46 protein-coding genes, 2 tRNA genes, 1 other RNA gene and 1 pseudogene are annotated in these 48,006 nt (G+C 64.7%); 41 read left to right on the top strand and 9 right to left on the bottom strand.

Annotated features, from left to right (window positions below):
• The coding region (locus V6M48_RS03940; RefSeq protein WP_332811219.1) for an aldehyde dehydrogenase family protein at nt 1-340 on the top strand (340 nt) is incomplete at its 5' end.
• A 46-nt stretch (nt 341-386) separates the two neighbouring features.
• Entirely contained in the window at nt 387-1,625 is a 1,239-nt protein-coding gene (locus V6M48_RS03935; protein WP_332811218.1) for an NAD(P)/FAD-dependent oxidoreductase, read from the top strand.
• A gap of 87 nt (nt 1,626-1,712) precedes the next feature.
• Here the strand turns inward: V6M48_RS03935 and V6M48_RS03930 are convergent, their stop codons facing one another.
• Nucleotides 1,713-2,495 carry a 1,6-dihydroxycyclohexa-2,4-diene-1-carboxylate dehydrogenase gene (locus V6M48_RS03930; RefSeq protein WP_332811217.1) on the bottom strand — a complete coding sequence of 261 codons (783 nt, stop codon included), beginning with the start codon at nt 2,493-2,495 and terminating at the stop codon, nt 1,713-1,715.
• A 108-nt stretch (nt 2,496-2,603) separates the two neighbouring features.
• Here V6M48_RS03930 and V6M48_RS03925 point away from each other — a divergent pair, with 108 nt between their 5' ends.
• The 14 genes from V6M48_RS03925 (at nt 2,604) to V6M48_RS03860 (ending at nt 20,041) form a co-directional block, all read left to right on the top strand.
• Nucleotides 2,604-4,259: an FAD-dependent oxidoreductase gene (locus V6M48_RS03925; RefSeq protein WP_332811216.1), complete on the top strand. Its 1,656-nt coding sequence runs from the start codon at nt 2,604-2,606 to the stop codon at nt 4,257-4,259.
• Nucleotides 4,260-4,431: 172 nt separating this feature from the next.
• Complete coding sequence (locus V6M48_RS03920) at nt 4,432-5,439, top strand: dihydrodipicolinate synthase family protein (protein ID WP_332811215.1); 1,008 nt, start codon at nt 4,432-4,434, stop codon at nt 5,437-5,439.
• 10 nt (nt 5,440-5,449) lie between these two features.
• Nucleotides 5,450-6,625 carry an aromatic ring-hydroxylating oxygenase subunit alpha gene (locus V6M48_RS03915; RefSeq protein WP_332811214.1) on the top strand — a complete coding sequence of 392 codons (1,176 nt, stop codon included), beginning with the start codon at nt 5,450-5,452 and terminating at the stop codon, nt 6,623-6,625.
• On the top strand, nt 6,625-7,116 hold the full coding sequence (locus V6M48_RS03910) for an aromatic-ring-hydroxylating dioxygenase subunit beta (protein ID WP_332811213.1): 492 nt from the start codon (nt 6,625-6,627) through the stop codon (nt 7,114-7,116). Before V6M48_RS03915 ends, V6M48_RS03910 begins: the two co-directional genes overlap by 1 nt.
• 310 nt (nt 7,117-7,426) lie before the next feature.
• Nucleotides 7,427-9,697, top strand: coding sequence for a TonB-dependent receptor (locus V6M48_RS03905; RefSeq protein WP_332811212.1), 2,271 nt, complete (start codon nt 7,427-7,429; stop codon nt 9,695-9,697).
• 57 nt (nt 9,698-9,754) lie between these two features.
• Nucleotides 9,755-10,717: a dihydrodipicolinate synthase family protein gene (locus tag V6M48_RS03900; RefSeq protein WP_332811211.1), complete on the top strand. Its 963-nt coding sequence runs from the start codon at nt 9,755-9,757 to the stop codon at nt 10,715-10,717.
• Nucleotides 10,718-10,826: 109 nt separating this feature from the next.
• Nucleotides 10,827-11,879 carry a ketopantoate reductase family protein gene (locus tag V6M48_RS03895; protein ID WP_332811210.1) on the top strand — a complete coding sequence of 351 codons (1,053 nt, stop codon included), beginning with the start codon at nt 10,827-10,829 and terminating at the stop codon, nt 11,877-11,879.
• Complete coding sequence (locus V6M48_RS03890) at nt 11,876-12,937, top strand: tartrate dehydrogenase (RefSeq protein ID WP_332811221.1); 1,062 nt, start codon at nt 11,876-11,878, stop codon at nt 12,935-12,937. Before V6M48_RS03895 ends, V6M48_RS03890 begins: the two co-directional genes overlap by 4 nt.
• The gene (locus V6M48_RS03885) at nt 12,934-13,908 is read left to right on the top strand and encodes a DMT family transporter (RefSeq protein ID WP_332811209.1); all 975 of its coding nucleotides are present in this window, start codon (nt 12,934-12,936) and stop codon (nt 13,906-13,908) included. Before V6M48_RS03890 ends, V6M48_RS03885 begins: the two co-directional genes overlap by 4 nt.
• A 96-nt stretch (nt 13,909-14,004) precedes the next feature.
• Complete coding sequence (locus V6M48_RS03880) at nt 14,005-14,781, top strand: 2-keto-4-pentenoate hydratase (protein WP_332811208.1); 777 nt, start codon at nt 14,005-14,007, stop codon at nt 14,779-14,781.
• A gap of 51 nt (nt 14,782-14,832) precedes the next feature.
• The gene (locus V6M48_RS03875; protein ID WP_332811207.1) at nt 14,833-15,627 is read left to right on the top strand and encodes an SDR family oxidoreductase; all 795 of its coding nucleotides are present in this window, start codon (nt 14,833-14,835) and stop codon (nt 15,625-15,627) included.
• A 40-nt stretch (nt 15,628-15,667) separates the two neighbouring features.
• Entirely contained in the window at nt 15,668-17,032 is a 1,365-nt protein-coding gene (locus V6M48_RS03870) for an MFS transporter (RefSeq protein ID WP_332811206.1), read from the top strand.
• A gap of 530 nt (nt 17,033-17,562) precedes the next feature.
• Nucleotides 17,563-19,824 carry a TonB-dependent receptor gene (locus tag V6M48_RS03865; RefSeq protein WP_332811205.1) on the top strand — a complete coding sequence of 754 codons (2,262 nt, stop codon included), beginning with the start codon at nt 17,563-17,565 and terminating at the stop codon, nt 19,822-19,824.
• 132 nt (nt 19,825-19,956) lie between these two features.
• Nucleotides 19,957-20,041, top strand: a tRNA-Leu gene (locus V6M48_RS03860).
• Between the two features lie 61 nt (nt 20,042-20,102).
• Here V6M48_RS03860 and V6M48_RS03855 read toward each other — a convergent pair.
• A complete protein-coding gene (locus V6M48_RS03855; protein WP_332811204.1) occupies nt 20,103-20,873 on the bottom strand; it encodes an SDR family NAD(P)-dependent oxidoreductase in 771 nt (256 codons plus the stop codon).
• 203 nt (nt 20,874-21,076) lie between these two features.
• On the opposite strand from V6M48_RS03855, the gene V6M48_RS03850 reads away from it, so the two are divergent.
• The gene (locus V6M48_RS03850) at nt 21,077-22,303 is read left to right on the top strand and encodes an AI-2E family transporter (RefSeq protein WP_332811203.1); all 1,227 of its coding nucleotides are present in this window, start codon (nt 21,077-21,079) and stop codon (nt 22,301-22,303) included.
• A gap of 138 nt (nt 22,304-22,441) precedes the next feature.
• A tRNA-Asp gene (locus V6M48_RS03845) sits at nt 22,442-22,518 on the top strand.
• Between the two features lie 184 nt (nt 22,519-22,702).
• On the opposite strand, the gene V6M48_RS03840 is transcribed toward V6M48_RS03845, so the two are convergent.
• A complete protein-coding gene (locus V6M48_RS03840) occupies nt 22,703-23,170 on the bottom strand; it encodes a methyltransferase family protein (protein WP_332811202.1) in 468 nt (155 codons plus the stop codon).
• A gap of 362 nt (nt 23,171-23,532) precedes the next feature.
• Here V6M48_RS03840 and V6M48_RS03835 point away from each other — a divergent pair, with 362 nt between their 5' ends.
• Complete coding sequence (locus V6M48_RS03835; protein WP_332811201.1) at nt 23,533-25,809, top strand: TonB-dependent receptor; 2,277 nt, start codon at nt 23,533-23,535, stop codon at nt 25,807-25,809.
• A gap of 209 nt (nt 25,810-26,018) precedes the next feature.
• Here the strand turns inward: V6M48_RS03835 and V6M48_RS03830 are convergent, their stop codons facing one another.
• The 5 genes from V6M48_RS03830 to V6M48_RS03815 all read right to left on the bottom strand — a co-directional run bounded on the left by V6M48_RS03830 (nt 26,019) and on the right by V6M48_RS03815 (nt 27,522).
• A complete protein-coding gene (locus V6M48_RS03830) occupies nt 26,019-26,183 on the bottom strand; it encodes a DUF2842 domain-containing protein (RefSeq protein WP_332811200.1) in 165 nt (54 codons plus the stop codon).
• 5 nt (nt 26,184-26,188) lie between these two features.
• Nucleotides 26,189-26,803 (bottom strand): 5-formyltetrahydrofolate cyclo-ligase, encoded by a 615-nt coding sequence (locus V6M48_RS03825; RefSeq protein ID WP_332811199.1) that lies wholly within the window; start codon nt 26,801-26,803, stop codon nt 26,189-26,191.
• Nucleotides 26,790-26,945, bottom strand: a non-coding RNA gene (ssrS, locus tag V6M48_RS12865) — 6S RNA. The genes V6M48_RS03825 and ssrS overlap by 14 nt, the downstream gene beginning before the upstream one ends.
• 11 nt (nt 26,946-26,956) lie before the next feature.
• Nucleotides 26,957-27,286, bottom strand: a complete 330-nt coding sequence (locus tag V6M48_RS03820) for a cell division protein ZapA (protein ID WP_332811198.1) — start codon at nt 27,284-27,286, stop codon at nt 26,957-26,959.
• A 26-nt stretch (nt 27,287-27,312) separates the two neighbouring features.
• Nucleotides 27,313-27,522: a hypothetical protein gene (locus V6M48_RS03815; protein WP_332811197.1), complete on the bottom strand. Its 210-nt coding sequence runs from the start codon at nt 27,520-27,522 to the stop codon at nt 27,313-27,315.
• Between the two features lie 214 nt (nt 27,523-27,736).
• Between V6M48_RS03815 and tkt the strand changes: the two genes are divergently transcribed.
• The 6 genes from tkt to thiE all read left to right on the top strand — a co-directional run bounded on the left by tkt (nt 27,737) and on the right by thiE (nt 34,271).
• Nucleotides 27,737-29,716 (top strand): transketolase, encoded by a 1,980-nt coding sequence (gene tkt / locus V6M48_RS03810; RefSeq protein WP_332811196.1) that lies wholly within the window; start codon nt 27,737-27,739, stop codon nt 29,714-29,716.
• Between the two features lies 1 nt (nt 29,717).
• The gene (gap, locus tag V6M48_RS03805) at nt 29,718-30,725 is read left to right on the top strand and encodes a type I glyceraldehyde-3-phosphate dehydrogenase (RefSeq protein ID WP_332811195.1); all 1,008 of its coding nucleotides are present in this window, start codon (nt 29,718-29,720) and stop codon (nt 30,723-30,725) included.
• 11 nt (nt 30,726-30,736) lie between these two features.
• On the top strand, nt 30,737-31,933 hold the full coding sequence (locus V6M48_RS03800) for a phosphoglycerate kinase (RefSeq protein ID WP_332811194.1): 1,197 nt from the start codon (nt 30,737-30,739) through the stop codon (nt 31,931-31,933).
• Between the two features lie 5 nt (nt 31,934-31,938).
• Nucleotides 31,939-32,625, top strand: a complete 687-nt coding sequence (locus tag V6M48_RS03795) for a TIGR02466 family protein (protein ID WP_332811193.1) — start codon at nt 31,939-31,941, stop codon at nt 32,623-32,625.
• Nucleotides 32,625-33,539 (top strand): class I fructose-bisphosphate aldolase, encoded by a 915-nt coding sequence (locus tag V6M48_RS03790; RefSeq protein ID WP_332811192.1) that lies wholly within the window; start codon nt 32,625-32,627, stop codon nt 33,537-33,539. Before V6M48_RS03795 ends, V6M48_RS03790 begins: the two co-directional genes overlap by 1 nt.
• 96 nt (nt 33,540-33,635) lie before the next feature.
• The gene (gene thiE / locus V6M48_RS03785) at nt 33,636-34,271 is read left to right on the top strand and encodes a thiamine phosphate synthase (RefSeq protein ID WP_332811220.1); all 636 of its coding nucleotides are present in this window, start codon (nt 33,636-33,638) and stop codon (nt 34,269-34,271) included.
• Here thiE and V6M48_RS03780 read toward each other — a convergent pair.
• The gene (locus V6M48_RS03780; RefSeq protein ID WP_332811191.1) at nt 34,254-35,018 is read right to left on the bottom strand and encodes a DUF72 domain-containing protein; all 765 of its coding nucleotides are present in this window, start codon (nt 35,016-35,018) and stop codon (nt 34,254-34,256) included. The two genes, thiE and V6M48_RS03780, sit on opposite strands and share 18 nt — an antisense overlap.
• A gap of 85 nt (nt 35,019-35,103) precedes the next feature.
• Between V6M48_RS03780 and V6M48_RS03775 the strand changes: the two genes are divergently transcribed.
• The 16 genes and pseudogenes from V6M48_RS03775 to nuoK all read left to right on the top strand — a co-directional run.
• Nucleotides 35,104-36,129: a L,D-transpeptidase family protein gene (locus V6M48_RS03775; protein WP_332811190.1), complete on the top strand. Its 1,026-nt coding sequence runs from the start codon at nt 35,104-35,106 to the stop codon at nt 36,127-36,129.
• Nucleotides 36,126-36,782: a M23 family metallopeptidase gene (locus V6M48_RS03770; RefSeq protein WP_332811189.1), complete on the top strand. Its 657-nt coding sequence runs from the start codon at nt 36,126-36,128 to the stop codon at nt 36,780-36,782. Before V6M48_RS03775 ends, V6M48_RS03770 begins: the two co-directional genes overlap by 4 nt.
• Nucleotides 36,783-36,836: 54 nt before the next feature.
• On the top strand, nt 36,837-37,400 hold the full coding sequence (gene efp / locus V6M48_RS03765; RefSeq protein ID WP_332811188.1) for an elongation factor P: 564 nt from the start codon (nt 36,837-36,839) through the stop codon (nt 37,398-37,400).
• Nucleotides 37,401-37,486: 86 nt separating this feature from the next.
• On the top strand, nt 37,487-38,305 hold the full coding sequence (locus tag V6M48_RS03760; protein ID WP_332811187.1) for an inositol monophosphatase family protein: 819 nt from the start codon (nt 37,487-37,489) through the stop codon (nt 38,303-38,305).
• Between the two features lie 141 nt (nt 38,306-38,446).
• Entirely contained in the window at nt 38,447-38,824 is a 378-nt protein-coding gene (gene ndhC, locus V6M48_RS03755) for an NADH-quinone oxidoreductase subunit A (RefSeq protein WP_332811186.1), read from the top strand.
• On the top strand, nt 38,815-39,369 hold the full coding sequence (locus V6M48_RS03750) for a NuoB/complex I 20 kDa subunit family protein (protein WP_332811185.1): 555 nt from the start codon (nt 38,815-38,817) through the stop codon (nt 39,367-39,369). The genes ndhC and V6M48_RS03750 overlap by 10 nt, the downstream gene beginning before the upstream one ends.
• Nucleotides 39,370-39,385: 16 nt before the next feature.
• Nucleotides 39,386-40,030, top strand: a pseudogene (locus V6M48_RS03745) (NADH-quinone oxidoreductase subunit C); the annotation flags it as partial.
• A gap of 11 nt (nt 40,031-40,041) precedes the next feature.
• Nucleotides 40,042-41,295, top strand: a complete 1,254-nt coding sequence (locus V6M48_RS03740) for an NADH-quinone oxidoreductase subunit D (RefSeq protein WP_332811184.1) — start codon at nt 40,042-40,044, stop codon at nt 41,293-41,295.
• Nucleotides 41,295-41,945 (top strand): complex I 24 kDa subunit family protein, encoded by a 651-nt coding sequence (locus V6M48_RS03735; protein WP_332811183.1) that lies wholly within the window; start codon nt 41,295-41,297, stop codon nt 41,943-41,945. Before V6M48_RS03740 ends, V6M48_RS03735 begins: the two co-directional genes overlap by 1 nt.
• Nucleotides 41,942-42,118, top strand: coding sequence for a hypothetical protein (locus tag V6M48_RS03730; protein WP_332811182.1), 177 nt, complete (start codon nt 41,942-41,944; stop codon nt 42,116-42,118). The genes V6M48_RS03735 and V6M48_RS03730 overlap by 4 nt, the downstream gene beginning before the upstream one ends.
• Nucleotides 42,111-43,403 carry an NADH-quinone oxidoreductase subunit NuoF gene (gene nuoF / locus V6M48_RS03725; RefSeq protein ID WP_332811181.1) on the top strand — a complete coding sequence of 431 codons (1,293 nt, stop codon included), beginning with the start codon at nt 42,111-42,113 and terminating at the stop codon, nt 43,401-43,403. Before V6M48_RS03730 ends, nuoF begins: the two co-directional genes overlap by 8 nt.
• A complete protein-coding gene (gene nuoG, locus V6M48_RS03720; protein WP_332811180.1) occupies nt 43,403-45,409 on the top strand; it encodes an NADH-quinone oxidoreductase subunit NuoG in 2,007 nt (668 codons plus the stop codon). Before nuoF ends, nuoG begins: the two co-directional genes overlap by 1 nt.
• Nucleotides 45,410-45,536: 127 nt before the next feature.
• Nucleotides 45,537-46,583, top strand: a complete 1,047-nt coding sequence (gene nuoH, locus V6M48_RS03715) for an NADH-quinone oxidoreductase subunit NuoH (protein WP_332811179.1) — start codon at nt 45,537-45,539, stop codon at nt 46,581-46,583.
• The gene (gene nuoI / locus V6M48_RS03710; protein WP_332811178.1) at nt 46,580-47,062 is read left to right on the top strand and encodes an NADH-quinone oxidoreductase subunit NuoI; all 483 of its coding nucleotides are present in this window, start codon (nt 46,580-46,582) and stop codon (nt 47,060-47,062) included. Before nuoH ends, nuoI begins: the two co-directional genes overlap by 4 nt.
• Before the next feature lie 36 nt (nt 47,063-47,098).
• A complete protein-coding gene (locus tag V6M48_RS03705) occupies nt 47,099-47,710 on the top strand; it encodes an NADH-quinone oxidoreductase subunit J (RefSeq protein WP_332811177.1) in 612 nt (203 codons plus the stop codon).
• Between the two features lie 13 nt (nt 47,711-47,723).
• Nucleotides 47,724-48,006 (top strand): NADH-quinone oxidoreductase subunit NuoK (gene nuoK, locus V6M48_RS03700; RefSeq protein ID WP_332811176.1); only part of this gene is annotated, 283 nt, incomplete at its 3' end.

The raw sequence follows: 48,006 nt of genomic DNA, 5'->3' as shown, positions 1-48,006 counted from the left end.
GCGCATCGCGCAGGAGGAGATCTTCGGCCCGGTCACCACGACGATGACCTGGAAGGACGAAGACGAGATGATCAAGCGCGCCAACAACACCACCTACGGCCTCGCCGGCGGCGTGTGGACGCGTGACATCTATCGGGCCCATCGCATCGCACGTCAGCTCGAAACCGGCACGGTATGGATCAACCGCTACTACAATCTGAAGCCGAACATGCCGGTCGGCGGCTACAAGCAGAGCGGCTACGGACGCGAGTTCAGCCACGAGGTGCTGAACCACTACACCCAGACCAAGTCGGTGATCGTCAACCTCGACGACCGCAAGATCGGCATGTTCGATCAATAATCATTGTTACGACTAAGTGTTGTTTGAAGGGTACGGAGGTTAATTCATGGTCGCTTCGGTTGCGATTGTCGGCGCCAACCTAGCAGGGGGACGCGCCGCCGAAGCGCTCCGGCTGAACGGCTATGAAGGACGGATCGTCCTGATCGGGGAGGAGCGGTGGCTGCCCTATGAGCGGCCACCGCTCTCCAAGGAATGCCTGTGGGACAGGGACCAGCTTCCCGAGAATTTCTTCCTCCACGACCAGCAATGGTATGAAGACAACAAGATCGAGCTGGAGCTCGGCCAGCGCGCCGAAGCGCTCGAGCTTTCGGGCGGAGCGGTTCGGCTGGCCTCGGGCAAGGAAATCCGGGCGGATCGCGTCCTGCTTGCGACCGGCGGCAAGGCGCGCTTGCTGCCGCTCGACGGCGCGACCGCGGCCAACGTCCATCATTTGCGCACCAAGGATGACGCCGACCGGCTTGCCGCCGATCTCAAGCCGGGCGCGCGTGTCGTCGTCATTGGCATGGGCGTGATCGGCGCCGAGGTCGCGGCGAGCGCGCGCAAGAGCGGCTGCGAGGTCACCGCGATCGAGCCGGCGCCGGTGCCGATGATCCGCACGCTCGGCGCGCATTTCGGAGCATGGCTCGGCCGCGAGCATGACAAGCGCGGCGTCACGGCGCGCTATGGCATCGGCGTGACCCGACTGCATCTCGATGGCGGGCTGGTCCGCACGGTCGAGCTCGACGACGGCACCCGCGTGGATTGCGACGCGGTCGTGGTCGGCATCGGCATCGTGCCGTCGACCGAGCTGGCCGCCAATGCCGGGCTCGCGATCGGCAACGGCATCGTCGTCGACCGCCAGGGCCGCACCAGCCATGAGGCGGTGTTCGCGGCGGGCGACGTCGCCGATCAGCCGAATTTCTTCGGTGGTCGGGTGCGGCTCGAAACCTATCAGAATGCCGCCGATCAGGGCATGGCCGCTGCGCAGGCGATGATCGGCCGCGAGGTCGATTATCTGAAGCCCTGCTGGTTCTGGTCCGACCAATATGACATCAACATCCAGGTCTCGGGCCGCATCGACGACAGCCTACCGGTGGTGATGCGCGGCGAGCTCGACAGCAGCCAATTCACAGCATTCTTCCTCGACGGCAACATCGTCGCCGGCGTGCTGACCGCCAATCGTGCGGTCGACATGGGCGTCGGCAAGAGGATGGTCGAGCGCCGGCTCGAGGTCGACCCGGGTCAGCTCGGCGATCCTTCGATCCCGCTCCGCGAGTTCTTGAAGCCCAAGGCGCAGGCGGCCTAAGGGCGGCGGTGAAACCCTCTCCCGTGCGGGAGAGGGTGCCTTGGCGCAGCTGCAAACGGGTGCGGGAAGGGCGCCTCCGCCCTCAGATCAGCCGATCCCGCCGCCGGCGACGTACAGCGTCTGGCCGGTGATGTAGGACGCCTCGGGCGAGGCGAAAAAGCAGATCGCGGCGGCCAATTCTTCCGGTGCCGCGAAGCGCTTCATCAAGGTGTCGCGCAACGTCTGCTCGCCGACTTCGCCAAAACCCTTGATGTCGGCTTCGGTCGGCGGCTTGGGGTTGCGCGGCGTGACCCGCTCGACATTGACTCCGCCCGGAGCAACGCAATTGACCCGGATCGGCCGATCGTCGAGGTCGAACGACAGCGCCTGGGTGAGCGCCGAGACTCCGCCTTTGGCCGCGGCATAGGGAACCCGGTTGACGCCGCGCGTCGCGACCGAGCCGATGTTGACGATCGCGCCCTTGTTCGCTTCGAGCATCAGCGGCAGCACCGCGTGGCAGCACCACATCGTCGGCCATAATGAACGCTGGATCTCGGCCTCGATCTCTTCGGGCTGATATTCCCAATAAGGCTTCGCCCAGATCGTGCCGCCGACGTTGTGGACCGACACGTCGACGCGCCCGAAATCCTTCTTGGCGCGCGCGAACAATTCGACCGCGCCGGCGCGATGCTCGAGATCGTGGACCGCGGCATGCGCGCGGCCGCCTGCCGCGTTGATCTCGTCGACGACCGCCTGCGCCGGTGCGGCGGCGCGGTCCGCGACCAGCACCGTGGCGCCCTCGCGGGCGAGCTGCAGCGCGGTCGCCCGGCCGATGCCTTGTGCCGCCCCTGTCACCACTGCGATCTGATCTGCGAATCGCTTGTCGGCCATCTCATTCTCCTTGCGCCTCTGATGGGCGTTGACATACAGGTTCGCGTCCAGAGTGAAACGCATTGGCCGCAAAAACAAGCGTGCCGCGTATCCGCACAGGAGAGGGTGATGGCAGAGGCCGCGCGACCCATACGGGCGTCGGTGTTGATTGTCGGCGCGGGTCCGGTGGGAATGACGATGGCGCTCGATCTGGCGCAAAGCGGCGTCGACGTCGCGATCGTCGAGCGCCGCGCTGCCGACGCCGAACCGCGCCAGCGCTGCAACCACATCTCTGCTCGCACGATGGAGATTTTCCGCCAGGTCGGCGTCGCCGGGGAAATACGCGACGCCGGGCTGCCGCACGATTTCCCGCAGGACGTCACCTACGTCACCTCGATGGTCGGCTACGAGCTCTGCCGGATCCCGATCGCGGCGCGCAACGATACGTTCGACAGCGTTGGCTACGCCGATTCAGGTTGGCCCACGCCCGAGCCGCCCCACCGCTGCAACCAGATGTATTTCGAGCCGATCCTTCAGCGTCACATCGTCGAGGACGATCGCATCCAGCAATATTACGAGACCGAAATCGTCGCAGTCTCCCAGGATGGCGACGGGGTCAGGGCCAAAGGCATCGCCGCCGATGGCACCGAATTGACGTTCGAGGCGGATTATCTGGTCGGCTGCGACGGCGGCCCCTCGCTGGTCCGCAAGGCGATCGGCGCCAAGTTCGAGGGTGCCGACGCACTGTCGCGGACGCGCTCGACGTTCGTGCGCGCACCCGATCTGCTCAAGATGCTGCCGCACAAGCCGGCATGGATGACCTGGTTCCTCAATCCCGACGGCTGGGGAAACATCGTTGCGATGAACGGCGATGATCTGTGGGCCTTCCACTTGTGGATGCCGCCGCATCTCGCGGATTTCGACGATCTCGAGCCAGAAAAGGCGATCCGCTCGGCAATTGGCGCCGATACTGAAGTCGAAATCCTCAACATCGACGACTGGGTCGGCCGTCGCTTCGTCGCCAACAAGTTTCGCGATCGCCGGATCTTCATCTGCGGCGATGCCGCGCACCTGTGGGTACCGTTCGCGGGCTATGGCATGAACGCCGGCATCGCCGACGCCTGGACGCTTTCGTGGCAGCTCGCCGGTGCGGTCAAGGGGTGGGGCGGGCCGCGCCTGCTCGACGGCTACGACATCGAGCGGCGACCGGTCACCGACCAGGTCTCGCGCCACGTGATGTCGATCGCGCTCAGCCATTTCGACGTCAATTTCATCACCAACCCGCCGGCCGAACTGTATCTCGAAGGGCCGGAGGGTGATGCCATGCGCGCGCAAGCGGGGCGGTTTTTCTACGACGTCAACGTCGGGCAGTTCGCGTCGTCGGGGCTCAATTTCGCGACCTATTTCGAAGGCTCGCCGATCATCGCCTATGACGGCGTTGCAGCGCCCGCCTATGATCTCACCACATACCAGCCCTCGACCGTCCCAGGCTGCCGCACACCGCATCTCTGGCTGCCCGACGGCCGCTCGCTCTACGATGCGATGGGCCGCGATTTCGCGCTGCTGCGCTCGGACCCGACGATCGATTGCGCGCCGCTGATTGAGGCCGCCGACGAGCGCGGTCTGCCGCTGAGGCTGGTCGACATTCCCGCCGGCGGCGAAGACAATCCCTATGATTTCAAGCTCGTGCTCTCACGCCCCGACCAGCACGTCGCGTGGCGCGGGAATGCGGTCCCGGACGATCCGGCGGCGGTGATCGCGCTGGTCAGCGGAGCAGCGCAGTGACGAGGATTGATCCAAATTGCACGGCATTGTTGTCCCCCAAGGCCGATGCTATAGCTTCCGGTGAAATCTTCGCGGCTGTGCCGAATCCGGTGGGACGGCGCGGCGGCGCGCATGCGATCAACAAACCCAGATAATGCTTTGTACCAAATAATGCTTTGCAAAGGAGAGCGACATGGCCGGTAACCTGATGAAGCCGCAGGACGTCAAGGGAGCGTGGGCGATCGTCCCGACGCCATCGACGGCCAATGCCTCCGATTGGCGCGCCGAGAACACCGTCGACCTCGACGAGGCGGCGCGGGTCGTGAACGGGCTGATCGATGCGGGCATCAACGGGATCCTCAGCATGGGCACGCTCGGCGAAGCGGCGACGCTGACCCACAAAGAGAAGCTCGACTATATGAAAGCGCTGGTCGATGCAGCCCGCGGCCGAGTGCCCGTGTTCGTCGGCACGACCTGCCTCAACACCCGCGATACGATCGCGCTGACCCGTGAAGCGCTCGACATCGGCGCGGTCGGCACGATGCTCGGCATTCCGATGTGGTGCGCGCCGAGCCTCGACGTGGCGGTTCAATTCTATCGCGACGTCGCCGAGGCGGTGCCGGACATGAACATCGCCATCTATGCCAATCCGGAAGCCTTCAAGTTCGAATTTCCGACGCCGTTCTGGGGCCAGGTCGCCGAGATTCCGCAGGTCGTCACCGCCAAATATATCGGCGTCGCCAATCTGATGCGCGATCTTGGCGCGATCAAAGGCCGGATCAAGCTGCTGCCGATCGATTTCGATTATTATCCGGCCGCGCGCATCGACGACAGCATCGACGCTTTCTGGTCGAGTGGCGCGGTCTGCGATCCGATCGTGACGATGACGTTGCGCGATCTGATCGCCGAGGCCCGCAAGACCGGCGACTGGAGCAAGGCGCTCGCGCTGCATGCACGGATGGGCCCGACCGCGGCTCCGTTGTTCCCGCAGGGCAGCTTCAAGATCTTCTCGACCTACAATATCGGTCTGGAGAAGGTGAGGATGGACGCCGCCGGCTGGATGAAGGCCGGCCCGATCCGCCCGCCCTATCACATCGTGCCGGAGGAATATCTGGCCGGCGCCCGCAAGTCGGGTGAGATGTGGGCTGCGCTCGGCCGCGAGCTGCGCGCCGAGAACCAGCCGCTCAGCAGTGCTGCATAAAGGAAAGTAAATGGACTCCCCATCGATTGAATGGTCGGAACACATCAACGAGGTTCCGAAGGAAGTCTTCGTTCGCGAAGACGTCTACCAGGTGGAATTGGAGCGTATCTTCTACGGTCCGCAATGGCATCCGATCGCGCATGAGAGCGAGGTGCCGAACAAGGGCGATTACAAGACCGCCAACCTTGCCGGCGTGCCGTTGCTGATCGCGCGCGGCCAGGACGATGTGGTGCGGGTGTTCTACAATAGCTGCTCGCACCGCGGGAACCAGGTCGAGACCGCGCCGATGGGGAACAAGAAGGAGTTCGAGTGCCCCTATCACCGCTGGCTGTTCAGCACCGAGGGCAAGCTGATCGGCTGCTCGAACGAGCGTGAGTTCTCGCCTGGCTTCGACCGCAAGGATTATCCGCTCGCCCAACCGCGCACGGCAAGCTTCCACGGCCTCATCTTCATCACCATGTCCCCGGAGACGGAGGAGCTCGACGAGTTCCTCGGCGACCTCAAGAAAACCTTGAGGGAGCTGATGGCCGGCGACGGACGCCTGAAGCTGCTCGGCTACCAGAAGGTGCGCTACGACACCAACTGGAAGGGCTATACTGACAACGACGGCTATCATGCGCCGCTGCTCCACCAGGCGTTCAAGATGCTCAACTGGCAGGGTGGCAAAGGCCGTCAGTTCGTGACCACCAAGCGCGGTCACGTGGGGTTCGAATCCGAGCTCTCGGTGGCGTCGGGGAACGGCGCGCTCCAGGATCCCTCGCTGATTGAGTTCAAGGGACAGGATCCGTCGGTCGGATCGCGAGTCATCTCGATCTTCCCGACGTTCGTCGCGACCAAGCATCTCGACGTGATCAATCTCAGGTTTGCGACCCCGATCAGCCACAATGTGACCGAGGTCCATTACGCTTATTTCGCGCACGCCGACGACGACGAGGAGATGCTCAAGCACCGCCTGCGGCAGAGCTCGAACCTGCTCGGGCCGTGCGGCCTGATCAGCATGGAAGATGCTTCGATCTTCCACCGCATTCACATCGGCAATCATGCGCCCGGCGCTGCGATCTTCCAGAAGGGCGTCAAAAGCCTCTCGGTGGTGGGCAGCGAGTTCCTCCAGAACGACGAGGCCGCCAACATTCCACGCTGGGAATATTATAGGGACATTATGGATTTTGAACGGAGTGCCGCGTGATGGCGTTGGACAGTCAGGCTCTTACCCAGATCGACCAGATCCTGCTCGACCATATCGCCGCGTTGGACGGCAAGGACATGAAGCGCTGGCTCGAGACCTTCGTCGAGGATGACAATGCCGGCTATTTCTGCCTGTCGCAGGAGAATGCCGAGCACGGCCTCGCGCTCGGCTTCATGTACGACGATTGCCATGCCCGGCTTCGCGACCGCGTGACGTTCGTCACCGAAATCTGGGCCGGCACGTTCCAGGATTACCGCACGCGCCATTTCGTGCAGCGTGTCGAGACCAGGGAAATCGGCAACGGCGACGTTGCGGTCAAATCGAACTTCAGCGTGTTCATGACGCCCGAAGACACCGGCGTTTCCGAGGTCCTCGCGACCGGCGTCTATGACGACGTCATCCGGCTCGGCAACGGCGGGGCTCGCATTCTGACGCGTCGGGCACTGCTCGACACCTCGGTTTTGCCCCGCTACCTCGTCTATCCGATCTAACCTGTTCCAGCGGGCGGCACCCCTTCTCGAAGGGATGCCGCCCGCCCGGAAAAGCAAGGGTTGGCGGCATCCCTTCCAGAAGGGGGCGCCGCCGGCCCCCCATCTTGAACGACGAGAATCGTATTCTTTGCGCCAGCGGGTCTGAATAGACCGCGGCTGGGCAACGAATGAAGCTCTCCGGCTCGCCGGATTCTCCCGCTCAATTTCGTGAAAGCACAGAGCGCAGCACATCGTCTAACAACAGCGCCTGGTGCTGTGTGCAACGCATTGATCATTGTAACTGTAGTTGAGTTCTGAAGAGGAAAATTGAATGAAGTCCCGGTTTGTACCTGCTTTTGTTTTGCTCGTTTCGTCCGTCAGCACGGCGGCCATTGCCCAGACCACCGAAACCTCCACGCCAAGCACCGATGCCACGGCGACCGTCCAGGAAGAAAGTGGCGCGCCGGCGCCATCGTCCGACGGCCAGCAGGGCGATCTGGTCGCCACCACGCCGGCTGCGGAAGCATCCGCCGACGCGGCGGCCGAGGCCGGCGGCATCGAGGACATTGTCGTCACCGCCACTCGCCGTGAAGAGCGTCTGCAGGACGTTCCGGTCGCCGTGACCGCGATCACCAGCTCGACGCTCAGCGCGGCCGGCGTCGGCGGCCTGCGCGACCTCACCGTCGTCGTCCCCGGCTTCCAGGGCGGCCGCAACGCGACCGTCAACCAGCCGACGATCCGCGGTGTCGGTTCGAGCGGCGTCGGCATGGCCGATGAATCGAACGTGGCGACCTATGTCGATGGCGTCTATCAGCCGTTCTCGTTCACCAGCGCGCTCGATCTCGTCGAGATCGAGCGGGTCGAGGTGCTGCGCGGGCCCCAGGGCACCGTCTTCGGCCGCAACGCCACCGGCGGCCTGATCAACGTCATCACCCCCGATCCGAGCTTCAACACGCGCGGCCGCGTCGAAGCGCGTCTCGGCCGCTTGCGCAACAACGCCACCGAGGTCGACCTGCGCACCTATGTGACCGCCGGCCTGAGCGACACCTTGGCGATGGACTTTGCCGGCCTCTACAAGAAGAACGACGGCTACATCAAAGATCTGGTGCGCGGCGGCCATCTGGGTGACTCTCGCAGCATCAACCTGCGCAGCAAATTGCTCTTCCAGCCCAATGACGATGTCCGCATCGTCCTGACCGGCAATTATGCCGAGCTCGACAGCAGCCAGAACACGGTCATTCCCCATCAGGGCAACACCGCCGGTCGCCGTTATCCAGGCTACATCGCGCCGAGAAATGCATGGGAAGCGTCGGTCACCGACGTCCCTGAGTCGAACTATGACCGCTACAGCGTCGCGCTGCAGACTCAGTTCGATCTCGGAAGCGTGAGCCTTCAGACGACCAGCAGCTACATCCAGAACGACATTCGCCAGTTCACCGATTCGGACGCAAGCAACATCTTCCTCGGTCAGATTCCGTTCGATGCCAGCGGCGAATCGTACAGCCAGGAAGTCCGGCTGCTTTCGACCGATCCGGGCCGCTTCAAGTGGATCCTGGGCGCTTATGCCTTCCATCTCGACGCGCAGTTCGAGGACATCCAGCTGCAGAACTCGACCCCGGGCAACCCGGTGACGATCACGCGGATCGATCCGCATGCGAGGACGACGTCGTTCGCCGGCTTCGGCGAAGGCACGTTTGAGGTGGTCGACAACATCTTCCTGACCGGCGGCGTCCGCTACACGACCGAGAAGCGCAAGTTCAGCACGGCGGTGAACCTCAATCCGCTGCCGTTCGGCACGGTGGAGAAGACCTCGAACAAATGGACCTATCGCGGCGCGCTGCGCTACAATTTCTCCGATCGCGGCAACGTCTATGTAAGCTATGGCACCGGCTTCAAGAGCGGCGTGTTCAACGAGCTCGGCACGACCAGCATCGCGACCGATCCGGAAACGATCAAGGCGTGGGAAGGCGGCGTCAAGCTCGATCCCCTGCCTTGGCTGCGGACCAACCTGTCGATCTATCATTACGACTATAAGGATCTGCAGGTTCAGGCGCGTGCCGCCAACGGCATCAGCTACATCCTCCAGAACGCCGCCAACGCCGAAATCTACGGCGGCGAGCTCGAGGTCACCGCTGCGGTGACCGACGACCTGAACCTGCGCGGCGCGTTCACCTACACCCACGGTGAATATTCGGAGTTCCCGAACGCGCAGACCTTCGTTCCGCTGCCCGCCGGCGGCAACCAGGTTACCGCCAACGACGTGTCCGGCAACAATGTCATTCGCGCGCCGCGCCACACGATCAGCGCCGGTTTCGACTGGGGCACCGATCTCGCCGGCGGCCGCTTCGGCGCCACCGCGAACCTGTTCCACAGCGCGAGGGTCTATTACGACTTCCTCAACCTCGCCTCGCAGAAGCCCTATACGACGGCTAGCGGCGAGATTTCGTGGACGACGCCGAACGAAGCATGGCGTTTCTCGCTTTGGGCCAAGAACATCACTAATGAAGCGGTGGTCCAGACGTTGCGTCCCGGTGTGCTTGGTACCGACGCGATCTATGATCGTCCGCGGGAAATTGGGATCGGAGCGACTTTCCGCTTCTAAAGCGTCGCATATTGGGTAACACTTTCCCTTCCACAGCCAAATGTTAGGATAGGTACGATGGAGTTTACGAGAAGCGAGGCCAAAAAATGGGCCAAAAACAAAGTCAACGGCTTCTATCTCTGCCCCACCACGCCGATGACGAACGAGATGACGTTCGACGAGGCTGGGATTCGCGAGAATATCGACGCTTATGTCGACATGGGCGTGGATGGGCTGGTGGTCGGCGGTTTCATCGCCGAATGCTGGAACGTTAAGCTCTCCGAGTGGCTGCGCTACCACGAGATCGTCGCGGACGCCGTCAAGGGCCGCATGGATCTGTGGACGATCATCCTCGACCCCAGCGTCCACCAGGCGCTGGAGAAGATGGAGCATGTCGAGAAGCTCGGCTACAACGGCGCCGAGGTGATCAACCCGGTCGTCCAGCTGCGCACCGACACCGAGGTGTTCGACTGGTTCAAATATCTCACCGATCACAGCGATCTGGCGATCTGCCTCTATCGCACGCCGGTCTCCGGCAAGGTGCTCGGCTGGGACCTGATGCAGCGGCTCGCCGAGCTCGACACGGTGATCGGTGCCAAGCAGGGCGTGATGAACCGGGCCGAGACGCTCAAGATCCGCAGCCTGATGCCGGACGACTTCATCACCTCGGATCCGTTCGAGTATTTCTTCCTCGACGATCTGCGCAACGGCGGCCAGGTCGTGTGGGGCGAATTGTCGTACATTCTGTACGGCAAGAAGCGTCACCTCGCGCGCGAATATTACAACCTTGCGCGTGAAGGCCGTTGGGAAGAAGCCTATGAAAAATCGCAGGGCCTCGCGGAGGTTCGCGAATTCTATCACGATCTCTTCATCTGGGAGATCGCGAAATCCGCAACCTACGCCGGCGCGCTCGGCAACATCAAGGCCTGGTACGAGGCGATCGGCCTGAAGGCTGGTCCGATCCTGCCGCCGGTGCCGACCGCGACCGCAGAAACGAAGGCAAAGATCAAGGCGCGCCTCCAGGAGATCGGCGTCGCCTGAAAATGATTGACGGCCCCGGCAGCGTCCGGGGCCGTCGCTTTTTGTGAGCGGGGTCGTTGACGGCCCGTGCTGATGCGTTCTTTCAAACGATAGAGGCGGGAGCCGAGACTTGGCCGACCAACTTCATTTCTGCATCCACGGGGCGGGTGGCCTGGGGACCGTGGTTGGTGCGTTCCTGGCCCGGGCCGGGCATCGCGTGACCTTGATCGCGCGCAAGCCGCACGTCGATGCGGTCAACGCCAATGGGGTCAGGCTCGAAGGCGTCCGCGCCAATTTCATCCAGAAGAACAATATCTCGGCGGTGACGATGCCGGACGAGGTCCAAGGCGAGATCGATTATTACATTCTTCTCACCAAGGCCAAGGGCACCGATCAGGCGCTGGCCGACGCCCAGGTGCTCGTCGACCGCACCAAGACGGCGGTGACCTTGCAGAACGGCATCGGCAAGGAGCCGAAGGTCCAGGCCGTCTTCGGCAAGGACAAGGTGATCGGCGGCTCGATCATGGAAGGCGCCGTGCTGGCCGAGCCCGGTTACGTGCGCAACCATATGGCGGTGCCGGTCACTGCTTATTTCGGCGAGATCGGCGGCGGCCAGAGCGATCGCACCCGCACGATCGCGCAAGCGCTCGACGCGGCCGGTCTCGGCACGCATTCGGTCGACGATATCGAGCAGGTCCTGTGGGAAAAGCTCGTCCAGGTAAGCGGCGCATCGGGGTGGAGCGCGAGCACGTTGAGCGCCATTCCCGAGCTCGATTTCTGGGCGGGGATCCAGGTCCGTGAGGGCGCCGAACATTATGTGACGATCGCCAGCGAGCTGCTCGGCATCTACCATGCGATGGGTTACCGCGCGCAGAATTTCTTCGCGCCGGTGTCGCGGCTCAAGGAAATCGAGACCGTCGGCTATCAGCAGTCGGTCGAGGATTTCATCGCGCTTGGCGAGCGCATGTCGCAGAAAGGCCATCCGGTCCGCACCTCGATGCACGACGACCTCGTCGCCGGCCGCAAGATGGAGGTCGAGGAGATGTTCGGGCCGTTGGTGCGCAAGGCGGAGGAATTGAACGTGAAGATCCCGACCTTCCTCGGCGTCTACCGGCTGCTTTCGACGCTCAACCATCATCTCCCCCGCGAGCCGCGCCGCAACGAGCAGGGAGCCGGGCACTGAGCCGCTATCGCATCGCCGTCATCGCCGGCGACGGCATCGGCCGCGAGGTGATGCCCGCGGCGCTCGACGTGCTCGAGGCGGTTGCGGCTTCGACCGGCCTGAGCTTCGATTTCCGGTCGTTCGACTGGAGCTGCGAGACCTATCACCAGACCGGCCGGATGATGCCCGAAGACGGTATGTCGCAGCTCGCCGACCATGATTCGATCCTGCTCGGCGCGGTCGGCTATCCCGGCGTGCCGGACCATATCTCGCTGTGGGGGCTGCTGCTTCCGATCCGCCGCGAGTTCGACCAGTACGTCAATCTGCGTCCGGTCCGGCTGCTGCCCGGCGTCGAATGCCCGCTCCGCGACAAAGGCCCCGGCGACATCGACTTCTGGGTGGTGCGCGAGAATTCCGAAGGCGAATATTCGCAGATCGGCGGGCGCACCGGCCTCGGCGAGAACGAGATCGTCGTCCAGCAGGCGATCTTCACCCGCCGCGGCACCGATCGCATCCTGCGCTATGCGTTCGAGCTTGCCCGCAAGCTCGGGCGGCCGCACGTCACCTCCGCGACCAAATCGAACGGCCTCTATCACTCGATGCCCTTTTGGGACGAGCGCTTTGCCGCCATGTCGGCCGAGTTTCCGGAGATCGCGGCCGACCAATATCATGTCGACATCCTTGCCGCGCGTTTCGTGATGTCGCCGGAGCGCTTCGACGTCGTCGTCGGCTCGAACCTGTTCGGCGATATTCTTTCGGATCTCGGCCCGGGCGTGACCGGCACGATCGCCGTCGCGCCATCGGCCAACCTCAACCCCGAGCGGCGCTATCCCTCGATGTTCGAGCCGGTGCACGGCTCGGCACCGGACATCGCCGGGCGCGGCATCGCCAATCCGATCGGCCAGATCTGGTCGGCGGCGATGATGCTCGACCATCTCGGCGAGGGAGAGGCGGCGGCCCGCATCATGGCGGCGATCGAAGGCGCGCTCAGCGATCCGGCGGTCGAGAAGACCCCCGATCTCGGCGGCAACGGCTCGACTTCCTCCTTCGCAAAGGCGATCGCGGGACGATTGCGATGATCGACGCGCCGGAGGGTGCGGGGGGCGACAAACTCACCATCTTCGGCTTGGCGTGGAATTCGGCGACTTTGCTGCTGTGCTCGGCATGCCTGTTCTGGGCGCTCAACCCGATCGTTGCCCGGGCGGTACGCGCGCTCATCTCTCCGGTCGCCCTGTCGTTCGGCCGCTGGGGCACCGCAGCGGTCATCGTCACGATCTTCGCCTGGCCGCACCTCAAGCGCGACTGGGGCGCGATCGTGCGCAGCTGGAGGATGCTGCTGTTGCTCTCGGTGCTTGGGATCGGGCTTTTCTCGACCCTGGTCTATTGGGGGCTGCAATATACGACCGCGGTCAACAATCTGATGATGCAGGCGGCGATGCCGTCGATGATCCTGATCACCGCGGCTTTGTTGTTCGGCGATCGCATCACCCCGGGCCAGATCGCCGGCGCGATCGTCTCGCTAGCCGGTCTGCTGACGATCATCACGCGAGGCAGCCTCGACAATCTGCTCGCGCTCGAGTTCAACCGCGGCGACGCCGCCGCGCTGGGCGGCGTTTTCCTGTACGCGGTTTATTCGGCGGTGCTGCGCAAGAAGCCGCCGATCCACCCGTTGAGCCTGCTGACCGCCTTGTTCTGGATCGGCGTCGCGATGCTGCTGCCGCTGCTCGCGATCGAGCTGGCGCACGGCGTCGTGCTGGAACCGCGGCTCGCGACGTTCGGAGCGATCCTCTACGTCGGGATCTTTCCGTCCTTGCTCGCTTATTTCTTCTTCAACCGTTCGGTCGAGCTGATCGGGGCCGCCCGCGCCGGCGCTTATATGAACCTGCCGCCGGTGTTCGGTATCGGGCTGGCGATCCCGTTGCTCGGAGAGCGGCTCGAAGCCTTCCATCTGGTCGGCGCTGCTTTGGTCGGCATCGGCATCTGGACGTCGCTGCGCAAGGCGTCGGGGCAGGCGCAGGTTCCTCCGGCGGAGGCGCTCGAGCCGCGATGAAATTGCTTCGCGCGATGACACCGCCTTGGCAGTGCGGCCTGAGCACCATTAGGGTGGCACGCCCGCGCAGTCGGGTGCGGAATTTTGGGTGAGGGTATGACCAGACAGGAGCTTATCGATCAATCTTCCGCACGTCTGTGGGAGGCCGAATGCCGCCGGACGCGGATCGAGCCTTTGTCGGACGCCAGCCCTGACCTCAACGAGGAGGAAGCCTATAAGATCGCGCAGCGCACTTTCGAGCGGCGCGGCAAGAGGCAGATCGGTTTCAAGCTCGGTTACACCAGCGCGGCGATGCGCCAGCAGATGAACATCGCCCACCCGAACTTCGGCCGTCTCGCGGAGGACCAGCTGATCCCGGAGGACAGCGGCAAGGTCGACAGCGCAAATCTGTTTCATCCGCTGGTCGAGCCGGAGATCGCATTGATCGTCGGCCGCGACCTCGGCGGCCCCGGCCATAGCCGGGCATCGGTGTTCGGCTATGTCGATGCGGCAATGGCGAGCATCGAGGTCGTCGACACGCGCTACGTCAGCTACAAGTTCAAGGCGGTCGACAATATCTCGGACAACAGCTCCAGCGCGCGTGCGGTGCTCGGCGCGCCGAAGAGCTTCAAATCGCTCGACGACCTGCGCCTGTGCGGCGCTTTGCTGCGCTCGAACGGCGAGACGATCGATCACGGCATCGGTGCCAACGCGCTTGGCGATCCTCTGCTCTCGCTCGCCTGGCTCGCGAACTTTCTCGGCGAGCGTGGCGAGCTTATCCCGGCGGGGAGCGTCATCCTCACCGGTGGCCTGACCCGGGCCTATCCGGCAGCGCCCGGGCAGACGATGGTCGCCGAATTCTCGCAACTCGGGACGATCGTGGCCGCATTCTGAAGGCCGCGGCGTCCGATCCCAATCAAACCAGAGCAGAAAAGGAAAACAGAGATGGATTTGCAGCTGAAGGGCAAGACGGTCGTCCTCACCGGCGCCAGCAAGGGCATCGGCCGTGCCGCGTTGCAGCTCTTTGCCGAGGAGGGCGCGACCGTGATCGGTTCCGCGCGCGGCATCGAGGAGATGGAGGCCGAAGCCGAGGCGCTGCGCGGCCAGGGCCATGACGTGACCGCGTTCCAATGCGACGTCACCAAGGACGAGGACGTCGACAAGCTGATCGACTTCGCCAAGACCAAGACCGGCCGCATCGACATTTTCGTCAACAACGCCGCGGGCAAGCTCCCGGCCGGCGAGTTCCTCGGCATCTCCAACGACGATTGGCTCGCCGGCTGGAACGAAAAGCTGCAATGCTACATCCGCACCTGCCGGGCGGTATTCCCGGTGATGCAGCAGCAGGGCGGCGGGCGCATCGTCAACGTGCTCGGCACCGCGGCGCGCAATCCGCGTACATCGTACATGCCGGTCGGCGTCACCAACGCGGCACTTGTCAATTTCAACAAGTCGCTCGCCGACTATGGCGCCAAGCACAATATCCTCGTCTCGGCGGTCGCGCCGTCGGGCGTGCTGACCGACCGCTGGCACCGTCTGATCCGCAAGCGGGCCGAGGGTGAAGGCAAAACGCCCGAGCAGCTTCAGACCGAGATGGACAAGACCTTCCCGCTCGGCCGTATGGCGACTCCCGAGGAATTGGCCAACATGATCGTGTTCGTCGCATCGCCGCGCGCATCATACCATTCCGGCACGGTGGTCATCGTCGATGGCGCCTCGACGTCCGGGGTGTTCAACTGATATCGGCCTGATCGAAAACGGAAAGGTGAGGGAAGCAGCTTTGGCCCAGACACATGACGTGACGACGCTGATCGACAATGCCCGCATCAGCATGCTGCAGGTGCGGGTGGTGCTGATCTGCATCGTCATCGGCATGCTCGACGGCTTCGACATCCAGGTCGTCGGCGTGATCGCGCCCACCTTGGCCGAGGCGTGGCAGGTGCCGGTCAAGGATTTCGGCCCATTGTTCGCGTCCGGGCTGGTCGGGATCGCCGTCGGGGCTTTCACCTTGGGCCCGCTTGGAGACCGTTATGGCCGCAAGCGCACGATCATGATCAGCACCTTCATCTTCGGCCTGTTCTCGCTGTTCACCGCCTTCGCGAGCAACATCCCCGAGATGATCGTCGCGCGCTTCCTCACCGGGATCGGCCTCGGCGGGGTGATGCCGAACATCATCACCCTGACCGCCGAATATGCTCCCGCCCGGGCGCGCGCGACGACCGTGACCTTGATGTTCTGCGGCCTGCCGATCGGTCTGATGCTTGGCGCGCTGTCGGGCGCCAGCCTGATCCCGATCTACGGCTGGCAGTCGGCGTTCGTCATCGGCGGCGTGCTGCCGTTGCTGATGCTGCCGCTGATCTGGAAGGCGATGCCCGAATCGATCCGCTTTCTGGTCGCGAGCGGCAAGGAGCCGGACAAGGTGCGCAAGCTCATGCGCCAGATCATACCCGGGGCGAATTTCGGCGCCCAGGACAGCTTCACCGTCGCCGAGGCCCCGCCCAAGGGTTTTCCGGTGCGCCTGCTGTTCGTGGGAGGAATGGGGCTCAACACCGCGCTGGTCTGGGTTTCATTCTTCATGAATCTCCTGGTGATGTACTTCCTGGTGAACTGGCTGCCGTTGCTGTTCGTCCAACTCAAGCTGCCGGCGAGCGTTGCCTTTCAATCGACCGCCGCCTTCAACCTCGGCGGCATGATCGGGGCGTTGCTGATCGGGCGGCTGCTCGACCGGGCGAATCCTTTCCCGATCCTGGCGGGGGCCTACGGCATTGCCGCCCTTGCGATCCCGGCGATCACCACCGCCGCGCAGTCGGGCCACCCCTTGTTGCTGATCTCCGCGGTTGCGATCGCGGGTGTCGGCGTGATGGGTGTGCAGATCGGCATGAATGCGGTGACCGCGAACATCTATCCTGTGTCGGTCCGCGCGACCGGGATCGGCTGGGCGCTCGGCGTCGGCCGCTTCGGCGCTATCATCGGTCCCCTGATCGGCGGGCTTCTGCTCGGGCTCGGGTTGACCAGCCCGCAGGTCATCCTCTCGACGATCGTCCCGATCCTCGTCGCCGCCGTCGCGCTGATCCTGCTCGGATTGCGGGGGCGGGGCGGGACCATGGCCGAGGGCAGGGGACGCCGCACCGAGGTCTCGGGCTAGAGGCGGACGCCGTCTAATTTTCTTTGTTTTCCGTGATTTCCGAGTCGTCAGGTGATTCCACCTGACTTGAAATCACTCTGGCACCTTTCAAGGAAGCAACGGGCGGCGCCGCCGCCGTGGAAGCGCTGCGCGGGCCTTGCAGCGTGGTGCGTGCGCTTTTCCGGCCGCGCGATTCGTGTCCTCCACATCACACTGATGTGCAATGCATCGCACAGCGTGATTTTTTATTGCGGGTCCAGAAGGGTGTCCCTAACGCACCCTCGTTGGTGTTTTCCACCGCGAGACCGGCCGATCCCGCACCCGATGCGGGGCGAAGGCGGCGAGCGCGGCGGGGTGTAATCAAGAGGGTGACGACGGCCAGGCAAATCAAAGCTCGTTAGCACGGCCGTTTCCACGGCCCGTCGTCCGAAGCCGCGCAGCGGCGCTCCGATCACGGCTAACCATTTCACGACATTGCAGGATTGCACACGCTGCCGGGCCTCGAAGGTCCAGCGGTGCCTGCCTGACTTTTACTTAGGGGAGGGACGAACATGAAGAAGACCCATATGCAGCAGGCGCTCGCGGCGCTGCTGGCGAGCTCGGCATTGTGCGCGGCCGGCGCCGCCCAGGCGCAGGACACGGCCGCTCAGGCTCCGGTCACCGAGACCACGGCGACCAATCCCGAGCAGCCGGTGGCCGAGCAGGCCGCCGAACAGGATCCCAACCAGCTCGAGGCGATCGTCGTCACCGCGCAGCGTCGCTCGGAGCAGCTGCAGGACGTTCCGATCTCGATCACCGCCGTCACGGCCGCGACCCTGGAACGCGCCGGCGTCGACGACACCCAGGCGCTGTCGATGGTGACGCCTGGCCTTCAGCTCACCAACGTCCGCGCAGCCGTCGTCCCGTTCCTCCGCGGCGTCGGCACCGCGAACATCACCGCCGGTGACGAAGGCGCGACCGCCATCTACGTCGACGGCATCCTCAACCCGGTCGCCGCCGCCAACGTATTCGCGCTCAACAATGTCGAGCGCGTCGAAGTGCTGCGCGGCCCGCAGGGCACCTTGTTCGGCCGCAACGCGGTCGGCGGCCTGATCAACATCATCACCAGGGATCCGTCGCCGCGCTTCAAGGGCAATGTCGAGATCGGCTACGGCAATTACGAAACCCTGTTCGGCAACGCCTATGTGACCGGCCCGCTCGCCGACAATGTCGCCGCCGATCTCGCTTTCTACGGCTATCACCAGGGCGAGGGCTGGGGCCACAACCACTTCCTCGACCGCGACCAGAATCGCAATCGCGAGTTTGCGGTCCGCTCGAAGGTCAAGATCGACCTCACCCCGGATACGACGCTTACCCTGGCGGGCGATTATGCGCTCGCCAACAGCGACATCGGCAGCACCCGCCAGCCGCTCCCCGGCTCGGTCTCGACCGGCGGCCTGCGCGCGCAGGGCGATATCTACGACAGCTATGGCGACGTGCCGCCCAAGGGCCGCAAGGAGCAATATGGCGGCAGCATCAAGCTGCAGCACGATTTCGGCGGCGTCGATTTTCAATCGAGCAGCGCCTACCGCAAATATGACGTGCTCTCGCACCTCGATTCCGACGGCACTTCGCTGAAGGTCTTCGACGTTCGCGACACCACCAAGGTCGACACGTTCCAGCAGGAATTCCTGCTCACCGGCTCGCTCGGCAAGCTCGATTTCACGACCGGCCTGTTCTACTTCTACAGCCTCGCGAAATACGACCCGATCATCCTGCGCAGCACGGTCATCCCGACGAACAATATCCAGTTCGACGACAAGATGGAGACCAACAGCTATGCGGTGTTCGGTCAGGCGACCTATCATCTGACCGACACCACCCGCATCACCGGCGGCCTGCGCTACACCTACGATACTCGCGAAGTCGAAGGCATCATCACCTCGCTGCCGGGTTTCCCGACACCTCCGGGGCCGGGCCGCGTGATCGGCAACACCGCCAATCTACCCGAGAGCCAGACCGATCGCAGCTTCGACGAGATCACCTGGCGCGGCGTGATCGACCAGGATATCGGCGAAAACGTGCTCGCCTTCGCCTCGATCAGCCGCGGCTTCAAGAGCGGCGTCTTCTCGCTGACCGCTCCGACGGCACCGGCGGTGGAGCCCGAGATCCTCGATGCTTACGAGGTCGGCTTCAAGGCGGACCTGCTCGGCAACACCCTGCGCATCAACGCCTCGGCCTTCTATTATGAATATAAGAATATTCAGATGGCCACGATCGGAGCGCAAGGCACGCCGATCCTGCTCAATGCGGCTGCGGGCGAGTTCAAGGGCGTCGACGGAGAGATCGTCTGGGTCGCGCCGGTCTCCACCGGCAACCTCCAGCTCCGTGGCAGCTTCGCCTATCTCGACGGGGAATATAGCTCCTATCCCGGCGCTCTGTTCTACGATCCGCTGCCGCAGGGCGGCAACCGCGGCTATTTCGGCGACGCGACCGGCAACGAGGCGGTCCAGGCGCCCGAATTCACCACCAGCCTGACCGTCGACTATCAGCTGCCGCTCGCGAGCGGCAGCACGCTCGGCACGAACTGGACCTGGTCGTACAATTCGGGCTTCTGGTGGGACGCGCAGAACCGGGTCGAGGAGCCCAGCTTCCACCTCGTCAATGGTGAGGTCAGCTACACCACGCCGGACGAAGCGTGGGGCGTGCGCCTGTTCGTGCGCAACCTGTTCGACGAGAAGCGCTATTTGTTCAAGAGCATCGGCGTCAACGGAGACACCGGCGCGGCCCATTCGCCGCGCACCTATGGCGTGGCCGTCAGCCGCAAGTTCTGACGAAGCGACCAGCTCCTCCCCATTCGGGGAGGGGACTCAATCTGGGCGGGCGCCGACCGGCGTCCGCCCAGTCCGTTTTTGCAATGTAGAGCGGTTGCGGCCCGCAGAGCCCTCGGCTAGACGCCGATCATTGCCCCTGTGGCGGAATTGGTAGACGCGCTCGACTCAAAATCGAGTTCTGCAAAGAGTGCCCGTTCGAGTCGGGCCAGGGGCACCATCCGCAATCAACGCAGTACTGAGCTCGCGTAGCTCGCCCCTCCGCAAACCTGGCACGCAAGTCAGGCAAGCGCGACGCCGGTGACGCTCTGCAGATAATTGACAAGGCGATCCTGGACATCCGCTCGCTCGGCAGCCGGGCTCATCGCCATCGAGCTTTGGTGGTAGAAATAGTGCCCGGACACGCGCGCTGCGGGATCTTCGCTCGCCGCCAGCCAAGCCTGGGTGAACGCCCCTTGCGCCAGGTCGTCAGGCGCGCCGGGTCCGCCCATGCGGGTCGGGACCCACCCCGGATCCACCGCATTGGCCAGCACCTCGGGCCAGCGGCGAGCGATCGCCATGGCGAGGATCAGATCGTGAAGCTTGCTGTCGCAATAGGCCTGTGAGGGGTCCCACCCTCGGCTCTCCCATTGCGCATCGTCGAGATCGGCATTGCCTCCGCTATGCATGCTCGAGCTGAGATAGACCAAACGGTTCGGCCGTTCGATCAGCGCCGTCAGCACATAAGGCGCGGCGACATTGACAGCGAAGAGATGCGCGAGCCCGTCGCTCGTCACGACCCGGTTCGGCTCGCTGTTGCCAATGCCGACATTGTGGATGACGGCGTCGAACCGTCCCAGCGCATTCACCTGATCGGCGATCTTCCTCATCTCGTCGACCGTCGCGACATCGCCGATCACCACGTCGGTGCATTGGGGAAGCGCGCTTCGGGCCGCATCGGCTTTTTCCGCATTCCTTGCGTGCAGGACGACATCGTGCCCCTGCTCGGCGAGCGTCGTGCCGGCAAGCAAGCCGAGGCCGGTCGACGACCCGGTAATGAAAATACGTGCCATGCTTTCGTCCTCCGCTCACCGCGTCGGCAGGCGACGCATTTGCCATTTGTGGTCCCTAACCCGGACGCAAGCAACTGAGCTTTCGTTGCCTTGGAAGCGTGCGACCTGTCGTGCGCCGACTTGCGGAAACCGCAACTCCACTCTGGTCACAAGCGGCAAAGACGGGCATTCTCTCGCCGCGCATTGGCGCGTGGAGATCGTCGATGAACAGAGTGCGCGAGAGCGATGCGCCCCGGCACGAGCCGGAGTTGCCGGTCGCCGCCGCGCATGTTGACGATCATCTGATCGAGGCGGAAGCGATCGCGTATCGGCGCGACCGGTTGCTTGCCGCTTTGACCCTGATCGCCGGCGCCGGCTTCGCACTGGCGCTGCCGTTCGCGCTGCGGGCAGGGGCGGAATTCTTCCTTCCGGTGACCGCCGCGCTGGTGATCTCGATCGCGCTCGTGCCGCTGCTCGAATGGTTCGAGCGCAGAGGCATGCCTTCGTCGATCGCGGCTTTGATCTGCGTGCTGCTGTTCATCGGCCTCGCCAATGTCGTCGTCGCGGCGATCGTGCTGCCCGCGACCGACTGGATCCGGCTGCTGCCGGAACGGATTGGGCGCATCCGCGAGACGCTCGCGCCATTGATCGACGTCTATGCGAGCGTCGAGCGGTTCATCGACGACGTCGTCAATGAGTTCGCCAGCGGGCCGCTGCGTCAGGCCCGCACCGTCACCGTCGAGACTCCCAATTCGATGCTCGACCTGATCGCCACCTCCGCGCCGCACGCGCTGATCCAGATGTTCTTTGCGTTGCTCGTGATCTTCTTCTTTCTCTCGCGCTGGACGCGGATGCGCAAGCAGACGATCACGACCCGGGCGAGCTTCGATGGCGCGATGACGACCGCGCGCGCGATCCAGCAGGTGGTCGACGCGACCTCGACCTATCTCGGCACGATCACGATGGTGAATGTCCTCGTGGGGCTGCTGCTCGCCTTCATCCTCTACCTGCTCGACATGCCGACGCCGCTGATGTGGGGCGGCATCGTCGCCGTCCTCAACTACATCCCCTATCTCGGCCCGATCGCCTCGATCCTGCTGCTCGCGCTCGGCGGGCTGATGGCGTTCGCCGACCCCTGGTATGCGATGCTGCCCCCGCTCACCTTCGCGGCGATCCACCTCGTCGAAGCCAATTTCCTGACTCCTTTGCTGGTCGGCCGGCGGCTGACGATCAATCCGCTGCTGATCCTGGTCGCGCTGAGCTTTTGGGCCTGGGTGTGGGGCACGACCGGAGCGCTGCTCGCGGTGCCGCTGCTGATCATCCTCAAGACGATCCTCGACGCCGCCGGCAAGCCCGACATCGCTGGTTTCCTGTTCGAGGAGGGCACGCTCACCACGCCGCTGCACGACGATGAGGAGGACGCGCGCGCGAGCCTGACCGGCGCGGGTTGAGCGCTGCGCACGCTTCGTGAGGGGATGTTCGACCGGAGGGTCGCTCAACCGCGAAAATTCGCCGTCCAGCCTCTGCGAAAATCGGGCGCCGGCTTGCTTGACAGCCCTTGGAGCCTCGCCTAGGTCCGCCCCCACCACGCGGGTGTAGCTCAGTTGGTTAGAGCGCCGGCCTGTCACGCCGGAGGTCGCGGGTTCAAGTCCCGTCACTCGCGCCATTTTCGCATTTGTCCAGCCCGGGCACACAGGTAACAGAGCGTACCTGAGCCATGGGTGACAACCTCGGGCCGAATGGCTTGTCGGGGGTTTGCGCCCTCGAAATGGCCGAAGCTTTCGGCGGTCACTTCGATGCAGCCGAACGCTTCGCCTTTACAAATTGAAGGTTGGCCTCCCGAGTACGGCTCACAGCCATCGGCGCACTCTCATCCTGAAGGCCTCATATTCGCGACCGAAGCGGCGCGTCAGATAGGTTTCCTCGCGGGGGATGACGATACGATCCATGATGGCGAACAGGGGCACGAGCATCGCCCCGGCCACCCAGCTCAGGAAGTAGAGGGCCACGCCGGCATAGACGGCGAGCATTCCGAGATACATTGGGTTGCGCGTGAAGCGATAGGGGCCGCCCCGGACGATAGCCGATGCTGCCGCCCAGGGTTCCGGCCGGGTTCCGGCTTTCCAGAACAGTCCGAGCGCCCCGCCGATCAGCGCGCAACCGACGAGGACGAGAACCAGCGACGCCATGGCGACAAGCGCACCGGGCTCCGGCCAATGCCGCAGCTTCCCCTGTAGAGCCAGGCCAGCCAGCAACGTCGCCGCAATGAGCAAAGGCGGCGGCACGAAGATGCGCGGATTGTCCTGTGCCGGGTTCATGCGGGAGCCTCCCGGAAACATTCCCTAACGGTAAGCTCGCGATGGGCAAGCTGGATGCTCGGCGCCGCAAACATGTTCGGCGCTTGGTCGACCACCAGGTGCAAAGTGTTCTACCAAATGATCAGTTAATGCCCTCGATCAAGGAAAGCATCGATTTAGGCTTAAAGTAGTGCCCAAACAGCGCGCTATTGTCGCTTTCCGACAACAGAAAACGGGCTTTTTCGGAAAAGGAGTCGCCATTGGGAAAAACGACTTGGATATGATTTAGCGACGCATTACCGCTTCCCGAAATAACCAAAGTGGAGGGGAGGCCCGTGATGAATTCTCGGCTTGCGCACGTTCTTGTTTTGCTTGCTTCAACGGTGAGCACCGCGGCTATTGCTCAAGACACCGAAGGCAGCGCACCGCCGCAAGACAATGTCGGCGCGCCCCCGCCCACCTCGGACATCAGGCAGGGTGATCTCGTGGCGCCGCCGGGCACGGCACCGGCACCGGCACCGGCGCCTTCACCGCCGCAAGCCGAAGAGCAGGTCGGCATCGAAGATATCGTCGTCACCGCGACCCGTCGCGAGGAGCGCCTTCAGGACGTCCCGGTCGCGGTCACCGCGATCACCAGCCAGACCCTGACCACCTCCGGCGTCACCGGCCTGCGTGATCTGACTGTCGTCGTGCCGGGCTTCCAGGGCGGCCGTAACGCCACCGTCAACCAGCCGACGATCCGCGGCGTCGGCTCGAGCGGCATCGGCATGGCCGACGAATCGAACGTCGCCACCTATGTCGACGGCGTCTATCAGCCCTTTTCGTTCATGAGCGCGCAGGATCTGGTCGAGATCGAGCGTGTCGAGGTGCTGCGCGGTCCGCAAGGCACCGTGTTCGGGCGCAACGCGACCGGCGGCCTGGTCAACGTCATCACGCCCGATCCGAGCTTCGACACGCGTGGCCACGCCGACGTGAAGCTCGGACGCGCCCGCAACGACACCACCACTTATGAGACCCGGGCCTATGTGACCACAGGCCTCACCGAAACGATGGCGGTCGATTTCGCGGGAATGTTCCGCGACACCGGGGATTACATCAAGGACCTGGTCCGCCCGGGTAACAAATTGGGAGGGACGAAGTCGCTCAGCCTGCGCAGCAAGCTGCTCGTCCAGCCGAGCGATGCGATTCGTTTCGTCTTCACCGCCAGCTACCAGGATCTGGAGAGCAGCCAGAACACGGTCATTCCTTATAACGCCGGCACTGGCCTTGAGAACACGGCTGGCCGCCGTTTCCCCGGTTATATTCCCGTCAACAGTCCGTGGGAGGCAGGGAACAACGAGATTCCGGTATCAAATTTCGATCGCCTGAACTTGTCGCTGCACGCTCAATTCGACCTCGGCTTTGCAAGCCTGCAATCGACCAGCAGCTACATGAAGGTCCATGCAAAACAGAACACCGATTCAGACGCGAGCAACATCTTCCTTGGGCAGATCCCGTTCGATACCGGGGGCAAGTCTTACTCACAGGAGGTGCGACTGCTGTCGACCGGGTCGGACCGCTTCAAGTGGATCCTCGGCGTCTACGGTTTCTGGCTCGAGACGGATTGGAGGAATATCCGGGTCTTCACCTCGACTGGGCCTGGCAACCCTATCAACACCCTGCGGCTGGACCCGGCGTTGACCACGGAGTCATGGGCGGGATTCGGCGAAGCGACGTTTGAGGTTGTCGAGTCATTGTTCCTGACGGGCGGCGTACGCTATTCGACGGAGGACCGCACATTCAAGCAGCGGATCAACAACAATCAGCTGGTAACCGGGACGTTTCCTGCTTCGGGCAAGGCCGAGGCGAGCTTCAACAAATGGACCTACCGGGGCGCGATCCGCTGGGAGTTCTCCGACCGCGGCAACATCTATGCAAGCTACGGAACCGGCTTCAAGAGCGGCGTGTTCAACGAACTGGGCACGCGCGGAATCGCGACCGATCCGGAAACAATCGAATCGATCGAGGGCGGCATCAAGGTCGATCCGGCACCGTGGCTGCGCACCAACCTCTCGGTTTTCCATTATGATTACAAGGACCTGCAGGTGCAGGCCCGTGCTGCGGACGGCGTGACCTACGTCCTGCAGAATGCGGCGACCGCCGAACTTTACGGCGGCGAGCTCGAGGTGACCGCAGAGCCGGTGCCCGACTTCAACGTACGCGCAGCCTTCACCTATCTGCACAGCGAATATTCCAACTTTCCGAGAGCGCAGACCTTCCGTCCGGCGACCAATGCTGCGGGCGTTGAAATCGGCGGCAATGTGACGGAGGAATTCGACGTCACCGGCAATCAGATGATCCGCGCACCGAAATATACGATCAGCGGTGGGATCAACTGGTCGACGGACCTCGCTGGCGGCCGCTTCCAGGCGATCGGCAACATCTACTGGAGCAGCAGGGTCTATTACGACTTCCGCAACCTGTTTTCCCAGGATCCGTACACGACGATCAGCGGCGAGCTGGCCTGGACGACGCCCGACGAGGCATGGCGTTTCTCGCTGTGGGGCAGGAACCTCACCAACGAAGACATATTGCAGAATCTGCGGCCCGGCGGGCTTGGCACCGACGCAATCTATGACCGCCCCCGCGAAGTCGGCGTCGGCGCTTCGTTCCGCTTCTAGAGCATCGTGCGCAAAAGTGGGAACCGGTTTTGCGCAGAAAACGATGCGGTAACAAACGATTAGAGCGGTATGCGTGATCCAGATATCGCGCATTCCGCTCTAGTTAGACTGGAGCCATCGTGCCTGCGCTTCGGCGCGGTACGATGGCCTCCCGCTGATCCTGCCGGAGAGAGTGGCCCGAGATCCCTCGCGCGCAGTTTCGCGTGCGGTCAGCCGCGCCAGCGGCCGGTTTCCATCCAGCGTAGCAGCGGCTTGAGCGGCATGATCCAGACGATCCCCGCGATCGTGTAGAACAGCGCCTGCAGCGGCCAAGCGATGTCGCCGACAAGGCCGGCGACAGTCGCGACGATCACCGCCCAGACCAGGATCAGCAACAGGATCAGGCCGACGCCGGCCGGTTTCCGCCAGCTTGGCTGGGGCGGCAGACTATCCATTCGGCAGGGGTGGCGATGGCATCGAGCGGAACATCCCAAAGATCGGCGGGCAGGGGCTCATCGGCGATTTGCGGCTCCCAGGCAATGCCGACGGCGAACACCGGCCCGCTTTCGCGCAGATGGCCCAGCGCGCGGTCGTAATGGCCCTGGCCGTGGCCGATCCGCGTGCCCGCCCGGTCGGCCAGCACGAGCGGCACCAGCACCAGGTCAGGCGCGACCGCGTCGGCATCGCTCGACGGCTGCATCAGGCCCCAGGGTCCGGCCTGGCGGGCCGGCGTCGTGCGGAACATCATCCTGGCGTCGCGATCGGCGAACCAGGGCAGGGCCGAAATCTGGCGATCGTTCAGCGCCTCGAGGATCTTATCGGGGCTGATCTCGTCGCGCATCGGATGATAGCCGGCGACGATCCTGGCCCCTGCCAGATGCGGCAGCACGATCTCGGCAAGCTTGGCCTCGAGCGCCTGGCGCAGCGGTGCGCCCAGCGACCGCGCATAGGCGCGCCGCGCTTCGAGCGCCTCGAGCCGCAGCCGGGATTTGAGGGAAAGTGACGGGACCGCCATAGCCGTTTGCCGGAATATCCTCTGACGCCAGTACGTCAGGTGGGGACCATGTGAATCGGGCCAGGGCCCGGTCAGGGACAGCCCCCGAGGATGTCTTATCGCCTCAGGGATTTTCGCTAAAGCTCGTACGAGGCAGTACCCGTCTCTTCCTATCTAGGCGTTCGAGGCGCGGGTCTCAAGCGTTTCCGCCAGTTTCTCAATCCGTTCGGCGAGCCGTTCGAGCGCTTCGGCGACCGCCGGGTCGGGCTCGGCGAACGATTCGGGCGCGGGGGCCTTGCCGGCGCGGATCTCCTTGAGCTCGTCGGCGAGCAGCAGCGACGCGAACAGCAATTGGCGGGATTCGCCAAGGCTGCCGAGCGCGGTTTCCGCCTCGCGTGCCTTGCGATGGACGATCGCGGCGACCGAGCGGAGATGCTCCTCCTCGCCGTCGCGGCAGGCGATCGCATATTTGCGCGCGGCGATTTCGAGCTCGACACTAGCCATTTATAGCTCCTCCGTCGCGGGGGCCATCAACGTTCCTCGGTCGCGAGGAGGCGATCGATCTGGGAGATCGCCCCTTCCACCTTCCCACGCAGCGCCTGATGCACTTCGCGAAGCTCGCGAAGCTCGCGAAGGTCGCTGTCGTCGCGCGTTGCGGGAACTTTTGCGGCGGCGGCTTCGATGCGCGCCAAAGCCCGCTCGATACGCTCGACTGCAGCCAGGGCGCGTTCGTCTTTCATGACGTCAGGGAATAGCATGCCCGCGGCGCGCGGCAAGCGCTTCACATCGCAGCAGCGGGACGGTTGGCCGCCGCCCGCCCGCTGGAGGTGGGGAGGGGCTTCATGGCCGCGCCACGGTTGACGCCTGCGCCGCGCTCTTTCAAGGAGCGCGCTGCAGAAGCAGCGCGAATCTGCGACCCCGGCGCTTGCCCGGAATCCATCAGAGGAAGCCCAGATGTCCGTCGAACCCAGATTGCTGGCCAACGCGATCCGAGCGCTTGCGATGGACGCGGTGCAGGCGGCTAACAGCGGTCATCCGGGCATGCCGATGGGCATGGCCGACGTCGCGACAATCCTGTTCACCGAATATATGAAGCATGATCCGGCCGATCCGCGCTGGCCGGACCGCGATCGTTTCGTGCTGTCCGCGGGCCATGGCTCGATGCTGATCTACGCCTTGCTCCATCTCACCGGCTACGAACGGCCGACGATCGACGACATCCGCAACTTCCGTCAGCTCGGCAGCCCCTGCGCCGGCCATCCCGAGAATTTCATGCTGGAGGGCATCGAGACGACCACCGGCCCGCTCGGTCAGGGCTTCGCGATGGCGGTCGGCATGGCGATCGCCGAGCGCCATCTCAACGCGGTGTTCGGCAGCGATCTGGTCGATCATCATTGCTGGGTGATCGCCGGCGACGGCTGCCTGATGGAAGGCATCAATCACGAAGCGGTCGGCCTCGCCGGCCATTTGCAGCTCGGCCGGCTCAACGTCCTGTGGGACGACAACAAGATCACGATCGACGGCGCGACCGACCTGTCGACGTCGGAGGACATCCTCGGTCGCTACCAGGCAAGCGGCTGGCATACGATTTCGTGCGACGGGCACGATTTCGCCGACATCCGCCGCGCGCTCGACGAGGCCACGGCCGATCCGCGACCCTCGCTGATCGCCTGCCGCACGATCATCGGCTACGGCGCACCGAACAAGCAGGGCTCGTCGGCAACTCACGGCTCGGCGCTGGGGCCCGACGAGGTGGCCGCCGCGCGCGTCCATCTCGGCTGGGACAGCGCACCCTTCGAGCTGCCGGCGCCGGTGCTCGACAGCTGGCGCACCGCAGGGCGCCGCAGCGCGAACGAGCATCAAGCATGGCAGCAGCGGCTCGCTGCGCATCCGCAGCGCGGCGAATTCGTCCGTCGCATGGAAGGCCGGCTTCCCGATGGGTTCGCCCAGGACGGGTATCTGGATCAGCTCGCCGCCAGCCCGCAGAATGTCGCCAGCCGCAAGGCTTCGGAGCTGGCGCTCGAGGCGCTCACGGCAGCGATCCCGGAGATGATCGGCGGCTCGGCCGACCTCACCGGGTCGAACAACACCAAGACCAAGTCGCTCGCGCCGCTCACCCGCGACAATTACGCGGGCCGTTACATCTATTACGGCATCCGCGAATTCGGCATGGCGGCGGCGATGAACGGCATGGCGCTGCACGGCGGCGTCATTCCGTTCGGCGGCACCTTCCTCGTCTTCTCCGATTATTGCCGGCCGGCAATCCGCCTCTCGGCGCTGCAGAGCGCGCGTGTCGTCTACGTGATGACCCACGATTCGATCGGCCTCGGCGAGGATGGGCCGACGCACCAGCCGGTCGAGCATGTCATGAGCCTGCGGCTGATCCCGAACCTCGCCGTCTACCGTCCCGCCGATGCGGTCGAGACGGCGGAATGCTGGGCGCTCGCGCTCGGGCGCCAGGACGGGCCGTCGCTGCTCGCGCTCAGCCGCCAGAATCTGCCGCAGCTCCGCACCGAGCGGACCGACAATCTCAGCGCGCGCGGCGCCTATCGCCTGCGCTCCGCGACGGCATCGCGCCGGGTGGTGCTGCTCGCGACCGGCTCGGAGGTCGAGCTCGCGCTTGCCGCCGCCGAGCAGCTCGAACAGGGCGGGATCGGCGCGGACGTCGTCTCGATGCCCTGCTGGTCGCTGTTCGATGCGCAGGACCAGGCTTATCGCGAAAGTCTCTTGCCGGGAGGGGCGCTGTGCGTTTCGATCGAGGCGGGGACGACCCTGGGCTGGGAACGCTATACCGGACTTGGCGGCCTTCGTATCGGCCTGGACCGCTTCGGCGCGTCGGCGCCCGCCGAGGATCTTTTCAAGCGCTTCGGCTTCACCGCCGAAGCGGTCGTTCCGCAGATCAAGTCTGCGCTAAACAGCATGGGAGATCAATGACATGGCAACCAGAGTTGCGATCAATGGATTCGGCCGGATCGGCCGCCTCGTGGCGCGCGCCATCCTCGAAAATCCTGACGCCGGCCTGGAGCTGGTGGCGATCAACGATCTCGCCGACACCAAGTCGAACGCCTTGCTGTTCAAGCGCGATTCGGTCCACGGCACCTATCGCGGCGAGGTCTCGGCCGACGGCAACGACCTGATCGTCGACGGCAAGCGCATCCACGTCACCGCCGAGCGCGACCCGGGCAAGCTGCCGCACGGCGCCAACGGCGTCGACATCGCTCTCGAATGCACCGGCTTTTTCACCGATCGCGACAAGGCTGCGGCGCATCTCTCGGCCGGCGCCAAGAAGGTCCTGATCTCGGCCCCGGCCAAGGGCGTCGATCTCACCGTCGTCTACGGCGTCAACCACGACAAGCTGGAGGCCGGCCACACGATCGTCTCCAACGCCTCGTGCACGACCAATTGCCTCGCGCCGATCGCCAAGGTGATGAACGACGTGATCGGCATCGAGCGGGGCTTGATGACGACCATCCACAGCTACACCAATGATCAGAAGATCCTCGACCAGATCCACAGCGACCTGCGCCGTGCGCGTGCGGCGGCGATGTCGATGATCCCGACCACCACCGGTGCGGCGCGCGCGGTCGGCGAAGTGCTGCCCGAGCTCAAGGGCAAGCTCGACGGCTCCGCGATCCGCGTCCCGACGCCCAACGTCAGCCTGGTCGATCTCACCTTCACGCCGAAGCGCGACACCAGTCTCGAAGAGGTCAACGGCGCGCTCAAGGCAGCCGCCGAGAGCGGGCCGCTCAAGGGCATCCTCGCCTATACCGACGAGCCTCTGGTCTCGATCGACTTCAACCATAATCCGGCGAGCTCGACGGTCGACAGCCTCGAGACCGCGGTGCTCGAGGGCAAGCTCGTCCGTGTCGTCTCCTGGTACGACAATGAATGGGGCTTCTCGAACCGAATGGTCGACACCGCCGCAGCGATGGCTGCGCTTTAGGGGAGCGAGCGGTGGCGCGATTCCTGACGCTGGACGACCTGGGTGAAGTAAAAGGCAAGCGCGCCCTGGTGCGCGTCGACCTCAACGTTCCGATGGCCGACGGCGCGGTCACCGACGACACGCGGCTGCGCGCCACGCTCGCGACGGTGACCGAGCTCTCCGATCGGGGCGCGATCGTGCTTTTGCTGTCTCATTTCGGCCGGCCCAAGGGCATCCAGCGGCCGGACATGTCGCTGTCGCTAGTGACGCGGGCTTATGGCGGGGTGCTGGGAAGGCCGGTGAGGTTCATCGAGGACTGCCAGGGTCCCGGCGCGGCGGAGGCGATCGCAACAATGGAGCCGGGCGCGATCGGCATCCTCGAGAACACCCGCTTCCACCCCGGCGAGGAAAAGAACGATCCCGCGCTGGCCGCGGCGATGGCCGAGCTCGGCGATTTCTACGTCAACGATGCTTTCTCCGCCGCGCACCGCGCGCACGCCTCGACCGAGGGCATCGCCCATCTGCTGCCGGCCTATGCCGGCCGCGCGATGGAAGCCGAATTGAAGGCGCTCGAGCGCGCACTCGGCGAGCCCGAGCGTCCGGTGGCGGCGGTGGTCGGCGGCGCCAAGGTGTCGAGCAAGCTTGACGTCTTGACGAACCTGGTGACCAAGGTGGATCATCTGATCATCGGGGGCGGTATGGCCAACACCTTTCTGGCAGCGCGCGGCATCGACGTCGGCAAGTCGCTTTGCGAGCATGATCTGGGCGCGGTCGCGCTTGGCATCCTCGACGCCGCCGAACGCGCCAATTGCACCGTGCACCTTCCTTATGACGTCGTCGTCGCGAAGGAATTCGCCGCCAATCCGCCGACCCGCATCGCCAATGTCCACGAAGTCGCGTCCGACGAGATGATCCTCGACGTCGGCCCGGCCGCGACCGAAGCGCTCGCCGATGTGCTCAAGACCTGCCGGACCCTGGTCTGGAATGGCCCGCTCGGCGCATTCGAGACTTCGCCGTTCGACGTCGCGACGGTCGCCCTCGCGCGCACCGCCGCTGCGCTCACCCAAAGCGGGTCGCTGATCTCGGTGGCAGGCGGCGGGGATACGGTCGCGGCGCTCAACCATGCCGGTGTCGCCGGGGATTTCACGTTCGTTTCGACCGCAGGCGGCGCGTTCCTCGAATGGATGGAAGGCAAGGAGCTGCCCGGCGTCCAGGCGCTGGTCAGGTAAGCGCGGTGGCCGGCACCAGCCGCGTTCAGCATATCTTCTCGACGCCTTTGCTCGTCGAGCAGATCGACGATCCGCAGTTCAACCTCGCGCTCGAGGAGGCGATCCTCGCCCGGCACAGCGAACATCCGGGCGTGCAGCGATCGAACGTCGGCGGCTGGCATTCGGACCTGCAGTTCCTGGATTGGGGCGGCGCGGCCGCCCGCCGCCTGTTCGAGCATGTCATCGCGCTCGCGAACAAGAACACGGTTCATAAAGGCGGCGGCGAGGTCGTGACCGAATGGCGCGCCGAGGGTTGGGCGAACGTCAGCCAGAACGGCGCAACCAACCTGATCCACGTCCATGGCGGCTGCTATTGGTCCGCGGTTTATTATGTCCGCATCGACGAGGGCAAGGGCGGCCAGCTGGTGTTCTACGATCCGCGCATGCCGACATTGGCGATGCATGCGCCGCACCTGCGGTTTCGCAACGGCCAGGGCGAGCGCGAGGTCCGGGTCAAGCCCGCGGCGGGACTTCTGATTCTCTTCCCCTCGTGGCTCCAGCATGCGGTCGATGCCTGGTATGGCGAAGGCTTCAGGATTTCGATCGCGATCAATCTCACCGCCACCCGGGTCGCCGTTCCGCAGGGCTCGTTGCTGCCTGCCAAACGAGGGGCTAAAGGCGCGGCGACCGCCCACGCAGCAAAGGATCAATGATGACGATCACACCGGCCGTGAAAGCAATCCTGGCCAATTATGAAAGCGACAACCCGGGCACCAAGGCGAACCTCGCGCGCATCCTGATGCAGGGGCGGCTCGGCGGCACCGGCAAGATGATCATCCTGCCGGTCGATCAGGGCTTCGAGCATGGCCCCGCGCGCAGCTTCAGCGTCAATCCGGACGCTTATGATCCTCATTACCACTACCAACTCGCGATCGACGCCGGCCTCAACGCCTATGCCGCGCCGCTCGGCATGATCGAGGCGGGCGCCGACACGTTCGCCGGCCAGATCCCGACGATCCTCAAGGTCAACAGCGCCAACAGCTGGGCCAGCGCCAAGGACCAGGCGGTGACCGGCGGGGTCGAAGATGCGCTTCGCCTCGGCTGCGCCGCGATCGGCTTCACCATCTATCCCGGATCCGAGCATTTCTTCGAGCTGGTCGAGGAGATCCGCGAGCTGTCGCTCGAGGCGAAATCGGTCGGCATCGCCACCGTCGTCTGGTCCTATCCGCGCGGCGGCGATCTCTCCAAGGAAGGCGAGCTGGCGCTCGATGTCGGTGCTTATGCGGCGCACATGGCGGCGCTGGTCGGCGCGCACATCATCAAGGTCAAGCTGCCGAGCAATCATATCGAGCAGAAGGACGCGCAAAAGGCCTATGAGGGCAATGACTGGTCGGCGCAGGCCGACCGCGTCCGCCATGTCGTCAAAAGCTGCTTCAACGGCCGCCGCATCGTCGTCTTTTCGGGCGGCGCGGCCAAGGGCGCCGATGCGGTCTACCAGGACGCGCGCGACATTCGCGACGGCGGCGGCAACGGCTCGATCATTGGCCGCAACACCTTCCAGCGTCCGCGCGACGAGGCGCTGGCGATGCTTGGCCGGCTGGTGCGCATCTACAAGGGCGAGGAATAAGTGACCGCTCTCCCCGATGGCGGAGCCGGGGAGGGGGGCACTCATGGTGATGAAGACGTCGATGAGGCTGTCGGCCTCGCTCCGGATTTTGCCGAGATGTTCGCACGGCCGGAGCGGCCGCCTTGCCAGCTTTATCTGGTCTCGCCTGCGAGCATCGGCGAGGATTTCGCCGATCGGCTGGACGAGGCGCTCGGCGGCGGGCCCGTCGCCGCGTTCCAGCTGCGGCTGAAGGGGCTCGGCGACGAGGAGATCCTCGCCGCGGCCGAGCGGCTGATCCCGGTCTGCGCGGCGCACGAGGTCGCGTTCATCCTCAACGATCGGATGGACCTCGCCAAGGCGTGCGGCGCCGACGGCGTTCACCTCGGCCAGGGGGACGGCGATCCGCGCGAGGCGCGCGCGCTGCTCGGCCCGGCGGCACAGATCGGCGTCACCTGCCATGATAGCCGGCACCTTGCGATGGAAGCGGGCGAGGCCGGCGCCGATTATGTCGCGTTCGGCGCCTTCTTCCCAAGCGCGACCAAGCCGGCGGTGCATCGTCCGGACCCTTCGATCCTCGGCTGGTGGTCGGCGCTGTTCGAAATTCCTTGCGTCGCGATCGGCGGGATCACGCCGGACAATGCGCCGCCTTTGATCGAGGCCGGGGCAGACTTCCTCGCCGTCTGCGGCTCGGTCTGGGAACATCCCGAGGGTCCGCGCGCGGCGGTCGCCGCCTTTTCAGATGTGCTCGGCTAAGCGGGTCCCGCCTGTCGCCTGCGCGACCATCGCCCGCAAGGTCAGGGCATCCTGGATTGCGTGCGCATGGATGTCGTTGTTGAAATAGGCCCAGACCGCGCGCCCGGAGCGTGACTGGGCGACGATCCAGTCGGTCCAGCTCAGCAGCCTCTCGTCCGAATAGCGGCCCCAATATTTTCCCTCCCCACCGTGAAATCGGACATAGGCGACCGGCCCGATCGCCCAGCGCGGCGATGTCGAGCCCGGCATGTCGTGCGCGCAAAACGACGCGCCATGGGCCTCGAGCAGCGCCAGCATCTCGTCCTTCAGCCAGCTCGTTTCGCGGAATTCGAAGACGTGCGTGAGGTCGCGCGGGAGCAAAGCCAGGAATTCAGCGAGCCGCTCGAGGTTGATGCGGAAGCGCGGCGGCAGTTGATAGAGGATCGGCCCAAGCGTGGGCCCGAGCTGCCGCACCGGCCCGAGCATCCGCTCGAGCGGCTCGGCGCAGTCCTTCAGCTTCTTCGCCTGCGTCAGGAAGCGGTTCGCCTTGACCGCGTAGCAGAAGCCGGGCGGCGCCTGGTCGCGCCATTTGGCGAACGTCTCGGCGGTCGGCAGGCGATAGAAGCTGTTGTTGATCTCGACCGTGTCGAACGTCGCCGCGTAGAATTCGAACCAGCGCCTGGCGGCGAGCTTGTCGGGATAGAAAGCGCCGCGCCAGTGGCGGTAATTCCAGCCCGAGCAGCCGATGTGGATCCTGCCTGTCGCCATCATGCCCAAGGCCAAGCGCGCCCGCGGGAAATAAGTTTCGGCTCCGGCGTTGATCGCCCGGGATACCCCCAGCTGGAGTCAGCCTGTGCCGCGTAACAAATCTGCGATCGCCATTCTTCTCGCCTGTGCCGCCGTCATTCTGCCCGGCGCCGCTCCACAACCCAAGTCTCCCGCCCAGGGATCGGCCACGCAACGGCCGGCGATCGACGGCGCGACCTTGCACGCCCAGGTGCTGCTCGACCGCGCGGGCTTCGCGCCCGGTGTCATCGACGGCAAGAAGGGCATGTCTTTCGAGGAAGCGGTCAAGGGCTTTCAGATGTCGCGCGGCCTCAAGGTGACCGGCACGCTCGACCAGCCGACCCGCGCGGCGCTGCTGCGCGACCGCGCGCCGGCGACCGTGCGGCTGCGCATCGACGAGAGCGATGCGCGCGGGCCGTTCGTCCGGGCTATCCCGAAGGACCCCGCCGACCAGGCGAAGCTGGACTGCCTGTGCTACCGCAACCTGCTCGAGAAGATCGCCGAGAAATTCCATACCACCCCGGCGACGATCATCGCGCTCAACAATCCGCGGATGGCGCTCAAGGCCGGCACCGTGCTGCGCCTGCCCAATGTGCTCCCCTCATCGCGCGACTATGGCAACGTCAAGCCGGACGTCGCGCATATGCTCAGCGGCCTCAACGTCAGCGGCGGCCTGCCCAAGGCCGCCCGGATCGTCGTCGACAAGTCCGACGGCGTGCTTCGCCTGTTCGCCAAGGACGGCAGGCTGATGGCGCAATTCCCGGCGACGATGGGAAGCTCGCATGATCCGCTGCCGCTCGGCCGCTGGAAGGTCACCACGGTCGCCTACAATCCGCCGTTCCACTATCAGCCGGACCTGTTCTGGGACGTCGCCGACAGCAAGGAGGAGCAGAGGCTCCCGCCCGGTCCCAACGGCCCGGTCGGCGTCGTCTGGATCGACCTCACCAAGGAGCATTACGGCATCCACGGCACTTCCGCGCCCGAGACGATCCAGCGGGCGCAAAGCCACGGCTGCGTGCGGCTCACCAATTGGGATGTCGCGCGGGTCTCGCAGATGGTAGAAGACGGCATGCAGGTGATCTTCCAGGCTTGAGCGGCTTCAAGCTCATCGCGACCAACATCCTGACGGCGTTGGTGACGGCAGCGGCGACCAGCGTCTTCTGGGTCGCGGCCTATCAGAATGGGCGCGAGGAGCGTGCCGACGGTGCCTCCGCCGGTCATCCTATGCGTCATCACCAGCGTGGCGCTTCAGCCCAGCCGCAGGCTCGATCTGAGCGATTGCGGCTTGCGCTCGGCCCGACCGGTCTCGCGCTTCCGGTCGCAGGCGTGAGGCCGGCGCAGCTGATCGACACGTTCACGCAGGCGCGTGCCGGCGGCGCACGCGTGCACGACGCGATCGACATCATGGCTCCGACCGGGACGCCGGTCGTCGCCGCCGCGCCCGGCACGGTCGAGAAATTGTTCTTCAGCCAGGGCGGCGGCGGGATCACGGCCTATGTCCGCTCGCCCGATCACCGCTGGCTCTATTATTACGCGCATCTCAACGATTATGCGCCCGGCCTGCGCGAAGGCCGGCCGGTTCGGCGCGGCGACCCGATCGGGACGGTCGGCAGCACCGGCAACGCCAATCCCGCGGGGCCGCATCTCCATTTCGCGATCCTGCACATGCGCCCCGGCGACAAATGGCACCAGGGCACGCCGATCAACCCGTACCCGCTCCTTGCCCGAAAGCGCGGCGGCGGTTAAGGCCCGCTGCGGCTGTTGCAATATGGCCGGCTCTTTCAAGATGGCGAGACGAACATGAAAATCAGCGGCGTGGACATTCGTCCCGGCAACATCATCGAATATGAAGGCGGCATCTGGCGGGCGGTGAAGATCCAGCACACCCAGCCCGGCAAGGGCGGCGCCTACATGCAGGTCGAGATGAAGAATCTGATCGACGGCCGCAAGAACAACGTCCGCTTCCGCTCCGCTGAGACGGTCGAGAGGGTCCGCCTCGACACCAAGGATTTCCAATATCTGTTCGCCGACGGCGACCAGCTCGTGTTCATGGACAAGGAGACCTACGAGCAGGTCACCTTGCCGCGCGACCTGATCGGCGACCCCGCCGCATTTCTCCAGGACGGCATGGACGTGGTGATGGAATTGTACGACGAGCGGCCGATCTCGGTTCAGCTCCCCGACCAGATCGAGGCGACGATCGTCGAGGCCGACGCGGTGGTCAAAGGCCAGACCGCGTCCTCGAGCTACAAGCCGGCGATCCTCGACAATGGCGTGAGAGTCATGGTTCCGCCGCACATCTCCTCGGGAACGCGGATCGTCGTCGACGTTTACAGCCAGGAATATGTCCGCCGCGCTGAATAGTGGCATCGAAGGGCAGTCCGCTGCCCGCACATGCTCATCGACCCCTCCCGCGAGCGGGAGTGGGTAGCTCCGTTCGGAGAATGAATTTGGTAGCCCATTCCGGCCTGATCACCGTCATGCAGCGCGCCGCCCGCAAGGCGGCGCCGCGCCTGCGCCGCGATTTCGGCGAGGTCGAGCTGCTCCAGGTCAGCCGCAAGGGCCCGGCCGACTTCGTCTCGATGGCCGACAAGCGCGCCGAGCAGACCTTGCTCGAGGAATTGCGCCACGCGCGTCCCGACTGGGGCTTCCTGATGGAAGAAGCCGGAGTCATCGAGGGGGATCCCGCCAAGCCGCGCTGGGTGATCGATCCGATCGACGGCACCTCGAACTTCCTCCACGGCATTCCCCATTTCGCGATCTCGATTGCGGTCGAGGAGCCGCGCGGCGGAGGATGGCGCGGCGATATCACCCAGGCCTTGGTCTATCAGCCGCTCACCGATGAAAGCTTCTGGGCCGAGCGGGGCAGGGGCGCCTGGCACAACGAGCGGCGGCTGCGCGTCTCGTCGCGCCGGGACCTCGCCGACACGTTGATCGCGACCGGCGTTCCGTACAAGGCGCACGGCGATCTGCCGCGCTTCACCCGCATCCTCGAGGCGGTTTCGCCCGAGGTCGCCGGCATCCGTCGCTTCGGCTCGGCCGCGCTCGATCTCGCCTGGGTAGCTGCCGGGCGCTTCGACGGTTTCTGGGAGGAGGATCTCCAGCCCTGGGACATCGCCGCCGGCATCCTGCTGGTGCGCGAGGCGGGCGGCTTCGTCACCGATTTCCGCGGCGGCGACCGGGCGCTCGAGCTTGGCCAGGTGCTCGCGGCCAACGACCAGATCCACTCGCGCCTGCACAAATTGGTCGGCGGCGCGCTGCGGAATTAGCGCCGCTCGCTGTCGGGAGCGGGACCGTACGGTGCGTCGCGGCGCCGGCGAGGAATTCCGCCCTATTTCACCGATCCAACCGGTTGCGTGCGTCGGTGGGCTGGCCTAGAAGCCGCGTCATCTTGAGCCTGGAGAATCTCGATGGCGTCCGTCGCCGCCGAATATCTGCCCATCCTGCTGTTCCTGGGAGTCGCGCTGGCGCTGTCGACCTCGTTCGTGTTCAGCCCGATGCTGGTCGCGCGGCTGACCGGCGCGCACAAGCCCTATCCGGACAAGCTCGCCGAATATGAATGCGGCTTTCCCGCTTTCGAGGATCCGCGCAGCCAGTTCGACGTCCGCTTCTATCTGGTCGCGATCCTGTTCATCATTTTCGACCTCGAAGCGGCGTTCCTGTTTCCCTGGGGCGTGTCGTTGGGGGAGATCGGCATCGCCGGCTGGGCCTCGATGATGATCTTTCTTGCCGAGCTCGCGCTCGGTTTCATCTACGCGTGGAAGAAGGGTGCGCTCGAATGGGAGTGATCCTCGATCCCCGCCATGAAAATCAGCGCCCGGCCGACCTCCAGCAGCCGGATCCGCGCTTTTTCAACGATTTGACCGGCGAAGTTGCTGACAAGGGCTTTCTGGTCACCTCGACCGAAGACCTTTTCCAATGGGCGCGCACCGGTTCTTTGTGGTGGATGACGTTCGGCCTTGCCTGCTGCGCGGTCGAGATGATCCAGGCGAACATGCCGCGCTACGATCTCGAGCGCTTCGGCGTCGCACCGCGAGCGAGCCCGCGCCAGTCGGACGTGATGATCGTCGCCGGCACGCTCTGCAACAAGATGGCGCCTGCGCTTCGCCGGGTCTACGACCAGATGTCCGAGCCGCGCTACGTGATCTCGATGGGAAGCTGCGCCAACGGCGGCGGCTATTACCATTACAGCTATTCGGTGGTGCGCGGCTGCGACCGCATCGTTCCGGTCGACATCTATGTTCCCGGCTGCCCGCCGACGGCCGAAGCCCTGCTCTATGGCGTCATGCAGCTGCAGCGCAAGATCCGCCGCATCGGCACGATCGAGAGATGATCGGTACCCGCTGACGATGAGTCATTCTGCCCCGAAAATCGCGCCCCGCGAGGGCATCATCGACGCGGTCGCGGCGGCGATCGGCGACGCGTTCCTCGAGGCGAAGGACGTCGTCGACGAAGTTTCGATCACCGTCCGGCGGGAGAGCATCGTCGACGTGCTGCGCACCTTGCGCGACCAGTTCGAATATCAGCAGCTGATGGAGATCGCCGGCGTCGATTATCCCAGCCGCCCGGAGCGCTTCGAGGTGGTCTACCATCTCCTGTCGCTGACCCGGAACCACCGCATCCGCGTCCGGGTCACGACCGACGAGGAGCAACCGGTTCCCTCGGTGACCGGGCTGTGGCCGGTCGCGGGCTGGCTCGAGCGCGAGGTGTTCGATCTGTTCGGCGTGCTGTTCGACGGCAACGACGATCTGCGCCGCATCCTCACCGATTACGGCTTCCGCGGCCATCCCTTCCGCAAGGACTTCCCGCTCACGGGCTATGTCGAAATGCGCTATTCCGAGGAGCAGAAACGGGTCGTCTACGAGCCGGTTCAGCTCGCCCAGGATTTCCGCGCGTTCGACTTCCTGAGCCCCTGGGAAGGCGCCGAATATATCCTCCCGGGCGACGAGAAGGTCCAGGGCGAGGCGCCCGGTGCGCCGACGCCGGCCAAGGCGGGCGAGAAGAAATGACCGACAGTCGGGCCCTCACCCAGGCGCAGGATCAGGCGCGCTCCGAGCAGGAGATCGCGCGCACCGGCGCGACCCGTGCCGATATCGCCAATTACACGATCAATTTCGGCCCCCAGCACCCGGCCGCGCACGGCGTGCTTCGCCTCGTGCTCGAGCTCGACGGCGAGATCGTCGAGCGGGTCGATCCGCACATCGGCCTGCTCCACCGCGGCACCGAGAAATTGTGCGAATACAAGACCTACATCCAGTCGATCCCCTATATGGATCGCCTCGATTACGTCTCGCCGATGTGCATGGAGCACAGCTATGTGCTGGCGATCGAGAAACTGCTCGATCTCGAGGTCCCGTTGCGCGCGCAATATCTTCGCGTGCTGTTCGCCGAGCTGACCCGGATCGGCAATCACCTGCTCAACATCGGCAGCCATATCATGGACGTCGGGGCGATGACGCCCAATTTGTGGCTGTTCGAGCCGCGCGAAGACATGATGAATTTCTACGAGCGGGTGTCGGGTGCGCGGCTGCACGCCAATTACTTCCGCCCCGGCGGCGTCCACCAGGACGCGCCTCCGCAATTGCTGGAGGACATGGACCGCTGGATCGACGACAGATTGCTGCCGATGTTCGAGGATGCGATCAGCCTCGTCGCCGACAACCGTATCTTCAAGCAGCGCAACGTCGACATCGGCATCGTCTCCAAGGAAGATGCGATCGCCTGGGGATTCTCGGGGCCGATGATCCGCGCCGCGGGCATCCCCTGGGATATCCGCAAGTCGCAGCCCTACGACGTCTACGACCGCATGGATTTCGAGGTTCCGATCGGCACCAGGGGCGATTGCTACGACCGGATGATGGTCCGGGTCGAGGAGCTGCGCCAATCGGCGCGGATCATGAAGCAATGCCTCCGCGAAATGCCCGAAGGCCCGATCGCCTCGTTCGACCGCAAGGTCGTGCCGCCCAAGCGCGGCGAGATGAAGCAGTCGATGGAAGCCCTGATCCACCACTTCAAGCTCTATACCGAGGGCTTCCACGTCCCCGCCGGCGAAGTCTATGTCGCGACCGAGAGCCCGAAGGGCGAATTTGGCATCTACCTCGTCGCCGACGGCACCAACAAGCCGTATCGGGTCAAGATCCGTCCGACAGGCTTCTCGCACCTCCAGGCGATGGATTTCATGACCAGGGGCCACATGCTCGCCGACGCCACCGCGATCCTTGGTGCGCTCGACATCGTGTTCGGGGAGATCGACCGCTGATGGCCGACCATCTTCCCAACAGCCTCGATGAGGCCGAAGTCCGCGCCCGCTGGGGCGGTTTCGCCTGGACGAGCGAGAATGCGGCGCAGGTCAGGGTCGTGATCGGCCGCTATCCGCCCGGCCGCCAGCAAAGCGCGATCCTGCCGTTGCTCGACCTCGCCCAGCGCCAGGTCGGCGCCGAGACCAATACCCAGGGTTGGCTGCCGATCCCGGTGATCGAATATGTCGCCAGGGCGCTCGATATGCCGTTCATGCGCGCCTACGAGGTCGCGACCTTCTATACGATGTTCAACCTCGCGCCGGTCGGCCGCTACCATGTCCAGGTGTGCGGCACGACGCCGTGCCTGCTGGCGGGGTCGGACGACGTTTTCGCGGCCTGCGCGGCAAAGGGGCTCAAGAAGGGTGCCACCACGCCCGACGGCCTGTTCACCCTGACCGAGGTCGAATGCCTCGGCGCCTGCGCCAATGCGCCGATGGTCCAGATCAATGACGACAATTACGAGGATCTGACCTTCGACGGCACCGCTGCGATCCTCGACGCGCTCGCGCGCGGCGAGACGCCGAAGCCGGGGCCGCAGGTCGATCGCCAGACCAGTGCCCCGATCGGCGGCCCGACGACGCTTCGTCACATGATGGAGAAGCAGGCATGAGGTCGCTCGGCTCCGCTGTGATCGCCATAATCGTCGCGGTGGTCGCGATCTGGCTGTTCATCAAATTGCTCGGCGTCGCGCTGAAGCTGGTCGCCATCCTGATCGGGGTCGGCCTGGCCGTGGCCGCTTATTTCTTCGTCGAGCGTCTGATCCGGGGAGCGGGCCGTGCTTGAGGACAAGGACCGTATCTTCACCAACCTCTACGGCTATCAGTCGTGGAACCTCAAGGCGGCGCAGAAGCGCGGCGATTGGGACGACACCAAGCAGCTGATGACGGTCGGCCAGGACGCGATCATCGACGAGGTCAAGAACAGCGGCCTGCGCGGGCGCGGCGGCGCGGGCTTCCCGACCGGCATGAAATGGTCGTTCATGCCCAAGGAGCCGACCGAGGGCCGGCCCAACTTCCTGGTCATCAACGCCGATGAATCGGAGCCGGGAAGCTGCAAGGATCGCGAGATCATCCGCCACGATCCTCACAAATTGCTCGAAGGCTGCCTGCTCGCCGGCTTCGCGATGCGCGCGCGCGCCGCCTATATCTACATCCGCGGCGAGTTCATCCGCGAGGCCGAGACGTTGTTCGCCGCGGTCCAGGAAGCCTATGATTATGGGCTGCTTGGCAAGAATGCCGCCAAGTCCGGCTACGATTTCGACATTTTCGTCCACCGCGGCGCCGGCGCCTATATCTGCGGCGAAGAGACCGCCTTGCTCAACAGCCTCGAAGGCAAGAAGGGCTTCCCGCGCTTGAAGCCGCCGTTCCCCGCCGGGGCCGGCCTCTACGGCTGCCCGACCACGGTCAACAATGTCGAGAGCATTGCCGTCGTCCCGGCGATCCTTCGCCGCGGCGCCGGCTGGTTCAAGAGCTTCGGCCGCGAGAAGAACGAGGGCACCAAGCTTTTCCAGCTCTCGGGCCATGTCAACACACCCTGCGTGGTCGAGGAATCGATGTCGATTCCGTTCCGCGAGCTGATCGACAAGCATGGCGGCGGCATCCGCGGCGGCTGGGACAATCTGCTCGCGGTCATCCCCGGTGGCTCCTCGGTCCCGCTCGTGCCGGCAAACCAGATCATCGATTGCCCGATGGATTTCGATGGCCTGCGCGAGCTTGGCTCGGGCCTCGGCACCGCGGCGGTGATCGTGATGGACAAATCGACCGACATCGTCCGCGCGATCTCGCGCATCTCCTATTTCTACAAGCACGAAAGCTGCGGCCAGTGCACGCCCTGCCGCGAAGGCACGGGCTGGATGTGGCGGATGATGGAGCGCCTGCGCACCGGCGACGCCGAGGTCGGCGAGATCGACAAATTGCTCGACGTCACCAAGCAGGTCGAGGGTCACACCATCTGCGCATTGGGCGACGCCGCGGCCTGGCCGATCCAGGGCCTGATCCGCCATTTCCGTCCGGAGATCGAGCGGCGGATCGCGGAGCGCGAAGGCCCAGCGCTGGAGGCGGCGGAATAATGCCCAAGGTCAAAGTAGACGGCATCGAGGTTGAAGTCCCGGCGGGCGCGACGGTGCTGCAGGCGTGCGAACTCGCCGGCAAGGAAGTGCCGCGCTTCTGCTTCCACGAGCGGCTGACGATCGCCGGCAATTGCCGGATGTGCCTCGTCGAGGTGAAGCCGGGGCCCCCCAAGCCCCAGGCGAGCTGCGCGCTCCCGGCTGCCGAAGGCCAGGAAATCAGCACGATGACGCCGATGGTTAAGAAGGCGCGCGAAGGGGTGATGGAGTTCCTGCTCATCAACCACCCGCTCGATTGCCCGATCTGCGACCAGGGCGGCGAGTGCGATCTCCAGGACCAGGCGATGGCCTATGGCCGCGGCCACAACCGCTTCGACGAGAACAAGCGCGCGGTCACCGAAAAATATATGGGGCCCGTGGTCAAGACGATCATGACCCGCTGCATCCATTGCACCCGCTGTGTGCGTTTCGCCGAGGAAGTCGCCGGGGTCGAGGAGATCGGCGCGATCAACCGCGGCGAGAATATGGAGATCACCTCCTATCTCGAGGGCGCGGTGACCTCGGAGCTGTCGGGCAATATCGTCGATCTCTGCCCGGTCGGTGCTTTGGTCTCGAAGCCTTATTCGTTCGAGGCGCGCCCGTGGGAGCTGCGCAAGACTCCCGGCATCGACGTGATGGACGCGGTCGGCACCAACATCCGCATCGACAGCCGCCAGCGCGAGGTGATGCGCGCGCTCCCGCGCATCAACGAGGACGTCAACGAGGAGTGGGCGCACGACAAGACGCGCCACGCGGTCGACGGCCTGCTGCGAAACCGGCTCGACCGGCCGTGGGTGCGCAAGGGCGGCAAGCTCCAGCCGGCGAGCTGGGACGAGGCATTTGCGGTCATCGCCCGGCAGCTCCAGGGCGCGAGCGGCGATCAGATTGCCGCCATCGCGGGCGATCTCCAGGATCTCGAATCCGTCTTTGCGATGAAGCAGTTGCTCGCCACTCTTGGCTCGACCCTGCATGAGTGCCGCCAGGATGGCGCGCGCTTCGATGTGTCGACCCCGGGCGCCTATCGCTTCAATGCGACGATCGCCGGCATCGAGCAAGTGGGCGCGATCCTGCTGGTCGGCAGCAATCCGCGCTGGGAAGCGCCCTTGGTCAACACCCGCATCCGCAAGGCGATCAAGGCGGGCGCAACCGTCTTCCACATCGGCCCCGAGGTCGATCTCACTTATCCGGTCGTCCATCTTGGCACCAATCTCTCGCGCCTGGCTGATCTTCCGCGCGATGTCTCAGACGCATTCTCGAAAGCCGGCAACGGCGCGGTGATCGTCGGCATGGGCGCATTGCAGCACGAGGACGCCTATCAGGCCGCCCGCGCCGCCGCCGGCGCGCTCGGGGCCAGCTTCAACCTGCTCCACACCGCCGCGTCGCGGGTCGGTGCGCTCGACCTCGGCTTCGTTGCCGACGGCGGCATCGACGCGATTCGCGCCAAGGCCGGCCAGCTCAAGGCTTTGTTTCTGCTCGGCGTCGACGAAACCGACCTTTCGGCCTTCGCCGACACCTTCACCGTCTATGTCGGCAGCCACGGCGACCGCGGTGCCCAGGTCGCCGACGTGATCCTGCCCGCCGCCGCCTACACCGAGAAGCACGGCATCTACGTCAATCTCGAAGGCCGCGTGCAATATTCCGAGAAAGCGGTCGATCCCCCGGGCGATGCGCGCGAGGATTGGACGATCTTGCGCGCGCTTTCCGACGTGATCGGCCGGCCGCTGCCGTTCGACAGCCTCGGCGATCTGCGTGCGGCGATCGGCGCCGCGCACCCGCATCTCGCGACCGCCGGCCTGGCAGCGTTCGAGGCGCCGGCCGCAGCGGGCAAAGCCGGCAAGGTCGACGGCGAGATCGCCTACCCGATCGAGGATTTCTACCTCACCAACCCGATCGCGCGCTCGTCGCCGACGTTGCAGCGCTGCTCTGCGGAAATTCTCCACGGCCAGACGTTCGCGGAGGCGGCCGAATGATGGTCATGCTTATTGCCCGTCACCCCAGCGAAAGCTGGGGTCCAAGCAGTGCCTTCCACCCCTATGCTGTGGCCGGCATCGTCTGGATCCCAGCCTTCGCTGGGATGACACGGAAGGAGCCGGTGGCATGACCGAATGGTTCCAGGGCACGATGGGCAATGGCGTCGGCTGGTTCGTCGCCACCTTGATCCTGATCCTGATGATCGCCTTGCCGCTGATGCTGTCGGTGGCGATGATCATCTATGCCGACCGCAAGATCTGGGCGGCGATGGCGCTGCGCCGCGGGCCCAACGTCGTCGGCCCGTTCGGCCTGCTGCAAAGCTTCGCCGACGGCTTGAAGGTCTTCCTCAAGGAAACGATCATCCCGTCCGCGGCCAATCGCGGCCTGTTCCTGCTCGCGCCGATCATCACCTTCACCGTCGCGCTGATCGCCTGGGCGGTGATCCCGTTCGGACCGAAGATGGTGCTCGCCAACATCAACGTCGGGCTGCTCTACATCCTCGCGGTGTCGTCGCTCGGCGTTTACGGCGTGATCATCGCCGGCTGGGCGTCCAACTCCAAATATCCTTTCTATTCGGCGCTTCGCGCGGCCGCGCAGATGGTGAGCTACGAAGTCTCGATCGGCTTCGTGCTGATCCCGGTGGTGATGTGGGCGAACACGTTCAACCTGAGCGGCATCGTCCTGGCGCAGCAGAGCCATGTCTGGCTGATCAACGGCTTCGGCTTCAATCCTCTGTTCCTGCCGCTGGCGGTGATCTTCCTGATCTCGAGCATGGCCGAGACCGCGCGCGCGCCGTTCGACCTCACCGAGGCGGAATCGGAGCTCGTCGCCGGTTTCCAGACCGAATATAGCTCGATGAGCTTCGCGCTCTTCTGGCTCGGCGAATATGGCAACGTGCTGCTGATGTGCGCGCTCAACGCCACCTTGTTCTGGGGCGGCTGGCTGCCGCCGATCGACTGGGCGCCGCTCTACGCGATCCCGGGCATCTTCTGGCTGCTCGCCAAGGTCATGCTGTTCTTCTTCATCTTCAGCTGGGTGAAGGCGACGGTGCCGCGCTTCCGCTACGACCAGCTGATGCGGCTGGGATGGAAGATATTCCTGCCGATCTCGCTCATCTGGGTGGTCCTGATTTCCGGCTATCTGATGGTCTTCCGCTATGGAGCCCTCTCATGATCGCGCATTGGATCAAGTCGTTCTTCCTCTGGGAGTTCGTCAAGGCGCACTGGCTGACCTTGAAATATTTCTTCAAGCCCAAGGCGACGCTCAACTATCCCTATGAGAAGAACCCGCTGTCGCCCCGCTTCCGCGGCGAGCATGCGCTGCGCCGCTATCCCAACGGCGAGGAGCGCTGCATCGCGTGCAAGCTCTGCGAGGCGGTTTGCCCGGCGCTGGCGATCACGATCGAGGCCGAGCCGCGCGAGGACGGCAGCCGCCGCACGACGCGCTACGACATCGACATGACGAAGTGCATCTATTGCGGGCTGTGCGCCGAGGCCTGCCCGGTCGACGCCGTCGTCGAGGGTCCGAACATGGAATTCTCGGTCGAGGACCGCGCCGAGCTGATCTACGACAAGGCGAAGCTGCTCGATAACGGCGATCGCTGGGAGCGTGCGCTCGCCGCGAACATTGCCGCCGATGCGCCTTACCGTTAAGCCGCCAGCGAATCTCAAGGGCCCGATAAAAAAGACGTGATTCAAGCCTTCGCCTTTTACCTGTTTGCCGTCGTCACGATCGCCAGCGGTGTGCTGACCATTGGGTCGCGCAACCCGGTGCACAGCGTGCTGTGGCTGATCCTCGCCTTCTTCAACGCGGCGGGGCTGATGCTGATCATCGGCGCCGAATTCATCGCGATGCTGCTGGTGATCGTCTACGTCGGCGCCGTCGCCGTGCTGTTCCTGTTCGTCGTGATGATGCTCGACGTCGATTATTCCGAGCTGCGCGCCGGCGTGGCGCGCTACTGGCCGTTCGGAGCGGTGCTCGCTTTGGTCCTGCTCGCCGAGATCATCTTCGCGGTGGCGGCCTGGAACGCCGGCGGCATCGCGACCGGGGTCAAGGCCGCGCCGGTCGATCTCGGCGTGCCGAACATCCAGGCGCTCGGGACGGTGCTCTACACCCGCTACCTGTTCATTTTCGAAGGCGCGGGGCTCGTCCTGCTGGTGGCGATGATCGGCGCGATCGTGCTGACGCAGCGCCGCCGCCGCGGCGTGCGGCCGCAGAACGTCTCCGACCAGATTCGGCGCCGTCCGCAGGATGCGGTGCGCAATATCGACGCGCCGGTCGGGCAGGGGGTGGAGCTGTGATCGGAGGCCTCTCATGATCGGCCTGGGCCATTATCTTGTCGTCGGCGCGATGCTGTTCGTGCTCGGCGTGTTCGGCATCTTCCTCAATCGGAAGAACGTGATCGTCATCCTGATGGCGATCGAGCTCATCCTGCTCGCGGTCAACATCAACCTCGTCGCCTTCTCGGCGTTCCTCGGGGACATGGTCGGCCAGGTGTTCGCGATGTTCGTGCTCACCGTCGCCGCCGGCGAAGCCGCGATCGGGCTCGCGATCCTGGTCATCTACTTCCGCGCCCGCGGCACGATCGCGGTCGACG

It is taken from the genome of Sphingomonas sp., from assembly GCF_036677245.1.
Lineage (GTDB): Bacteria > Pseudomonadota > Alphaproteobacteria > Sphingomonadales > Sphingomonadaceae > Allosphingosinicella.
This window is presented reverse-complemented; position numbering and strand designations above follow the sequence as displayed.

Coding starts and splice junctions, on each gene's coding strand:
- tkt (WP_332811196.1), top strand. CDS start 27,737: ATGTCCGTCGAACCCAGATTGCTGGCCAACGCGATCCGAGCGCTTGCG.
- V6M48_RS03750 (WP_332811185.1), top strand. CDS start 38,815: ATGGGAGTGATCCTCGATCCCCGCCATGAAAATCAGCGCCCGGCCGAC.
- ndhC (WP_332811186.1), top strand. CDS start 38,447: ATGGCGTCCGTCGCCGCCGAATATCTGCCCATCCTGCTGTTCCTGGGA.
- V6M48_RS03820 (WP_332811198.1), bottom strand. CDS start 27,286: ATGGCTAGTGTCGAGCTCGAAATCGCCGCGCGCAAATATGCGATCGCC.
- V6M48_RS03840 (WP_332811202.1), bottom strand. CDS start 23,170: ATGAACCCGGCACAGGACAATCCGCGCATCTTCGTGCCGCCGCCTTTG.
- efp (WP_332811188.1), top strand. CDS start 36,837: ATGAAAATCAGCGGCGTGGACATTCGTCCCGGCAACATCATCGAATAT.
- V6M48_RS03780 (WP_332811191.1), bottom strand. CDS start 35,018: ATGGCGACAGGCAGGATCCACATCGGCTGCTCGGGCTGGAATTACCGC.
- V6M48_RS03920 (WP_332811215.1), top strand. CDS start 4,432: ATGGCCGGTAACCTGATGAAGCCGCAGGACGTCAAGGGAGCGTGGGCG.
- V6M48_RS03735 (WP_332811183.1), top strand. CDS start 41,295: ATGGCCGACCATCTTCCCAACAGCCTCGATGAGGCCGAAGTCCGCGCC.
- V6M48_RS03910 (WP_332811213.1), top strand. CDS start 6,625: ATGGCGTTGGACAGTCAGGCTCTTACCCAGATCGACCAGATCCTGCTC.
- nuoG (WP_332811180.1), top strand. CDS start 43,403: ATGCCCAAGGTCAAAGTAGACGGCATCGAGGTTGAAGTCCCGGCGGGC.
- V6M48_RS03915 (WP_332811214.1), top strand. CDS start 5,450: ATGGACTCCCCATCGATTGAATGGTCGGAACACATCAACGAGGTTCCG.
- V6M48_RS03875 (WP_332811207.1), top strand. CDS start 14,833: ATGGATTTGCAGCTGAAGGGCAAGACGGTCGTCCTCACCGGCGCCAGC.
- V6M48_RS03850 (WP_332811203.1), top strand. CDS start 21,077: ATGAACAGAGTGCGCGAGAGCGATGCGCCCCGGCACGAGCCGGAGTTG.
- V6M48_RS03790 (WP_332811192.1), top strand. CDS start 32,625: ATGACGATCACACCGGCCGTGAAAGCAATCCTGGCCAATTATGAAAGC.
- V6M48_RS03855 (WP_332811204.1), bottom strand. CDS start 20,873: ATGGCACGTATTTTCATTACCGGGTCGTCGACCGGCCTCGGCTTGCTT.
- V6M48_RS03885 (WP_332811209.1), top strand. CDS start 12,934: ATGATCGACGCGCCGGAGGGTGCGGGGGGCGACAAACTCACCATCTTC.
- thiE (WP_332811220.1), top strand. CDS start 33,636: ATGTTCGCACGGCCGGAGCGGCCGCCTTGCCAGCTTTATCTGGTCTCG.
- V6M48_RS03905 (WP_332811212.1), top strand. CDS start 7,427: ATGAAGTCCCGGTTTGTACCTGCTTTTGTTTTGCTCGTTTCGTCCGTC.
- V6M48_RS03900 (WP_332811211.1), top strand. CDS start 9,755: ATGGAGTTTACGAGAAGCGAGGCCAAAAAATGGGCCAAAAACAAAGTC.
- V6M48_RS03935 (WP_332811218.1), top strand. CDS start 387: ATGGTCGCTTCGGTTGCGATTGTCGGCGCCAACCTAGCAGGGGGACGC.
- V6M48_RS03880 (WP_332811208.1), top strand. CDS start 14,005: ATGACCAGACAGGAGCTTATCGATCAATCTTCCGCACGTCTGTGGGAG.
- nuoI (WP_332811178.1), top strand. CDS start 46,580: ATGATCGCGCATTGGATCAAGTCGTTCTTCCTCTGGGAGTTCGTCAAG.
- V6M48_RS03930 (WP_332811217.1), bottom strand. CDS start 2,495: ATGGCCGACAAGCGATTCGCAGATCAGATCGCAGTGGTGACAGGGGCG.
- V6M48_RS03825 (WP_332811199.1), bottom strand. CDS start 26,803: ATGGCGGTCCCGTCACTTTCCCTCAAATCCCGGCTGCGGCTCGAGGCG.
- gap (WP_332811195.1), top strand. CDS start 29,718: ATGGCAACCAGAGTTGCGATCAATGGATTCGGCCGGATCGGCCGCCTC.
- V6M48_RS03815 (WP_332811197.1), bottom strand. CDS start 27,522: ATGAAAGACGAACGCGCCCTGGCTGCAGTCGAGCGTATCGAGCGGGCT.
- nuoH (WP_332811179.1), top strand. CDS start 45,537: ATGACCGAATGGTTCCAGGGCACGATGGGCAATGGCGTCGGCTGGTTC.
- V6M48_RS03925 (WP_332811216.1), top strand. CDS start 2,604: ATGGCAGAGGCCGCGCGACCCATACGGGCGTCGGTGTTGATTGTCGGC.
- V6M48_RS03740 (WP_332811184.1), top strand. CDS start 40,042: ATGACCGACAGTCGGGCCCTCACCCAGGCGCAGGATCAGGCGCGCTCC.
- V6M48_RS03865 (WP_332811205.1), top strand. CDS start 17,563: ATGAAGAAGACCCATATGCAGCAGGCGCTCGCGGCGCTGCTGGCGAGC.
- V6M48_RS03730 (WP_332811182.1), top strand. CDS start 41,942: ATGAGGTCGCTCGGCTCCGCTGTGATCGCCATAATCGTCGCGGTGGTC.